This is a genomic window from Pseudomonas sp. ICMP 8385 (assembly GCF_002699915.1).
GTDB lineage: Bacteria > Pseudomonadota > Gammaproteobacteria > Pseudomonadales > Pseudomonadaceae > Aquipseudomonas > Aquipseudomonas gessardii.
On sequence record NZ_LKBY01000106.1, the window covers coordinates 1 to 54,938 of the forward strand.

A 54,938-nucleotide genomic window follows, 5' to 3' on the forward strand; every position below is an offset into this window, starting at 1 on the left:
GCGGAGCGCGCAGGCCGTAGGCCGGAGGCGTGAGGATGGAAGCCCGAAGGGCCAAGACCCGGCGTGCTTTTGGCCGGGGCTTGGTTCACGACAGCCGCCCCCCGAATGGGGGCACGCCCATAGCGCGCTGCCTCGTTTCCCCTAGCGTTTACTGGGGAATTACTCAAAAAAGAGTTGCCATACGTGTCAACTTTTGCAACCATGAACCCAGTCAGATGATCTTTGCGAGACCTGGCAAAGCGGCTCCTAACCGCGATGCCGAAAAAACCGCCCTCCTACGGCGGTTTTTTTTTGCCCATAGAAATGCTCGCCAACCCGTTTTGTGATGGCACAGCGACAGCGGAGCCGGTAAGATCGCCAGCAGTCAGTTGTGACGTGCGAGCCGGGTGGGGTGCTTCCCGTCTAAAGATTCACTGCCAGGGACGCGGGCGTAGGAACCCGCGCGGATTTGATCCCCGGTTAACACCAGCCCCGCCCGCGTCTCGCAAAGATCATCTGACAATGCTCTTGTCAGTGCCATGTGTTCCGGAAAAGCATTGATAGGGACAGAGGCCCCAATCGAGGTCTTTGGAGATGAAAAATTTCCTAAAGAATCTCTCTATTCAGGTGCTCGCAAAGCTCCTGGTAGAGGCGATTCGCGATAGTTGGAACGGCTAATACCTGACTGACGGAGAAAGCCCGCTGAGGCCTCGGCCAACGCGGGTTTTCTTTTGCCCGCTATTCGCCTCGCTCGTTGTCCAGCTGGTGCCATAAATCGTCCTCGATGAACTCCGCGTAACGGTCGGCCACCTCGGCGCAGCCGTTGCGGCCTAGATCGCTGGGGTGACCATCTGCGTCGTACGCCACACCAGAAAGCACCCTGAATTCCAGCTCGCGATATCCCTGTGCGTCCCAGTCGCTGGACCATAAGCCTGGGTTAGGATCGGCCTCGATCACATCCGTGATTTCACACTGGATAACACAGGCCTCGGCGTCGATATGAACCTCATACACAATCGCCTCCCGGCGCATCTTCGCCTGGTTACACAGGGTCGGTGTCGCTCTCCAGACTGATGGCCGATGCCGGCTTATCGTCCCTCAGAGCGATGTACACGGCGTGGCGAACTTTGCCGGCTGGGGTCAACTCGGCAAACTTCACCTCGCACACAAGCTGAGGCTCTACCCATACCACGACGCCGCCCTGCAGCTTGGGCGGCGTACGTAAAGCCGACGTTCTCCGTACCAATGGGCCGAGCCGATTTTTGAGCCTGTCCAGCTCGCGTCCGGTGAATCCCGACCTGACACGACCAGCGTACTGCAGCTGGCCAGCGTCATCATGCAGACCGATCAGCAGCGAGCCGATGCCGGCAGAGCTCCGGGTGTAGCCCAAGATCACGAACTCTTGCCGCTGCACGCATTTGAGCTTGATCCATGAGCCATCCCGCTCTCCGGCGTAGGTACTGCCCAACCGCTTGCCTACTATGCCCTCGATACCGAGCGCGCAAGCGCTGGCCAGCAAATGCGCCGGATCCGCTTCGAGGGTTTCTGAGAACCGCACCTGGTCAAGGTCGACCTGTTCCAGCAATACCCGTAGCAGGTTGCGGCGCTGCTCGACAGGCCGGGGTCTGAGGTCCACGCCGTCGATGAACAAGAGGTCGAAGGCGAAGTAGATCAAGCGGTCGGTGTCGCCGATGGCAAAGGCTTCCTGCAGGGACTGGAACGCTGGTCGGTCGTCGTCGTCTTGCACGACCACTTCACCATCTAACCAAGCGCCACGGATGGGAAGTGACTGCAGGTCCTGGGCAAGACGCGGCATCCGCTTCGTCCAGTCGTAACCGTTTTTAGTGAACAGAGCCACGCCGGCATCGATGCGGGCAAACATGCGGTAGCCATCGAACTTGATTTCGTAAGCCCAGTCGCCGGCTGGTGGCCGTGTCACCAAGGCCACCAGCTGCGGCTGGATGCGAGCAGGGACCGCACTTTTCTTGGTAGCCATGACACCTGCGCCTCAATGGCACTCGATATGGTGTGGATTCTCCTGCAGACGGAAAGATCCGCCTTTTGTCCAGGCGGCTCTAGCCGCGCCGTACGGCCTGCATTACTGTATATGCAAACAGTATCAATTCGGTGCCCCATGAACGTTGTATCTATTCAGCCCCTTCGAGACTCAAGCCAGCTCATTTCGGTACTCGCCGGAACAGCTGCAGGCGGCTTTCCCAGCCCTGCAGCTGATTACTATGAGCCGCCGATTTCCTTGGATGAGTTGCTGAATATTCGGGCGCCGCATGTTTGGATTGTGCGTGTCCAGGGCGAAAGCATGCGTGACGCGGGAATCTACGACGGCGGGGTGCTGATCGTAGACCGATCGATCACTGCTAGAACCGGCCAGATCGTTCTGGCCTACGTGGATAACCAACCGCTTGTGAAACGGCTGGCCAAGGCCCCCGATGATCGTTGGCTGTTGGAATCGGCCCACCCGGACTATAAAACCATCACCCCCGATCAGTACGGCTCGATTGATGTGTTCGGGGTTGTTACCTGGGACCTGACCAAGCATGTCTGCTGACAGCTCCCGACCTATCTTCGCCCTGGTAGACGTCAACTCGTTTTACTGCAGCTGCGAGCGCATTTTTAGACCGGAGCTGCGGCAGCGCCCGGTCGTCGTTTTAAGCAATTCGGACGGCTGCATCGTGGCCCGTACGAACGAGGCTAAAGCCCTCGGCTTGAAGATGGGCGATCCCTATTTCAAGGTACGCGGTTTCCTCGAACAGAATGGTGTCGCGGTGTTCAGCTCCAATTACACGCTCTATGGCGAATTGAGTTACCGCGTTGGCGTAGCCATCGCCTCCCTGGTACCCGATTGGGAGCGTTATTCCATTGACGAACTGTTCTGCAGGCTAGATGGCCTTCCCGAGCCGATCATTGATGTAGGCCGGGCCATTCAAGCCCGCGTCCTGCAATGGACGGCGCTGCCAGTGGGTGTGGGCATTGGGCATACGAAAACTTTGGCCAAGGCCGCGCAGCACGCCTCAAAAGTGTGGCGTGAGAAGACTGGCGGGGTAGTGGATCTGCGCAAACCAGAGGCGGTCGAATGGCTGCTCCGGCGAATGCCGGTTGATGAGGTTTGGGGTATCGGGCGCCGTATGCGCGACAACCTGGCCAGCGACGGGATCAGCACCGCTTGGGAACTATCGCAAGCGGATGCGCGGGCCATGGGTCGCAAATACAGTGTCGTACTGGAGCGGACCATTCGTGAGCTGGCAGGCGAGTCGTGCATGGACCTGGAACAGACCGCGCCGGCCAAGCAATCGATCTGTTCCAGCAAGATGTTTGGAAAGCGGGTTCACACGCTCAGAGAGCTTCAGGAAGCACTGGCGACCTACATTCACCGTGCCGCTGAAAAGCTGCGCATGCAGCGTTCGCTATGCGGCGCTCTACGCATTGGCATCCAGACTTCGTTTCATGGCGACGGACCCAAGTACGCGAACGCAGCGACGTGCATTCCGGCTTTCCCAACCGATGATGTGCGGCAGCTGACGAAATCTGCACTGCAGGCGGCAGCAGAGATCTACCGGCCTGGCTTTGCGTATAGCAAGGCCGAGGTGCTGCTGATGGACCTGCGCAAGCGGGGAGAGTACACGCAGGATCTTTTCAGCCCAAGCCAGCCGGAGCGCTCGGATGCGCTCATGGCAACGATGGACAAGATCAACCGCCGATGGGGGCATGACTGCTTGCGTACTGCAGCGGTCCCACTGACGCCTGACTGGGGCATGCGTCGTGCCCTGCTTAGCCCTAGTTACATGACCAGCTGGGATCAGTTGTGGACGGTGCAGTGTCGGTAATTCTCGCGTGCGAGAATTAGCTAAAGCTCGGCTTTAGCCTGGGCCGACAATCGCTTGCGCCGGGCGCCGATGCTGGCTCGCGAAACGCCTGCCAGCTTCGCCACCAGCGCATCAGGCACCTTGCCCAGCAAGTGATCGTAGCGGGACGCTACCGAAACACGCTTGTAGGGCTGAATGCCCAAGAAGGCGCAGCGCTGCATTATCACAGGGTACGGTACGCCGGTTTTCCGGCTGATCTCTGTCGGCGTCATGGTCGCAAACAATGATTCGTAACCCAGCAACGGGCCGTGAAAGTCTGGTACTGGATCTGGTGTTGCACTGCCTAGCAACGGCGGGATGGGTTCAAAGCCAAGCCCCTCACGTACGTCCTGCACCAGGTCCAAATCAACGCCGGCGAGCTGGGCGATCTCCTGGTCACTGACGTAGCCAAACAGCGGCTTATAGGGCCTCAGATCGTGCCCGATGGGCAGCACCTGCTTGCGTGGCGCGGGCCGGAAAAAGGGCAAGATGCCCAACGACTCGCGGTAGGCCTTGACGCTTTTGGCGTCCACGCCGCAGCGGGCAGCTATCGAGCTGTCTGCGACAAAGCCTAAGAGATCTTTGAAGGGTTCGATTTTTTTGCCGACAGACCATGGAGGAATCCCCAGTTGCTCACGGCGACGGCGCACGCGGTGCGGGGTCGAGCCGATCAACCGGGCCAGTTCAACGTCCTTGATCTGGCCCAACTTGCAGTCGTACAGCGCCCAGTCAATGGTGGTCATCTTAGGGGTGCCGAGCCGGGGGGAATGCGGGAATGCTCAAGCCTCGCGGGTCCGCACTGGCGTCCCACGACCACCATCCGGTTGGCCCGTAGTGCCGCGTGTAGTAGGCGCACTTCACTTCCTTGCGGGCCAGGTACTTCGGATCCTGACGCCCGTAAACTTCCATCGGTAGCTCCCTGCCGGCGCCTACGTCCATCAGCCAGAAATCGGGAAACACCTGTTCCTGATCCGCATCAAAACGCATCGGCTTGATGAATCTGCGCCCCTGATCGCGGAGCAACGCCTCGATCACCGCCTCATAACCCGACTCAACGGGTATCCACTCGTCACTGACAACCATCAGGGCCACATTGAGCGCTTGGGCTTTGCTGGGCACTGTGGGTTGATCTGTCTGGACAATGGCAATCACTCGGCGTCCTTCGCGCCATCCACGCAGCGCGGCGGCGTAGCTCCTGGCGGTCCTCTGCCATAGTTCTTCGTCCATGAGCAGCCGCGGTACTCCGTGGAAGCCAGCGATGGCGAGATAGCCGCTCATTGCGTGTTCGCGTTCTTCGGAGTGCGCCGCCAAGGGGGCGACGACGATTAGGCGGCGTTTGTTTCTGATCGCGCTGGCCACCTTTTGACTGTTGGCGTCGGCCTGCAGGCCAGCCGAACTCGTAGCAATGAGCAGAGCGTCACCAATGCGCATGCGCGAAGCGAGCATGCGGTCTGCAGCGTGCTGCAGACGGCTGTGAATCAGGCCGAGTCCGCGCTTGCCCGCCATACCTGGTACCCACTGGTTGAGGCCTGCTTCGCTCCAGAGCAAGTGGAGCAAGCCACACAAGGTCATCGCCGGTTTGGAAGGCTTGCTGCTCGATGGGGCAGGGGAAGTACCCTCCATCGGCTGGTTTTCTGCCGGATCCTTCTTGCGAAGCGAAAGGGTGAGCTTGATCTTGAGGTCGCCATCCTTGGTTTCTTCGACCACGCCCTTGCTGTAGGCACCTAATCCCGATTTGTCGGGATCAGGCGAGTAGTACAGGCAATCAAGCGCATGCTCGGCGCCGGTGTGCGGATAGCGGGACAGGTGAAACGAATCCTGTTCGGATCTGTGCCGTACGGCCAAGCGTCGAGTGCCTTTGCCTGGGCACAAGCAACGCACCAGGGCCTGGCCGTGTGCTTTCTGCAGTATGCCTTTCCACTGCACCGCATAGCCTGGCTGGGTCTGGTAGGCCTCGGAATACTGCTTGGCATTCTCGCCTTGTCCGATGCTTACCGGGTAACGTTGATCGGCCATCGCTGCTTCCTCCGTGTCGCTGTGAAATCTCCAGCGCTCGATGTACAATAAGCGCGTGGATTTTTGCTCCTTCGCAAAAACCTAGAAACCCGCAAGCATTGCCGTGCTGCGGGTTTCGTCTTTTATGGCCGCTCGGCCATTCAGGCTTTGAAGCCGCCCAGCTCGATGACTGGCGCAACCTGGGAAATATCGATCTGAGTGGTAGTGCCGTTAGCACTGCGAAATTCCATTTCCATCGACGGTGGCGCTTCGTGCTGCAGCTGCTCCACGCAGCGTTTATTCAGCAACTCAAAAAGCCATTCCGCATCATTGACCGCATCCACTGGATCACGCGGCAGCGCTTGCTGCAGGCTGTGTTTGAGCCAGTAAGAAGTGGTTGGATCAGCCAATGCGGCCGCAATATCGGCGTCTGCTTCGCTGGCCATCAATGCCTTGTTTGCAGGTTTGGTTGTGGCCTGGATGGCCAGCTGGTCGATGGCCACCAGCTCCTGCTTGGTCGCCTCATCCAAGCCACTGTCAAAGTGAACCAGCTGGGTCAGTCCGGTCAGTTGCCACCAGGCCGAAGAAATCCCTTCATTGCGGTCTGCCCCACTGGGCAATGCCAAAGCCCCGGTCAATTCCACCAGGTGTTGCTTGGCCGATTCGATAAGAGCCTGCTGCAGGCGCGCATAGCGTTCATCAGACATTTTCGGTTTCCTCGGTTGCTGACTTCTGCGCCGCATCGAGAGCGGCGACAACGGTGCAGTGGTCAAGCGACACAGCGCCTGACAAACCATCCACGAAGATGACGGCCTGGCCACACATCACCCACGCATTGCCCCTTGTTTCGGCGCGATGTGTTTCACCCTGCCCGTAAATTTCGGCGTAGCTGACCAGGGCACCATGCTTGTAGGTGGTGTTCCAGTCGTGGCACTGGGCCTTGGCGTGCAGCTCTTGCTGTTCAAAGCTCATGGTGGTTGGCTTCGGCATCGGGCTTTCCTTGCGTGTTAGGTGAATTGAATGAAGAAATAACCCGCATCGGCGCCTTGCGGTGCCTTACGGGCCTGCTGATCAAGAATGAGGTGGCCAATGCCATCCTCAAAGATGCCTTCGTACCGAGGCCCTATGTCCTCCAGCTCTGAGGCGTTTAGCTGTAGCAGCCACATGTAGCGGGAGCTGGGTTCATAAATCGGGTCCTGCAGAAAAGCAGGTCGGCCTGACACCTTGCTGATTTCCAGACCGAAATCATCGTCCTCCAGCTCGGCATCTTCCTCTGCCTCGGTGAATTCCTCCTTGCGGATGAATGCACGGTCGAGAATGAAGGCCGAGTCGGGTGGCGACAGCTCATGATCGGTGAGGGTGTGGAGAATCACCCTCGCATACCCGCTATCCCGTGCAGCTTGCAGCTCTGATTGCTGATGCACCGTGTATCGCCGCATGGTCGACAGGTTGAAACCGTTGGCCTTACGGTTCGGCGCAATGAACACCGTCATGGCCATGCCAGGCGGCAGGAAACTAACTGGCAATAAGGCCTCGGTGATCGTACAGAGCGGGGTCAGAGGAACCTTAGTGTCCGGCAATACCGGCCACAACGCAGGATCGTTCATCCGTACGCTGCCGCCGAATTGACCGATTCCTAGGTCCTCTTTGCTGAATGTGATTTTCCACATAGTCCCTCCTTGGCGTTTCTGGCGTCAGTTGCCGTGGGGGATAGAAGGCATATCCGGCAACATTCCTTCCAGTGATTCCTGCGCGGGTGGATCCATACCTGGCCCTGCAGGTAGCTGAATGTCGCCGTCTTCCATTGTCGGCAGCTGCTTGAGCTTGGCATCGCCCAAATCGGCCTGGTCCTCGGTCGATACCAGTACCCGAGCGTTAAACAGGGCGAACTGCAGGTTGTCCCTTTTATCCGCCCATGCAATTCGGCTGTTCACTACATAAGCGAGCGTCCCGCCACGTTGGCCACCGACGCTGATGGTCTGTATCCAGTTATGCTTGGTCAGAATGGCAATGGCTCGTTTGGTGGTAGCGACAGACGTTTCCATCAGCTTGGCCAGAGTGGCCTGACTGATGATCAGCGCACCTTGCTTGTCCATGTGTTGCACGAGGATGTGCATCAGTTGAGCAGCGCGGGGCGCTTGTGCTGTCAACGCAGCCCACGCTTCATGGCCAGCGCGTTCAGTCTGTACCCAAGTACCGCGCTGGGCCGGCTGCGCATAGGCGCGGATCTCGTTATTGTCACTGGCCATTAAGCCTCCTACGGTGTCGTTACGTGATCGATATCTTCCAGATTTGTTAGATATCGTTCATGAGTCACGCATACCCTAGCTCATCTGGTGAGCGATGGGTAGCTCATCCTTGCACGTTATCTTCCAAATCTTGTGAGATATCTCTCACACATGAGCTAGGGGTAGCTCATCGAGGGGGGTAGCTCATACTGTGAGCTAACCTAGCTCACGGATGATGAGCTAGGGGTAGGTCATAGATAGTGAGCGATGGTCGCTCACAGATCATGATCGGAGGTTCGTGCATAGTATGAGCGAGGTGCTGCCCTGCAGGCCGCGAATTACAAGGCCCGGCAAGTCGTCGTTCTTATGATCTCCTAACCCCAGCTGCATTTGCTTTGGCTGTTAGGGCCTCAAAGTCGCCTGCCGGCGGCGGCCAGTCGTGAATGGCTGACAGACTCCGGCTGCGCCTGCGCTAGTCACCCATTCCCGCCCGGCTCGACTGACAGCTCATCACGAATACGCATCACGGTGGTGGTTGAACAGTTCGCGTGCCTGGCAGTAGCGCGAATCCCGAGGTTCGCGCCCAGTAGCTCACGCACCCGCTTGCGCAGGTCCTCGTTCACTGGTCTGCCCTTGTACACACCAGCTGCTTTCGCTTTGACGATGCCCTGACTCTGCCGCTCCCGCCGCTGCTGATAATCCTTGCGGGCAATTGCCGCCATCATGTCGATCATCATGTAGTTGATAGCCGACAGCATCCTGTCTGTGAATTCATCGTTGGTGGGCAGGGTCATGCCCTGGTGACTGGTAGGGAGGTCGATAGCGACGATACGCAGACCGCGCTGGTCAATCGCGGCCCTGAGTTCCCGCCAATCCTGATCACCCATGCGCGATAGTCGATCAATGCTCTCCACCAGCAACACATCGCCTCGCTTGGCGTCTTTCAGCAAGCGGATGAGTTCTGGCCGGTTGGCATGGGAGCCGCTGGCGTTCTCCATGTAACTGGCCGCAATGGCGAGGCCGAAGCCGGCGACGAATGCTTCCAGCTGATCACGGGCGCGGCTAGCGTCCTGATCATCGGTCGAAGCTCGTAGGTAAGCGCGGATGAACATTGGGAATACCGTATCAGTATGGGTGTACTCAAATCAGTGTATCAGAATGGGTGTATTTTTTGTTTCCGAGCCGAAGGGGCAGGGCAGGGCATCCCTGTATCATATGGGGTATACCCATTTGTGACGATATAGTTTCCCGGTCCCCGAAGTGACGAATGCGAGGGTTGGGCGCCTGGCCAGCCGCCTAGCCCGTGGGCGCAATGTCAGTCAATTCGTCACTTTAGGGACCGGTCCATTCGTCACTCCAGGGACCTGGATCAGCCTTGCAGTTTGCTGAATTCGCGATACAACCGCGCCAAGAGAGGTTGAGCGGCTTCCAACTCGGCCAGTTCTGCCGAGGTAACTTTTCGACGTTCCAAAGCGCTTACCACGGGTGCTGCCAGCTTCTTGGCTTCTTCCTCGCCGAAGTCTTTGACCCATTGGTCATATCCGCCTGGGTATCGGCCCTGTTCTCCGGCCTGACGCAGATCAAACAGCGCCTGGTCATCCTCCTGGTGCGCGTGCTTCAACTGCTCAGTCCATTTCTTTCGGTCTGACAGCTCAGGGCCGAAGATTTCGAGCAGCCGGGTATCGGCCAACGTACGCAGTGAACGGTTGATACCCGCCAAGCTTTCCTGCAATGGCTGCAGCAGCTGGGCGAGATCCTTATCGGTTGGGGTGGTCATGGTTCAACGTCCTTGGTGGTCATGGAATGTGTCTGCCAGTACCGAAGCCGTTCGGCGTCGGCCTCCAGCACGAAGCGATCAATCATTTCGGCAGGTGCGCAGATCTGCGCGCACCGCCAGCCCTCCGGGGTCTGTGTCAGGTAACTGGAATAGATCTTGTCGCGGATGGCCAAGGCGCGCTGCTTGGTAAGTCCGTGCGCATTGGCGACCGCGACAAGGCCCTTGCCTTCGACCAGGATCTCGAAGGCTACGTCGAGGCTGCGTGAGTGCATTTTCGACTTGGTGCGGATCCGCTCGAATTCCTCTCGGGGGATCCGCAGGTCCTGGTCAGGATGCCGGGCGGTCATTCAGAGTCTTTCCATCGCTCGGCCAGCTGCGCACGGGCTTTCTCCAACTCGGCCTTGAGGTAGGTGTTTTCCGAGGTGAGGGTTTCCACCTGTGCTGACAGCACAGCGTTTGCCTCGCGCAGTTTGCCCAACTGGTCATCGAGCAGGGTTTGCTGGGTCGAGTTCGCCGGTGCGCCTTTATCGGATCCTTTCTTGGATCCGCCGTTATGTACGCGGAGGGCTTTGGTGTTGCGCAATGTGGTGCGGACCTCCTGGCGGAGGTTCAGGTCTTCATTGCCCTCTGCGCGCTCCAGTAGATCCGCAGCAGCTTGCGGGTCCAGTTTATCGAGGCGGCTGATATCGTTGACCGTCGAGATATCCGCAGTGATGCCACGGGCGACCGCCTCGCGGCCTGCGCCTTCCTTGGTGACGTTCACCAGATAGGAAAGGCGTTCAGCCACCCAGTTTATCCCTTTGGACCATTCAGCAGCGACCTTCTCCAGGGTGCCGAGCCTGTCCTTGTCTTCCTGCAGGGCAAGTGCCAGTTCCAGCTGAGTGAGGTTTTCGCTGTGAACGTTTTCGGACCGCTGAATGCGCTTCGCTTGAGCATCGGTGAGGTCTTTCACCGTCACTTCGACCAGCACACCCGCAATGATGCACGCCCTATAACGGCGTTCACCGGCAACCATCAGGTACTTGAAGCCTGACTCAGGGTTTGGGTGCAGTCGTATTACGCAGGGTTCGATCTGGCCGTTTACCAGAATGTCGTCCGCCAGTTCCCGCAGCGATTCCTCAGAGAATCCTGGGTTGTCTTGGCTACGGATCTGCTTCACACACTCGATTTCGCCAGGGTTGACCTTTTCAATCAGCGCACCTTCGTTGGCCGGGCGCTTTTGAAAGTCGGAAAGCTTTTTGGCCGTCGCCGCAACTGCACGACCAAAGGAGTTTTTCTTCTCCGTCATGATTCAATCCTCACTCCGCAAAGACCTTGCTAAGCACCGCTGCGCAGGCCCGTTTCATTTCTTTACCCGCATCCCGCTGACTCCCGCTGCGAGCTTTACGCCACACAGGGTTGCCGGCTGCCAGAGATTTGTTGATGCAGGGGCGGTGGGTGATTTGTTCGTTGAACATGGCCTCGCCGTGTTCCTCGCGAAGGCTCGGCAAGATCTCCAGTTCTTCGCTTGAGCGGCTATTGATGAGGTTCGGCAAGAAACCTAGGAAACGCAGGCCCGGGTTGTATTGATCCTGCACAGTTTCAATTGTGGCCATCAGCTTCGGCATGCGAGCCAGCGTGAATGCGCTGATGTTGAACGGAGTGACAACTGAGTCAGAAGCCGCTAGGGCGGCAATCATGCGGCGCTGCAGGTTCGGCGGAGTATCGATCAAGCAAAGGTCGAACTCGTCATTGAAGCGGTCCAGAGCCTTGGCGAGATTGGTTACAACGTCCAGCTCCATATCATCCACATCCAGCAGCGCTACGTCGGCCTCGATCAGCCAGATGTTGGGCGCAACCTGGCGCGGGACGAAGCCGGCGTGCTCGTCAGTGAAAAGCTGACTGGCCATGAGGTAGGGCGTATCGTCGCCATCCTCGATAGGGGGGAAGAACTGCGACAGGTCGCTTTCGTCCAGGTCGAGTACAAGCACACGTTTACCTTGTTCTGCTGCATAGCAGGCCAGGTGGGCTTCAAGGGTGGTTTTGCCAACGCCACCCTTTTGGTTCGCAACGGCAGTGCGTTTCATGGTGACCTTCCTATGATCTCCGGTGGAGCAGTGGATTGAACGTGGGATCATGCTTGCATCAGTAAACCCCATAGTCAACCCCTAAAAAGGGTTTACTAGATTTTCTCGCATGCGGGAAATTGATAAGGGTCACGGATCAGCGCTGTGGCTTTCTCGCATGCGAGAAAGGTAGGGAAGGGAGTTGCTACACTGCGCGCACGTCAACATGTGTCGTACGGGATGGTTTCCTTGCGTACAGATCCTGTTGGCCAGGGTGGCAGTTCGGGGCGGCTCCCAGCTGCCACCTGACCACCCTCCAAAGCCCGTCCTAGACCGTTCGTCGGGCAATCTGAGCAAAACGTATTTCTCGTTGTCTTCTGCGCGAGGTGTCTCATCCCCGAAACACCTTGTTACCCGGCACGAAGCCGGCGTCCGTGCATTGCAGATGCCAGAAATATGGATATTTCCTTTTCAAATCAAAGACCTATTCAAATCACACCCTTACCAGGCGTTAGCCAGGGGCTTGGCCGTTCGTCGCCGAATGTGATGGATCCGATATTTCTCACAGTGAAACCTTGATTTCGTGAAATGAAAGGCATATCTTAAACCACGAAACACGGATTTCATGGATCAAAACTCGAAAGAGGGAAGAAATGCGAGGTGGGATCTAGAACAAAATCGAAGAGGACTCCAGTATCGCCCCTGTATTTGGCCAAGAGCTGCCCAGGGGAAGAGATGCAGAGCCTAGAGAAGAAAGATCTGGCGGTTTTCGCCGTCGCCCAGCCGGATTACCGAGTAATCCTTAATGAAAGGCAGGAAAGCGACGGTCGGAAATGGGAATTAATCATTGAGAGCCCTTCAACGGGACAACGCTTCAACGTAGTAACCTCGTTAGGGAAAACACGGTTATTTAAGAATGCCGATACTGCTATCGACTTCATAAAGGATACCTGCCCTAACAATCCTAATAAGGCAATAACCGTAACGTACGGGGGTTCCCCGTCATGATCAAAGAGGCAATGGTATGCAACTCTCTGCTCGCAAAACTCAACGCAACGTAGGTATCAACGACAAACAAACCTGGCGGACCTGGCTCAAGGACAAAGCCACTGCAACTCTGAAACAAGTTCTCTCGCAAAAGACTCCATCGCACAAGGCATTGATGCGCGATGACTGGATGGCCAAGGCCACCAAGATCGCAGTGTTGGGGTCGCTGTTCTCCTTCGCAATCCTCCCTGAAATCGCCAACGCGGCAATGGATTTCAGCGGCCTGAAAAACCTGGCCAAGGACGTAGTGTCCTTCCTCATCTTTGATATCGGCTACTACCTGGGCATCGCAGCCATTGCGTTCTGCGGTTTCCAGGCCAAGTCGGGCCGTATGTCGTGGGGCCAGTTCGGCTGGGCTGTTGCCGGCGTGTTCCTGGTGTTCTTCTCGCCAAACCTGGTCGATACCATCAAAACCGGTGCGCAAACCGCACTGAAGTGAGGTAAGCGATGGCCGAGTACGACGACCTTGAAGAAGGTGAAGTGCTCGTATTGGCAATGGCCCGGCCTTCAATGGTCGGACCATTCACATTGTCGAGCATTCTTATAAGTCTGATAGCACCTGTGCTGTTAGCACTGTTGATTCGATCACTGTACCCGTTGGGTCTTATCCCAGTCTTGTTTGTCATTTCGTATTGGATATGCAGTAAAGACGTATATCTATTCGGAGTTTTACAGGCAGCAAGTAACTTGAAGGCATCGCGGTTACGCAAACTTTGGGGGTATCGCAGTTATGCGCCTCGTTGATAAGGCATTCAAAAAGCTGACGCGAAATATGGATCTTTCGCTTGGTGTTCAGCATCCAGAAGCTGCGGCACTGGATGATGATGAAATGCTGGTGAGCGCAATGGTGCCGTATGACGTCCACTACGATGACGAAACCGTTATCACCAGCGAGGAAGCGCTGGTCCAAGTCATCAAAGTGGACGGCCTCTTGTTCGACTCGCTTTCTGCCGAGCAGATCAAGCGCTTCGAGCAGCAGCGCAACACTGTGTTCCGCACCATCGCAAGCAGTGACCTGACTGTCTACGTCACGTTCGTGCGCCGCAAGGTGACCGACTTTCCTGATGGCGTAGGCGGTACCTGGTTCTCCCAGCAGTTCAACAAGCGTCTTCGCCAGCGCTACGAGAGCCGTGGTTTCTACATCAACGATATCTACATTTCGTTGGTAAGAAGGCGTTTTCGTGCGGGTATGCCTGGTCTGATGGATCGGGCTATCGCGCTGATGACCGGTACCGAGGCCACCAAGAATGAAGCGGAATCGCTGGATGCGATGGCCGACTCGCTCTACAAGGCCTCCAACCTGGTGCTGCGTAGCCTGGCTGACTACGGTACTCGCCGGCTACGGGTGCAGCGTCATCCTGAGCCGCGTATGGGCCGTATTGATCGTGAAACCGCGTTCAACGCCGTGCAGCGTTTCCAGCTGCAGTGGCATGACTTCAAGGCAACGGTTGGTGATCACGAAGTCTACGAAGCGGAAGCCGTGCATGACTTCCTGGGTGAGGAATTCTGCGAGCTGAGCAGTTTCTTCAACTACCTGATCAACCTCGACAACCGCAAGGTGCCCGTGTCGGACCTGCTGATCAGAGAGTCGCTGCCATACGCCCGGCTGAATTTCCGGGTCCTGGCCAACATGTGCGAGATCCGTGGCAGCACCGAGTCGAAAATCGGCGCGATGCTAAGCATGGGCGAGTGGCCGCGCCGTACACCGTCGCGCATGCTCGACAAGTTCCTGCAGCAGCCGGTGGAGTTCATCATCACCCAGTCGTTCACCTTCCAGAACCGGATTGAGGCTGAGCAGGGGATGCTGGATGAAACCCGTCGCATGACCGTGGACGACAAGCACAACATTTCTGAGGACGACCAGAAGGAACTGAAACAAGGTATCAGCGACCTCCGCCGTGGCAATGCGGTCAATGGTGCGCATCACCTGACCATTTTCGTGCATGTGCCATCGCTGCCAATGAATACCGAGGCAAACCGGGAGATCAACCGCAAGCGCCTGGATCATGCGGTTGGGCTGGTGGAAGGTTGCTTTGTTGAAATGCTGGTCAAGCCAGTGCGTGAATGGTTCGCTCTGGAAACCTTCTTCTGGTCGCAACTACCGGGCCAGAAAGAAGCGCTGATCGGTCGACGCGGCAAGATCAAGTCCAGCAACTTCGCCGGGTTTGCATCCTTGCACAACTACGCCCGGGGCCGTCGCGATGGCAACCTGTGGGGGCCTGCGATCACCGCCTTTGAGACGGAGAGCTACACGCAATACAACTTCAATTTCCACCGTGAAATGGAAGGCATGGTAGCGGGCCATTTAGGCATGGCGGCTGATACCGGCATGGGTAAAACCACGCTGCTGACCCTGCTGATCTCCGAGGCAGACAAGGCTGAGCCGCTGGTGTTCTGGTTCGACAACCGCTTTGGGGCAAAGGTGTTCATGAAGGCTATGGGCGGCGTTCACACCACGCTTTCCCCGCACAGCAACATGCGCTGGAACCCGCTCAAGCTGCCCGATACGCCGGAGAACCGTGCGTACCTGGTCGATTGGCAAGTGCAGATGCGCGAGTGCTACGCCTCGACGCCGACCAGTGCCGAAGACATTACCCGGTTCAAGGCAGCAGTGGAGGAGAACTACGGTCTGCCGCTTGCTGATCGCCGTCTGCGTAATGTGGTCTGGACCTACGGCCAGGGCGAACTGGCCGACATTATGGCCATCTGGCATGGCGCCAAAGGTGTTACCGGCGCTAATGCGGGTGTGTTCGACAATGCCGAGGACTCCATCGACTTCTCGCAAGCGCGGCACTACTGCTTTGAAATGATGGAGCTGCTCAAGGGGGGTGAAGCCCGTCCCGAGCTGCCTGTCGTGATGAGCTACCCGCTGCATCGGATCGAGCAGGCCATGAATGGCCGCCCGTTCATCCTGGTACTGGAAGAAGGCCAGAACCTGGTCAAGAACGAGTTTTGGCGCAAGAAAATCGACAACTTCATCATGCAGATCCGCCGTAAGAACGGGCTGATTATCTTCGTGACGCCGGATGCCAAGTATTTCCGCAGCGAAACGGACTCCATCGATAAGCAGACCGTCACCAAGATCTACCTGGCCAGCGACCAGGTGAAAGATGAAGACCATGAAAACCTGACGGTGGCCGAGCGGGAATGGCTACGCAAGCTCAACCCGAAGGAACACAAATTCTTGATCCGTCGTGGTCGGGAATCGGTGCGGGCTTGTTTCGATCTCTCGTCGGATAACCCTGATGAGGACCTGTCCGACTTTATCCCGGTCCTGTCCTCGAATGACGTTGGTGTCGCCCTGATGGATCAGATCATCGAGCGCCTTGGCACCGACGATCCATCGGTCTGGGTACCTGTGTTCATGCAGGAAGCCAAGGCCAAAAACACCCACAACTTGAAGGCGGTTCGATGATGACAACTATCAAGAAACTCGGCTTGGCAATCGCCGTTTCCGTGGCTATATCCGGCCAGGCCTCCGCAACCGGTGTGCCTACTGGTGACGCTGGCACCTGGGCGGCTCTGGCGCAGAACCTGGCTGTGCTGCAACAGCAGTACCAGACGCTGAAAGACCAGTACGAGACGCAGGGCAACATCCTGAACAACCTGCAGGGTGCATACGGTCGCGGCGCGATTGGCCTGAACGAGTCGATTAACTCGGCCTCGGTCGTACCTGGCTCTTGGCAAGAGGTGGTGTCTCGGCAGAACAGCGGCGCTTACGGAAGCAAGCAGAGCTACTACGAGCAGTTGATCAACACTTTGCCGCAGGAGCTGTTCACCGCACCGGAAAGCAATCGTGCCAAGGACTACCAGCTCAGTTCTAACTCGGTTGTGGCTGCGCTGTCCGCAGGTGATGCGCTTTACAGCGAAGTGCAGGTCCATCTGAACAACTTGGCCACCCTGTCCCAGCAAGTGGACCTGACGACCAACGCCAAGGATGCTGCCGACCTGCAGAACCGCATCGCCACTGAAAACGGCATGTTGACCTCGGCCCAATCGAAGCTGCAGGCCCTGAACATGAACCTGCAAGCGAACCTGGCCAACCAGGAAAACCAGGCTACGGCACAGAACGAACAGTTCTTCCGCTGGAAGGACGAAAACTGATTCTCGCGTGCGAGAAAGGAGAAACCCTATGAAAGCGCTCTGGCTGATCCTCAAGGTAATCACCTTCCCGGCATGGGCACCGCTCTGGTTGACCTGGAAGCTTGGCAAGTTTCTGCTGGTTCTGGTGCTGGTGTCCGCCGCCTCGGGTTGCGTAACCAACAGCGGCACCATCGACAAGTCGCCATGCGCCTGTGAATTCACCCCATTTGTCATCCAGCACAAGGAGTCCCGCAATGCGTAAGTTCTTCACCCTGACCAACATCATCTGCGTGGGCGTGGTCGGCTTTGCGGCGGCGTCGATCATCTACGTCAATGTCACCAACATCAATTTCAGCTCTACGCCGGAGGACGAAGCGGCGCCGGTAGTCGAGGTGCAAACCGGCAATCCTTTGCTGAAAGCAACCAAAGACGATGTAGCAGGCTGGTTCCCTGGCACCTGCTTTGCCGAGATCTACATGCAAAACCCGTCGTACAACGGCGGTCTGGTGAAAGGCTGCATCGACAAAACCGCGCAGGAGATCAAGGCCCAAACCGGAGCTGCCTTGAGTGCTGAGGACTTCCGGTCGCCCGAAGTGATCTCCCACTTCAAGACCGTATACGGGGCCGGGAATCCATGGCGCAGCTGACGTTACAAGGCCTGGTTGGGGCCACTGACGAAGTAACCACTTCCTTTGTCAGTGAGGTCTTCCCCAACCTGGCCAGCATGGTAGAGCCGCTGGTATGGACTCTGGCGGTGGGCTACTGGGTCGCTTTGGGTCTGCAGATGTACAACGGCCATGTTTCAGTCAAAGGCTGGGATATCGTCAAGCGGGCCATGTTGACCGCCCTGGTGTTTACCTGCCTGAACTGGTCCGCAGGCGGGACGGTTCTTTATCAGGCCTGGGGCGCTTGGACCGAAAGTATCGCGTCAAAGATCATGAGCGGCGGCGTAAGCACGAACTCCATGCTCGATGCGCTTTACGTCGATATTGGCAAGGTCGCCAGTACGCTGATGAATGTCAGCTGGCGGCAGGCAGCGATGATCTTGATGGGGACCGGCCTGTTTGTGCTGAACTGCATCCTGTTTATCGCGGCTGTGCTGAACATGCTGATTGCCAAGTTTGGTGCAGCAATCGTCATGGCGATACTACCGATCATGATTGGCTTTATCTTCTTTGATGCGGTGCGCCAGTGGGCAATGAACTGGTTTAGCAAGATGCTGAACTTCTCATTGATCTACATCCTGTCGATTGCTGTTGTCCGTTTTGGTTATTCCGTGTTCGGGGATGCAATCAAAGAAGTGGCCGCAACGGCAACTGTTACAGATGCCGCCCTGATCACTGCGCAGCAATGGGGCCAGTTGGTGATTGTTGAGGGTGTCATGATCATTTGCATGCTGCAGGTGCGCGGTTGGGCAGCAGCATTGTCATCGGGCGCGGCTGTTGGTGGTTCATCGCTGGTGCTGATGGCACTGCGTACTTTAGGGGTTCGTAAATAATGGACAAACAAGACAAGCAATTTGATAAGGCTGAAAAAGCCCGTCGTAAGCGTGAAGTCGAAGGCAACAAGACCCGACAAGAGCGCAATCGCTCGCTGTTCTTCCAAGGGGTGCAGGCTATCGCGATCCTGGGGCTTGGCTTCGCCGTGGCAAGCCTGGCGAATTCCAAGACCTATATTCCAGTGGTTACGGTACTGGGAGCTGACGGCGAGGTTCTGAAACAGCGTGTTATCGATCAAGATAACGTCGATCAGGAGCAGGCGATTATCGAGAAAACCCTGTTCGACATGATCCGCGCCTGTGAAACCTTTGACCCCAAACGCAAGCAGCAGCTGTCGGATACCTGTCATACCTACCAGACGCAGCAAGTCGCCAGGGAATATGAGGAAGTCACCAATCCAGAGAACCCACAAAACCCCTATGTTCTGCTGGGTGAAAACGATTGGATCGAAGGGCAGCCGTACTTGATGAACAAAGTTGGTGATGAATATCAAGTTGCGTTCAAGTCGATTACGCATAAATGGGGAGACAAGGAACCGGTAGAACGTCGTTACCTTGCAACCATCAAGATTGCGCATACTTTGGTACCCCGTGCCCTTGGGGATCGTTGGGAGAACCCTTTTGGCACGCTGGCCACTGTGTATCGCAAGAGCGAAGAACTGAGCCGCCGGTAATTCGCTGAACTGACAAGGAAACTAATCATGAAAAAACAGTTTGTTTTGCCGACTGCTATTGCTTTGAGTTTGTCTCTTTGCGCATTTAGCACCCATGCCGCGAAGTTGCCGAAGCCGCTTTCCAGTGATAATCGCGTAAAACAAGTGCCGTACGATCCCAACCAGGTTTATGAGTTGGTGGGCACTTATGGCTACCAGACTTCCATCGAGTTTGAAGCTGATGAAATGGTGAAGGTCGTGGCCCTGGGCGACACCATCGCCTGGCAGAGCATGCCATTTCGCAACCGTGTGTTTCTCAAGCCGGTAGAAGACAACGCCGACACCAACATGACGGTGATCACCTCCAAGCGTACCTACTACTTCCAGCTGAACAGCACCAAGGTCAAGTCGGGCCAGTCGTACCTGGTGCGATTCGTTTACCCGAACGCTCGCATCACCTCGTACAACCCCGAGGGGGAAACCCCTGCTGGCAGTACCCCGGTCACCAGCTCGGGCACTCCGGCATCGCCGAACATCAATTACGGCTACTCGGGGGACAAGGAAGCCATCGGCGTGCAGGGTGTGATGGACGACGGTCAGTTCACCAAGTTCCTGATCAAGAAAGGCGCCGATCTGCCGCAGTTCTACCGCGTACTGCCGGATGGTACCGAGGCGATGGTCGATGCTCGCCGTGAAGGTGAGTACATGGTCGTCAAGCGCCTGGCCAGCATGTTCGTCTTGCGCAGTGGTAATGCCTACGTCTGCGTTGAAAACCTGGCCAATCCCTACAAGCGCACCGTAACCCATGGTGCCCGTGACGGCGGGGGGGCATAAAGATGGCCACCGAACCTACTCAACCTCAAGAAAAGACCCGTGACGAAGAGATCCGCGAGTGGAACGAGTCCAACTCGATGCTCAAGGGCAAGGCAGGCAACAGCAAGCGCAGTGGTATTGCCATTGCGGTAGCCGCAGTGGTCGCCTGTGGCTTCGCGTACATGGTTACCCATGGCGATGACGAAACCGAGAATAAAGACACGCTGAAAAAAGAAGAACTGGTCGCGGCCAGCCCGCGCAAAGTGATGGATCCGCCACCTCGTCGGGAGGCTGCGAAGGTCGCGCCGGTGAGCAATGAGCCGGGCGCGCCGGCAGATACGCCACGTTCGGTCGTTGACCGGCAGCAGCAAGGCGCCGTGAGCGATGAAGAACGACGCCGGCAGCAGCTGGAAATGCAGGCCCAACTGGAGCGGGAGAAAATGCTCGCGGCACGGCAGCGCTCGGCCATTTTCGCGACGGCCAAGGACGAAGGTTTTGACCAAGGGGCAGGGCAGGGCGCCGATGGCCAGCAGGCCAACGGTGGCTCTCTACTGGGTGGCGGTGGTCGTTCTTCACAAGGCCCGATGAATGCAAACGATGCTTTCGCCGCGTCTACCTACAGCGATAGCGTGCCGTTCACCGAAGCCCGTGTGATGGAGAACCTGGGATACAAAGTGCTGCAGGGGGCTGTCATCGAGGCAACCCTGCAGCCCCGCGCTCAAAGCCAACTGCCTGGTCAAATCTGCGCGTCGATTGCACAGGATGTATACGCCGCCGAAGGGCGCCGGGTAATGCTCCCGTGGGGTTCCTTGGTGTGTGGGAGCTACAACGCCAGCTTGAAGCCGGGCCAAGAGCGCTTGTTTACCATCTGGAACTTTGTGCGAATCCCGCGCCTGGACGGGCGCCCTCCGATGGAAATCCCGCTCAACAGTGCCGGTACCGACCAGTTGGGTACCGCTGGCCAGGGTGGCGTGGTCGACAACCACTGGGCGCAGATTTTCGGTGTCGCGGCTGCGGTATCGATCATCGGCGCCGGTGCCTCGAACAGCGGTGTTTCGTCGAGCGATCAGGAGAATTCCTCGTCCCGCTACCGCAGCGAAGTACAGGAAGCCGCCGCCGATTCGGCACAGACCATTTTGGGCCGCTACGCCAACATTCAGCCGACCGTGACTGTCCCGCATGGCTCGCGTGTCGTGATTTATCTGCAGCGCGACCTGGACTTTACCAAGGCATTCGCCAAGCAGGCCGAACGCGCCGAAAGCGGCGGCGTTACCTTCATCAACTGAGGACCGGATATGTCTGAGATTGCATCCTTTCGCACAAAACTGGGTCCGCTTGCTGGCATGTTGGATGACCCGGAAGTGACAGAGATCGCTATCAACGGTCCAGACAACGTATGGGCCGGCTACCGCAGTAGCCGGTTCATGCGTCCGGTTCCGGTTCAAGGTGTAACGCTTCCCCTGATCAAATCGCTGGCCAGCCTGATTGCCGCCCACACTGACCAGGAAGTGAGCGCCTACACGCCAATCCTGTCGGGGCGTATCCCAATCAATCTGGACGACAACGTGCCGGACAACGAGCGGGGCGACTACCGCGTCCAGATCGTCCTGGCCCCGGCTGTTGAGCAGCACATCGGCGGTATCGTCTGTATCCGTAAACCAGGGCGGAAGCAAATCACTCTCGATCAATACGAGGCTTCCGGTGCTTTCGACTTCATCAACCAGCCACGTGATCATGGCCAGTACAGCGATGATCACCTGGTTGAACTGTATCGGGCCAAGCGCTGGAAAGAGTTCTTCAAGGGCATCGTCAAGGCGCGCAAGAACATCATGGTTTCTGCCGGTACCAATGCCGGCAAAACCACTTTCCTCAACGAGTTGCTGCAGCATGTGGACGGCAACAATGGCGAGCGAGTAATCACCATTGAGGACACCCGCGAACTGCGCCCAGCGGGCGGGAACGTGGTGAACCTGATCTATTCGCGAGGTGGCCAGGGCAAGGCCCGTGTTACGCCATTCGATCACCTGGAATCGATTCTTCGCCTGACCCCAGACCGGGCAATTATGGGCGAGCTGCGTGGCGGCGAGGCGTTCCCCTTCCTTGAACTGATGAACACCGGTCACAGCGGCACGATGAGTTCTATCCACGCCGACTCGCCGGATCTCATGTTCGACCGCCTGGCATCAATGGCATCGCGTGGCGGTGCTGACATGAGCAAAAACCAGCTGATCGAGTTCTCCCGGCATCTGATCGATGTCGTTATCCAGTGGGAATACGGCTTCGATGGCCGACGCATCATCACGGAGGTTCACTATGCGAAAGCTGCCTAAGTTCACCCTGGCGCTGCTGGCCAGTGTCTGCGCGTCTGCCATGGTTCATGCCGAAGATGCACAGCCGACCCGGTTTTCCGAACTTGCCGCCAAGTGCGCGCCGACCGTTCACCCGTCCACGCTCAAGGCGTTGATCGGCAACGAGTCTACCTTCAACCCTTACGCAATCGGCGTGGTTGGCACTCACCTGCAGCGGCAACCGCAGTCCTTGAGCGAAGCCATCGCCACTGCCGAGCAGTTGGAACGGGACGGCAAGCGTTATGCCATGGGCCTTGGCCAGTTGCTAGTCACCAACATGCGTGCACGCGGGCTGAGCTATCAGGATGTGTTCGAGCCATGCCGCAACTTGCAGGCCATCAGCAACTTGCTGGTGGAGTATTACAAGCAGGCGCTTACGACCAGTAGCGACAAGCAAGAGGCGCTGTTGAAGGCCTTTTCGATGTACTACAGCGGCAACGAGCTGCGTGGCTTCCGCCCGGATCGACCTGGCGAAATGTCTTACGTCGAGAAAGTGGTTCACCGCGCCCTGAACCCCACTGCTGAGGATCCGATTGTGCCGGCTGTAGAGGGTGCAGAAGGCGCTGAGCCGATTTCCGTGGTTGCAGCTAGCGCCCCTGCCCGAAAAGCGCCGCAGCGCGCTCGTAGGGCCTCTGAACAGCAGGAAGGTCCATGGCTGACCTTCACTGACGACAATGGTCAAGCCGTTGCTGCCGCGAAGACTGAGACGGCCAGCAAGCCGCAGATCCAAGTCCACCTCAACACCGATGCCGAGGCTGATATTCCGAAGCGGGAATTCAAGCGCTTCGATCAACCTGCGCCACAACACTTTGAACAAGCCGAGGCGCAGCCTGTTGCCGAACAGCAGCAAGCCACCCCGTCATTTGTCCAGATCATCAATTGATTTCTCGCACGCGAGAAAAGGAGTTCGTATGCGCACCCCAATCATGACTTTCCTCGCTGCGCTGGCATTTGCCGGTACCGTGCAGGCGAATGAATTGCCGCAGCCACCAACTAATTACGACTACGGCTCTAAAAGCGATTCAGAAGCTTGTGGGGCCACCCTGTGTCTGCTGGGCATGATCCGCGACGGTGATTGTGACAAGTACGTCACCAAGTACTTCAGCATCATTCGAACGAAAAAAGGAAAATTCAGCCCGTCCAGAACTGCCGAGGCTCGGGGTGACTTTGTTGCCCAATGTGCTGAGGACCAGGACCGTGCTAAAGCGGCCAATGACAAATGGGGGACCGTACAACGTGGCTTCTAAGTTCACTGCAGTAAGGTCCCTTTCCTTGGCCGTAGCGATGGTGGCCAGCTCCCTGGTTTGGGCTGACCAAGCGCCTGCTTCGTCGGAGCCTGTAGCCGCACCGGTACTGGTCGATGGCGCGCGCCGCATTGAAGTCGGCTTCTCGCCGGAAGGCTCGGCACAGGACCTGGTACTGCGCACCATAGGCGCGGCGAAAAGCTCGATTCGCCTTTCGGCGTACATGCTGACCAGCCCCGATGTGACCAAGGCCTTGATCTCGGCCAAACAGCGCGGTGTCGATGTGGCGGTGGTGGCTGACCATCAAGGCAATCTGCAAGGCGGCGCTGCCCGCGCTGGCCAACATGCGCTGACATTGCTGGCCCGTGCCGGCATCCCAACCCGTACGGTGAAGGCCTACGCGATCCACCATGACAAGTTCATGGTGATTGACGGCAAGGCAGTTGAAACCGGCAGCTACAACTACACCGCTGCAGCTGCCAGAAACAATAGTGAGAACGCATTGGTCGTCTGGAACGACGCCGATCTCGCTGAGCAGTACCTGAACCACTGGCAGAGCCGGTGGGAGAAGGGCCAAGCATTCAAACCAAGCTACTGAGAGGGCACGCACATGGACAAGCAAACTGATCAGACCACCACTTACCAGCTGTTCCAAAAGGGCAGGGAACCGGAAACGTTCACCGACGCAAAGCTGGCGGGCGCAGCCTGGTTCAAGGCCGAGCTGTCCGACAAATCCGTGATGACTGTTCAACAGGGCGGGCAAGCCGCCCGTGTCTTTGCGCAGGTTGGCAAGGAGGGCACGCAGTATTACAAGGATCTGCCCTTCGACAATATGCCAGGCGCTGCAGACTTCAAAGCCTCGTTCAAGGATGCGCTGGAGCTGCGCAAGGCTGAGCAATCCGGCGCGGCCTCTGGTAAACCCGGTGAAGCGATGGCAATTTCCAAGCCAATGGATATGCCGGCCATCAAGGCAGCTGAGCAGGGTAAGACCTACGACGGCAAGATAGTCGCCTTCCACAACAACCAGGTGATTCAGGCCGTCACTGACGGACAGAAGACTATCCATATTGCCCATGAGCGAGCGGCCTTGAGCAGTGCCAAGGCTGGGTTGTTGCACCAGGGCAAGGATCTGTCGATTCGTTACCCCTTCTCGGGCGTTGGCATCGTGCAAGAACGCCAGCTGCAGCACGAACTAAAAACCCCCTCACATCAACCGAAAGGCTACGGCGGCAAAGGTTTTTGAGTAGTAGCTGAAAAAGGAGAAAGGAGCCGGTAGGCTCCTTTCTTTTTGCCCGATATTCGATATGACTCATGACGAAATCGATCAGCTGCTGTGGCCATTCGAGCCGCTATTCGGTCGCTGGTCGGACGCACAGATCGCCACTGCAGCGGGTGTTAGCATCCACGCGGTGGCAGGCCGGCGCAGACGCCTTGGCATTGGGAGCCATCTGCAGGCCTATGATTCCATCTTGGGTCTGTTCACGGATGAGCATGTGGCCCAGCTGGCAGGGGTGGCCAAGCAAACGATAACGGTCAGGCGGTCATCCCTGGGCATTCCGTCGCACCGTGACCAGCAGACCAATCCGCTCGAAGTGTTCGATCCCCTGCTAGGGGTGTTGAGCGATGCCGCGATTGCTCAACTCGCCGGCAGAAGTCCGAGTGCAGTTCTCAAGCGCCGGCGTAAACTTGGAATCACCACGTACCGTCCACGATCCGATACCCCGCAACTGAAAACCCCGCACAAGGCGGGGCATAGTGGGAAGCTGGCCAGCACTACCAAAGGCGTTTGACTCACATCCTGGGATGCCCGCTGCTCGGGCCTTCCAAGTGAGTACGTTGCTTGCGCTCCAGCGCCTGGCCGTCCGCAACATTCCGCGGTTGAATCGACTCCCTACGCTGCCGCTCGCGTTCTTGCTGTAGCGACAACGCCGTGGTTTTGTCGTAGCGCTTGGCGATTGCTGCCGGCAGATCTTTGATGGAGTCCGCATAGACGCGGGCTTCATGCCGTGCCCGGCTGATGGCCACATACCAAAGGTTCTGCGAGGTGGTGCGGCTCTTGGTGTTGAGCGAGATCATGACGCGATCATTGGTCAGACCCTGAGCGCTGTGGACGGTCGCGGAATAGGCATGTTCCAGGTGCAACGGCTTGTTGGTCGGCAAGCTCACGGTGCGTTCGGGCTGGCCGTTGATCTCCTTGAGCGAAGCCAGCTGCACCACGCCGCCCTCGATGCTGACTACGCGCATGCGGTCGCCGTTGGTGAGGTCGAGCTTGGGATCCTGGCGGTTGATGCGAATGAGGTCACCCACAGACAGCTCGGGTTTCTCCAGCTTGTAGACACTGAGCTTGGTGGCCTGTCTCGGGTTGAACTCGTAGCGGTTGCCGCTACGATCCTTGACCACAAGCACATTACCGGGCAGCGCCTGGTCAACTACATACAACTCGCCTCGTACCAGGCCAGCCCGCTTATAGTCCTTTTCCGGCTGAATGATCATGCCCTGCTTGTAGCTGGGGGCGTACCGCCGTTCTGCATCAGTGGAATCGACCCGGTTCAACGTTTCGAACTGTTTACCCTTCCCCAGCAGCCCGAGTGCCTGGCGGGCCATCTGGTTGATTTCCTTCCGGTCCTTGTTGGTGCCGGCAACGATCAACACCTCTTTGCGTTGGTCGGGGGTTAGTGCCATGTAGTCGCGGACAATGGCCTGGTGCCGCTCAGTGGCAGTTCGCAATTCTTCAACGTGTTTCAGGTGATCCAGGGACTTGGTGGGCTTCCCCTCGGCCGCATGCTGCACTGCCAGTTTCAACTCGGGATCCTTCTGCCGCTGGATCTCCTTGATACGTGCGGTCTGCATGCCGTTTTGCTGCAGCTGAGCAAATGGCTTGCCTGCCTCGATGGCCTCGGTTTGCTTGGTGTCACCCAGCTGGATCAAGCGGGCGCCGGATTGCTCGATCTCCCGCATCAGCCGTTCCATCTGGCGGGCGCCCACCACGCCGGCCTCATCGAGAATAACGATGGTCTTGGCATCCAACCCCTTGTTCTTGGTGTGGAAGAAGCTGGCCAGCGTGTGCGCATCCAACCCTTCGTTCTTCAAGGCGGTGACCTGGTTGCCGTACGGAGCCAGGGCAACAACTCTGTACCCTGATCCCGGTTGGGAATCCCGGCTGGCCATCGCGGCGTTCACGGAATCGATCAGTTTGACGGCACGGTCTACCGAGTAGGTTTTGCCGGTACCCGCATCACCCTGGATGCCTACAAATCGATTGTTGGTGCTGACGATCACCTCAACGGCCTGGTATTGGCCAGCCGACAAGGTGGACCCTTCCAGCGCCTTGGCCACCTGTTCCTTGGTCATCAACGGGGTGACCTGGCCACGGCCTGTCCGCTCGATAGCCAGAATGGCTTTCTCGCGCTTCAAGGCCTTCTGCGTCGTATAGCGCTTTTCTGCAGGCTCTAGCGAGCCGCGCTTGATAGCCTTGTCCACATACTGACGGGCCTGTTTCTCACTCCAGCCTTTCAGCTCCTGCAGGTGTGCCCGCCAGCCAGCAGGCGACAGTACCGGCGAATCTAAGTCGCCGTTGGGCATGCGGTAGGTCGGCGGTGATTCGATCAGCGTCCCTTGCTTGACCAGGCGCTTGATTTCCTCGTTTACCTGATCAGGGGTAGCAAGGCCGACAGCACGTCGCAAGGCGACGGTGCGCAGGTCATTTTCCCCGACTACTTGCTCACGTTCGGTCAGGTGATTGATGGCGTACTGGACAACGGCCTGCCCTGGCGTGATGCCTTCGGGCAGGCTGTATTCTGCAGGGCTGCCCTTGCGAGGCGCGTATTCACGATTGTCCAGGTGGCTGCGAGCGCCAAAATCAATGCCCAGCTCGCGGGCTTTGGTTACCCAATATTCTTTGACCAGGTGGCGGTCGCGCTCGTCCTTGCGTGGCCGTGTGGCCATCGCAATGATCTGCTTTTCGAGCGGGGTGGCATCGGCGCGGGTTTTTCCGTCCTTGGCCAGCGCGTCTTCGATCACTTTGGAACGGCTGGAAAACGCCTCGATCTGGTCACGCGATATGTGGGCCAGCTCGAAGTTGCCCTGGTTATCCAGAACCCGGATCTCATATCCCAGCGCACGCAGTTCCTGGGCAAGGATGCCCTTGTACATGGCATCGACTTGCGGCTGGATTTTGTAGATATCGTCGTTGCGCAAAGCGCGCCATTTGCCATCCGACCGCCTGGTCATGTTCATGACCACGGCATGCGTGTGCATCTGCGGATCCTTGGCCCGGCTCATTTCATGACGAAACTTGCCTATCACCAGGTTGCCCGAGCGCTCGAGCATGGTTTTGCCGTTCACCTTCAATCGTGTTTGGGCCAGGCGCTCGACTTCCTCCATGCTCTTGGTCACTGCGCGGTCGTGCGCTGCCATCACATCCTTGTCGCCGGCGATCAGCGCCTGCATGGAGACGGACTTAGGCGCCGAGAACGTTAGGTCTAAGCCCATGCGACGGGAGCCTGTTTCCTTGTCGAAGGTCTTAGCCATTCGTTCGCCATTCGGGAGCTTGCCGTCGAACAGACGGGCCAGTTCCTTCTGGTCGATAGGCCCCTCCAAACCCAGCAACTCGGCCCCGATACCTTGCCACTCGCCGGGGGCTTCCTTGGCGTAGTAGTCATCGGCGTTGGAAAAGTAGCCCGCCGCCGCGTACTGGTTGTCACCCTTGATCAGCGTCACGTTGAACATCGCTTACCTCGTCAAGCTGCTTGGCCAATGACGATTGCCGGCGCCCGCTCTTTGTAATCGACGTAAGGCGTCTTGATCTTGGTAATGGGGAAGTCCTCGGCAAACTTGACGTAGGCTTCCAAGTCATTGAGGTTCGAGATCTCCGAATCCATCACGACCGGTTCAAGCTTGATTTCCTCGGCACGTGTCATCCGCCCTGCGGTCCACGACTTACGGAAGCGCTTGACCTCTTGGTTGCCCAAAATCTCCTTGGCCATATCGGCGTTCTTGGCGTTCGCCGCTGCCAAGATGACGTAGTTACGGAAGCAGGAAAGCAGGGTTTCGGCATCGTCGCGGCCATAGCTGGCGTTGAGCTGGGACCAGTCCTGCAGACTGCCGACCATGCGCAGGCCGTGTTTCCGCCCCTTGGTCGCTGCAGGAACAAAGCTTTCCAGCTTGCCCAGCGACTGCAGTTCATCGAGGAACAGCCAGAGACGCTTACCTGTCATCGGTTCAGAGCTGAGGATGGTTGCGCAGATGGTGTCGATCCAGGTGGCCACCAGCGGGCGCATGGTGTCGCGCATGTCTTCCCGCCAAGTGATAAACAGGTTGCCGGCGTCGGGATCATTCACCCAGCGATAGATGGAAAAGTCGCCTTTGCCCATGTAGCGCAAGGGCCGGATGTACTTGTTCATCATGAACTGGATGCTGGCGATGGCCTTTTCCGCGTTATCGCGGAAATAGCCTTCGGAGTCGGTATTTGCCAGGAAAGCTCGGATGGTGTCGCCGTCTTCACGAACCAGCAGGTTTACCAGCGTGTCCTGATTGGCGTTGTTTGTCTCCATCAGCTTGCGCATGGTGTCGGAAAGCACGTCTCTTGCGTACGCGCACCACTGCTCATCACTGGGGTCCACCTGCGGCGGAATGATCGACTTGGCCATCCGGTTGAAATCGTGGACGCCACGGATCTCGTTGAAGATCGTCCACCCTGCGGATCGAGCGTCGAACGGATTGAGGATGTAATCGCCCTTGAAACTGAACTTTGAATAAAACGTACCGTTCGGGTCGACCACTGCCATGCGGTCATTGCGTCGAAGTGCCGAGGCAATCATGCCTTCCATCGTCACGGACTTACCGGCGCCGATGGATGCACAGATCATTGTGTTGCGGTCTTCCAAGTGCAGAGGCATCGGCAGCTTGCCGATCATGATTGGCTCGGCCTTTTCCTGCCCTTTTTTGCGGCGTTCACGGTTGGTCTTGGCATTGCGGGCACTTACTTTCCGTTCCACGAAATGCCAGTTGCGGATCCGCGAGCCACGCAGCCATTGCTGGAAACGTTCACCTCGGAACCCGTCGTCGCAATATTCGTACAGGTAATAGCAGAGCCCGGCAGCCGCGACGGACGCAGCGATGGTCATGCCCAGCACCATAGGTTCCTGCCAGCCGTTGTGCAGAGTCTCTTTGAATGCTGCCGGGAATGGGGCCAGGGGCAGCTGGGCCAATTGTGTACCGGCCAGCCAGCCAGCGATCGGCAAACCAAAGCCCGCCGTCATGGCGGCTGAATCAACCTCTTGTTTGTGCATCAGTCCTCTCCTGATAGACGTTCAATGTCCTCGGCCAGGTCGGGCAAAAGTGCTGCGAGTGCATCCTCGCTGCTGACCAGGTGCTTGAGTTGAGCGCGCAGCTCATTGACCTTGCCCTGTGCCGTTCCTTGACGCAGCAGATAGACCACGATGGCCTGAATGGTTCTGCTCCGTGCCTGTTCCTGGGTGATGGTTTCGAGCAAGCCAAGGATCTGTTGCTGCTCGGCCCAGCTGTCCATATCCACCTGCCGGCCACCTTTGTCTGTGGCCAGCACCCGGTCGCGGATGTAGCTCGATAGGTGCTTATAGCCAGCGAGTGCTGCTGCTTCTTCAACCCTGGACAGCTGCTCGTCGTTGAATCGAATGGGTACTGTTTTGCCCACGTTGCTCCCTCAAATGCACCTTGAAAATTGGGGTTTGACATGCCCAAAGGTACCGCACATTCTCTGTAATGCAAATGTATCACGCAAAAACCTTGATTTATCTGCATTACAAGCATACTTTGTAATACAAACGTATCACATAGTAAATTCTGAAAAAACCGCTCAGGCCCAAGGCTGACGCGGCTTCCACCTCCCGCCAGGGAGGTGCGTGTTGTGTATTGAGATTTTGACCCTGTTAAGGGTCGAAATTGATGCTCTTGTTAAGGGCGTTTTTAGTGCCTAGGCCGAAGGCCGTAGCGAGCGGAGGACAAGGGTAGGCAGAAAGGGTGCTGTATGGCTGTAGATTGAGTGCAGAAGGGGTAAAACTTGACTACAGGTAGGGGGTGAGTAGGATACAGGGTAAATGCAATATAGGTGCAGGTAGGGTGCAAAATGGCAGGCAAGGATATTGAGAAGGCACTGATGGCGGTTGAGCCAGTGACCAAGGCAGCGAAAATACGCCAGGTCATGCCAGTGATCGAGAAGCAGCTGAGGGCAGGTGTACGACGCCAGGCGATTCTGGATGTGCTCAAGGAGCAAGGTATCGAGGTCAGCATGGATACGCTCAAGAGCTACCTGTACCGATACCGCAAGGCCCAACGTGGAAACCAGGCGAACACTGCAAGCCCTGCACCAGCGCCACAACATTTGGAACCAGCGCGGCAGGTCGAGCCGGAACAAGAAGGAGGTGTATCGTACGATACAGAACCGAGCCATGATGCGGACGAACGGCCACATTTGGGGCCGGCTGAGTTGAGCAGGCTCATGAATCCCGGGGACGATCAAAACGCCTCGGACTTGGATCGATATGAAAGCGCAGCGCGCAGCAGAAGGAAACGCACATGAGAACCGTCACCGTGAATTTCACCGGCAACTCCGGTAAAACCACACTCTCCGATAACCTGCTTTGGCCCCGTATCGGCGGTCTGCGGTTTGCAATTGAAACCATCAACGCCGGTGCGTCGGACACCGCAGCCGAAATTGAACGCCTCAAGGGCAAGCAGTTTGGCGAACTGTCCGAGGTACTGCTGACCGAGGACAAGGTTGTGGTCGACGTTGGCGCATCCAACGTTGAAGACTTCTTCAAGTTCATGGGCCAGTACGACGGCTCCCACGAAGATATCGATTACTTCCTGGTGCCGGCAGTACCGGAGAAAAAGCAGCAGGTCGATACCATCAACACCATCAAGACCCTGGCCGCGCTCGGCGTGCCGGCAAAAAAGATCCTGGTCGTCTTCAACAAGGTCCAGATCGATGATGCCGACGATATCCCGCAGACGTTCGCGGCGCTGTTCGGCTTCCACGAAGTCGAGAAGAAATTCACCCTCAAGCGCGATGCCGTGGTGTACGCGAACGAGATTTTCGAGCGCTTGCGCCCGCTGAAAATGAATGTCACGCAGGTACTGGAGGACTCCACGGACTATCGCGCCCAGTTGCGCGATGCCAAGGACGAAACCGAGAAGGATCACGCGCTTCGCATGATCTCCGCGCAGCGCCTGGCCAAGTCGGCATCGCGCAACCTTGATCAGGTGTATGCCTCGCTGTTCGGCAAGGGGAAGTGATCGATGGCCAAGGACCCGACGACGGCCCGCGAAGCGATGGTCGCGCAAATGATGGAAGACTTTGATGCCATCGTGCGGCGCCTGGAACAGGTCGACGCCGACCTGGCGGCGAAGACCTCCGAAGCCGTACGCGATGCAGCAGGCAAAGTCCTGCTGCAGACGCAGCTGAACTTCGAGTCGATGATGGAAGAACAGCGCAACGCACTGGTGCAGGCAGGACGCGAAGCGGCAGCGCGGATCGGGAATGAGATCAACCGCAGTGCGGCCAGCCTGGTGACAGCACAGGCTGAGCGCCGGGCGGTTGGGTACTCGGTAGCTCTGCTATCGATTGGTGCGGCGCTTGGCGCCGCCATCGTGTACGTCGCCTACTTAGTAGGTCGGTGAGGGGGCTTGCCCCCTTTTTTTGGTGTGTAACCTGTATCGTACGATACAGGTTACTATGTCTCTAACGTTCACACCCCCCTGACGCAGAGTGATCAGCAGGGGGATTCTCGCGTGCGAGAAATGGAGGCCGCATGTCCGCAACCCCTAGCCAGCTGCTCTATGACGAAATTGAGGGAGCCTACGATTGGTTCAATGATCGGTTGTACGGTGGCCAGCTGCCGGGCTGCATCTTCACCCTGCAGCGCAAGGCCAACACTTTCGGCTATTACTCGCCATCGCGCTTCCTGCGCCGGAATGGCTCGGGTAAGAGCGATGAAATCGCGCTGAACTGCGCCTACTTCGCGCATCGCAGCATCAAGCAAACACTGTCCACGCTGGTGCATGAACAGGCGCATCAGTGGCAGGATCGCTACGGGAAGAAGTCTCGCGGCGGGTACCACAACCGCGAGTGGGCCGACAAAATGGAGGCCATCGGGCTGATGCCTTCGCACACGGGTGAACCTGGCGGGCGCCGGTGCGGGCAGCAGATGACGCACTACATCATCGAGGGCGGCCCCTTCGATGTGGCATGCGATGAATTGCTCGCAACCGGCGCCATGATTTCCTGGATCGATATCGTCACCCAGCGGGTGCCAATGTCCGCAACGCAATTGTACGGGCCAGGTGGGGAGCCTTTACCCCAGCCCGAAGATCCGACCATCGACTTACCGGCGCTGACTGTCGCGGGCCTGATTCAGCCGGCAACGCCGGCTGAGGATCCGAAGAACAAGCGCAAGTACACCTGCCCCAGCTGCAAGTTGAACGTGTGGGGCAAGCCAGGCCTGAGCGGGCGGTTGCTCTGTGTGGACTGCGACGTACGTTTCCTTGAGGCCGGCGAGCTGGTGGAAGTGCCGCACGACCCTGATGCCCAGCCGGGCGGGGACGACTGAGAACCGAAGGGCGTCAGTTGCCCCCGCCTGGCCGCTGCCGGCAAGGCGACTTGTTGCGAGGGAGGCCCTAACGTATATATGTGTTAGGGCTTCGATCCAGCAGGAGATCACATCCCATGTACATACCGTCACGCGACGACTTGCTGCAGTTGTATGAGAACGACGTTAAATCGGCGTACGCGGGGATGTAAGCCGGAACCCCAGAAATTTCCGTCACCCTAGTTGGGTGGGCTCAACACTCGTGTCACCAGCTACCTTCTGGAGAATCGAGCTCGGCCATCCCTCCCTGGACGGGCATCGCTCGACGATGTTCAACGGCTCCCTCACGGGGCCGTCGTTTTGTGGGGGCTATTCCATCCACAAGTCGTCGAGGTTCTTGAAGTTCCAGAGCGTCGGGTCTTCGGGGCCAGTGATACTGTCCTTGCAACTCGTGGCCGCCAGGTCGATGGTCTGCATCGGGATCGGCTCTCTCGAGCGTAGCGAGAAGAACACGCGAACCTTGGGAGTCAGCAGTGATTCCATTCCCGGCTCAACGACAACGGCCAGACGCTGAGAGGACAGGCGAACCAAGGAGCCGACGGGGTAGATGCCCACGGCCTTGACGAAGGCGTGGAAGATGCGTTTGTCGAAATGGCCCTCCCACTTGGCCATCTGCCGCATCGCCGCGGACGGGTCCCACGGCTTTTTGTAGGCTCGCTCCGACGTCACGGCATCATAGACGTCGCAGATTGCGCCCATGCGGGCCAGGAGTGAAATGGCGTCACCGGCCAAGCGATCCGGGTAGCCGGTTCCGTCGATCTTCTCGTGATGGTGCAGGGCAATGTCCACCACCCCGGGCTCGGCCCCGCCTGCGCGCAGCATCTTTGCGCCCTCCACAGGGTGGCGCTTCATGATGGCGAACTCGGCATCGGTGAGCTTGCCTGGTTTGTTAAGCACTTCCAGCGGCATCGCGGCCTTGCCTAGGTCGTGCATCAGTCCGCCGATGCCAGCCAGGCGCGTTTGCTCCTCGTCTAGATCGAGATGCCGGGCCAGCGATAGCATCAGGGCGCAGACGGCAACCGAGTGCAGGTAGGTGTAATCGTCGTGCGTTTTGATGCGTGCGACGCTGATGAGGGCATGAGGTTGGCGCAGCACCGAGGCAGCGATTTCTCCGACCAGCGGCAACGTCGTGCTTGGGTCGACGGCCTTGCCAAGCCGGGCTTCCTGGAACATGTCCATGACTTGGGACTTGGCCGCAAGACAGAGTTTCCGTGCATAACACATTTCGCTCTCCATTGAGGTTGCGCCGTCACTTTTCTTGCTTAGTGGACTAGACGGCAGAGATTGCTCCTCCGACAATTCTCTGGGCTCTGGGCTCTGGGCTCTGGGCTCTGGGCTCTGGGCTCTGGGCTCTGGGCTCTGGGCTCTGTGGGCTCTCTGGGCTCTCTGGGTCGACTTGGCTTTTGGCCAAGTCGACCCAGACCTCCCCGACGCCACATTCTCGAATGGCAGAGAGATCCTGAGGCTCGGTCAGCAGGAAGCTGCCGCGCCAGAATGGGTGTCGAACCCAAGAGCAGGCGAGCTTGTGGATGTACATGCCGAGACGAAGCTCGGATACGGGAATGCGTTTTACCAACTTATTTTCCTTTCTGAGTTGGGTGGTTAGGCGTGCGCCGAGGCTGGCACCCAGCGGTAGAGCGGAGGTAAGGTCACGCCAAGATTCTTGGATCAGCCGGAACCGCCGAAATTTCCGTCAGCCGATCAACATGGCTTTGTCTCGCGCTCGGTCGATGCGTTCCTGCATCGCCTGCATGACTTCTTCGTGGGTGTACGACTTGGCGTTGGGGTCGTCGGCCTCTCGGAGAGCTTCCTCGACCTCGCGGGTCATCCGCGCATATTCTTCCGGCCACAGCGCTTGCTCCATGCGCAGCGACGCCTGCCCAAGCAGGTGCAGCAGGCCGAACAGCCGCATGTCATTGGTGGCGACGACGTGCTCTCGAATCCGCTCCTGGATCACCTCGCAGGCCCGATGCGCCTCTGGCGTCGCCGTGCCCTCGTAGCCGGCTGGGAGTTCTGCTTCTTCAGCGATTCGCGCCCAAGCGATAGCCAGCGCCTCGATGGTGGACAGGTTCATTTGCTCATCCACTTGCGCAGCAGACGCTTTTTCAGGGAGGCGCGCTCTTGCGGATTGCGTCCCTTGTGGTTGGCAATGCGATCCGCCGTGGCGGCCTGGCGCTTGATGGGCCAGTAGGAGCGGCCATCCTTACCCATCGACCAGACGTTGCTGACCTGGTTTTCCAGTAGAGGCAGATGGGCGCATAGAGCTTCCGGCGACGCGCTGGCCAGCGCGGTGCGCTCGTGGGTTCGCCAGCGCTGATGCCAGAGTTTCTTGTCCTCGCGCTCGCTACGGCAGGTCGTGTGCCCAACGATGGGCGTTTTGCGGCGGCTGCGGCTCATGATGTGGTTGTCTCCAAGAACATTCAGGACAGGCTTTCTGGGTAGAGCGCCGTCACCGGGACAGGGTTTCTTGCACTTGTTCCAGCGAGGTCATCAGATGATCAACCTGATCCTGAAGATCCACGGCGAGATCAAATAGCTCAGCCACTCGGCTGCGTGATCCCTCGTTGAACGCGGCCATTGCCAGTTGATGCAGCTTCAACAGGTCGGTGCGCAGTTGCGGAGGTGCGCCGTCTGCGCTGTCATTCAAATCGCCGCGCAGCACGTCCACGGCATCGACTGCACGCAGCAGTGCCGTGGTATCGAAATTCTCGGGAGTCAGTTCGTCCCATTCGTCGTCGGTGATGCGGGCTGCCATCAGGAGAGCTCCGATTAAGCGGTTGCGAGCGTTAGATGCCCGATCGGCTCGGCTGCTGGCCGTACCTTGATTTCGATGTCGTAGCCGAGGCGATTCAGACAATCCATCAGCTTGCGTTCGGATAGATTGGTGAAGTCGCCGCGCATCATGCCCGACACCTTCGGTTGCGGGATGCCCATGCGTTTGGCCGCCGCTTGTTGAGTCAGCCCAAGGGCGCGCATGGCCCTCCTGATCTCGACCACCAGGCCGGTCTTGATCTTGAGCTTTTCAGCGTCAGGCAGTCCAAGGTCGGCAAAGACGTTGCCCGAGCTGCGCTGAACCTCGACGCCTTCAATGATTCGTTTTTGCATTTCGTAGCTCCTGTGCCAATACCTCGGCCACCTTCAGCCGAGCGCGGATGATGTCCATGTCGGCCTTTGGCGTGGCGATTCCGCTCTTGCTCTTCTTCTGGAAGCAGTGCAGGACGAACACCGCTTCCGCAAACTTGACCGTGTATACCGCTCGATAGGTGCCGCCGGCATCGTCTTCGACGACCTCCAGCACGCCGGCACCACCGAACCCCTTGAGCACCTTTGCTGCGTCATCCTGATCGCCTATCTGCGCCAACGAGAGCGCGTAACCGAAACGGCGACGCACGTCGGACGGCAACGCCATCAAATCCTTGTGGCTGCTCGCGATCCATTCGAGCGGTTTTTCTTTGTTTGTCATGACGGAATTTTATACCTGTTCAGGTAATGATGTAAACGCGGCAACCTCAAGGAGGTGTCGTAAAACATTTGTTTTGCGACAGGCTGTCAGCCGCCGCTGTGCTACCTGTGCAACACCCCCTCAAAAATGTACGGAAAACTCTATCGCTATTCACTATTATGCGGAAACCTGTTTTTGATGGTTATCCGCCTATGTTGGTTGGCTACATGCGCGTGTCGTCGGACTCCGACCGCCAGAGCACGGACTTGCAGCGCGACGCGCTGCTCGCCGCCGGCGTCGATCCGCGTCACCTGTTTGAGGATCGTGCCTCTGGCGCGAAGGATGACCGTGCCGGCTTGGCGCGGGCGCTTGAGTTCGTTCGAGCCGGCGATGTGCTGGTGGTGTGGAAACTCGACCGGCTCGGTCGCTCGCTGTCGCACCTGCTCGCCATTGTGACTTCGCTCAAGGACAAGCGGGTGGCGTTCCGCTCGCTGACAGAGAACCTGGACACTACGACGCCCTCGGGCGAATTCCTGTTCCAGGTGTTCGGTGCGCTCGCGCAGTACGAGCGCGCCTTGATTCAGGAGCGCGTCGTCGCGGGCTTGGCCGCCGCACGCAAACGCGGCCGGATCGGCGGCCGGCCGCAGGCGATCACTGGTGAGAAGCTGGACGCCATCGTCGCCGCGCTCGATGGCGGCATGTCTAAGGCGGCGGTGTGCCGCAACTTCAATGTCAAGCGCACTACGTTGATCGAAACATTGACGCGAGCAGGTTGGCGTGGTGCGGGAAGGACGGTCGATGAGCAACAAGAATAAGCTACTCACCGTCTTTTCTGACGCAGAGCAGGAAGCCTTGTACGGCCTACCGGACTTCGACGATGCTCAGCGGCTGGAATACCTGGCGTTGACCGAATCTGAACTGGCGTTCGCCAGCAGCCGGCCTAGCCTGCAGGCCCAAGTCTATTGCGTCTTGCAGATCGGCTACTTCAAGGCCAAGCATGCTTTCTTCCGCTTCGATTGGCATGAGGTCGAGGACGATTGCGCCTTCGTGCTGAGTCGCTATTTCCACGGCGAAGCGTTCGAACGCAAGGCGATCACCAAGCATGAGCACTACAGCCAGAGGGGTCAGATCGCCGAACTGTTCGGCTACCGGTCGTGGGCGGCTAGCTTCCTGCCGCAACTGGCACAGCAGGCTGAACAGATCGTGCGGCGCGACGTAATGCCAGGATTCGTGGCCGCCGAACTGATCGTTTGGCTCAGCGAGCACAAAATCATCCGGCCCGGCCACACCACCTTACAAGAGCTGGTCAGTGAAGCCCTGTCCACCGAACGCAGGCGCTTGGGCGGCTTGCTGGCAGAAGTGTTGGACGAATCGGCCAAAGCTGCGCTGGGCCAGCTCCTGGTGCGTGACGACACCCTGTCTCAACTGGCAGCGCTCAAGCAGGACGCTAAAGATTTCGGCTGGCGTCAGATGGCAGGGGAGCGCGAGAAGCGCGCCACGCTGAAGTCCTTGCACGGGATCGCCAAGGCGCTGCTGCCCAAGCTCGGCATCTCGCAGCAGAACCTGCTGTACTACGCGAGCCTGGCGAACTTCTATACCGTCCATGACCTGCGCCACCTGAAGGCGGAGCAGACCCGGCTCTACCTGCTGTGCTATGCCTGGGTACGTTACCGGCAGCTCACCGACAACCTGGTCGACGCGATGGCCTTCCACATGAAAAAACTTGAGGACGAGAGCCGCACGGGTGCGAAACAGTCCTTTGTCGCCGAACAGCTGCGACGCCATCAGGAAACGCCGCAGGTTGGCCGCCTGCTGTCGCTGTACGTGGACGACAGCGTGGCCGATCCGACGCCGTTCGGCGAGGTGCGCCAACGCGCCTACAAAATCATGTCCAGGGAATTGCTGCAAAACACGGCGCAGCGCATGAGCGTCAAGCCACTGAACAAACTGGCGCTGCACTGGCAGGCGGTGGACGGCCTGGCCGAACGCATTCGACGCCATCTACGGCCGCTGTACGTCGCGCTCGACTTCGCCGGCACGGCCCCCGATAACCCATGGCTCGCGGCGCTGACTTGGGCCAAGAGCGTGTTCGCCAAGCAGCAGCGCCTATCACAACGGCCACTCGACGAATGTCCGGCGGCAACGCTGCCGAAACGCTTGCGTCCGTACCTGCTGATGTTCGATGCCGAAGGCACGCCGACAGGCCTGCATGCCGATCGTTACGAATTCTGGCTTTACCGTCAGGTCAGGAAACGCTTCCAGGCGGGCGAGCTCTACATTGACGACAGCTTGCAGCACCGGCATTTGTCCGACGAGTTGGTTTCGATGGACGAGAAAGCCGCCGTGCTCGCGCAGATGGACATCCCCTTCCTGCGGCAGCCGGTCAGTGCCCAGCTCGATGCACTGGCGGCCGAGTTGCGTGCGCAATGGGTGGCGTTCAATCGCGAGCTGAAACAGGGCAAGCTGACGCACCTGGAATACGACAAGGACACGCAGAGACTGACCTGGCGCAAGCCCAAGGGGGAGAACCAGAAGGCGCGCGAGCAAGCTCTCTACGAGCAACTGCCATACTGCGATGTCGCCGACGTGTTTCGCTTCGTCAACGGCCAGTGCCAGTTCCTGTCGGCGCTGACACCATTGCAGCCACGCTATGCGAAGAAGGTAGCCGACGCCGACAGTCTGATGGCGGTGATCATTGCCCAAGCCATGAACCACGGCAACCAGGTTATGGCACGTACCAGCGACATCCCGTACCACGTCTTGGAGAGTACCTACCAGCAGTACCTGCGCCAGGCGACGCTACATGTGGCCAACGATTGCATCAGCAACGCCATCGCCGCACTGCCGATCTTCCCGCATTACTCGTTCGACCTCGATTCGTTGTACGGTGCCGTTGATGGGCAGAAATTCGGCGTCGAGCGACCAACTGTGAAGGCGCGCTACTCGCGCAAATATTTCGGCCGCGGCAAGGGCGTCGTCGCCTACACGCTGCTGTGCAATCACGTGCCGTTGAACGGCTACCTGATAGGCGCACACGAGTACGAGGCTCACCACGTGTTCGACATCTGGTACCGCAACACGTCGGACATCGTGCCGAGCGCGATCACCGGCGACATGCACAGCATCAACAAGGCCAACTTCGCCATCCTGCACTGGTTCGGACTTCGTTTCGAGCCGCGCTTCACCGACCTCGACGACCAGTTGCAGGAGCTGTATTGCGCCGATGATCTGGCATTGTACGAGAAATGCCTGATCCGGCCGGCTGGCCAGATCGACCGGCAACTCATCGTCGGTGAGAAGGCGAACATCGACCGAATCGTCGCCACACTGGGCCTGAAGGAAATGACGCAGGGCACGCTGATCCGCAAGCTGTGCACCTATACGGCGCCGAACCCGACGCGGCGCGCAATCTTCGAGTTCGACAAGCTCATCCGCAGTATCTACACACTGCGCTACCTGCGCGACCCGCAACTGGAGCGTAATGTTCACCGCTCGCAGAACCGCATTGAGTCCTATCACCAGCTACGCTCGACCATCGCCCAAGTCGGTGGGAAGAAGGAATTGACCGGCCGCACCGACATCGAAATCGAGATCAGCAACCAGTGCGCCAGGCTGATCGGCAACGCGATCATCTTCTACAACTCGGCGATCCTGTCCCTGCTGCTGACGAAGTACGAGGCAGCTGGCAATGCCAAGGCGCTGGCGTTGATCACGCAGATGTCGCCAGCGGCCTGGCGGCACATCCTGCTGAACGGGCATTACACCTTCCAGACTGACGGCAAGTTCATCGACCTGGATGCGCTCGTGGCGGGACTGGAGCTGGGCTGACGGAAATTTCTGGGATTCCGGCGTACAACCCCAAGTAATTGCCCGCACTGCCGCTACTGATGCGCAGGCTGGCGGCGATCTTGCGCACGGACAGGCCAGCGTCGAACTTTAGACGTAGTACCTCTCGGATTTTACGCATGGATATACGCTCCACGATGACCTCTTCGCTTCGAGAAAAGAGGTCGATGGTAGTGAATAATCCTGCGTTGCTGCCTGCCTGAGCATGGATCGGATCAGTGGAACATCACTGTCCAAGTGCTTGTGGAATCAGTGTCCAAGTGGCCGTGGAATGAGTGTCCAAGTGGCCGTGGAATGAGTGTCCAAGTCAGCGTGGACTGGGTGTCCAAGTGCGCATGGAATCCCCAGGCTGCCTGTTGAGTGTTCACGCCAGGTGCAACATTGCTGCTCGAGGGAGCGCTGTTACCTCCAGCCTGGCCGCCGCCGGCCTCGGCTGTCTTCTCTTCGAGGCTGCCTGTTGAGTGTTCACGCCAGGTGCAACATTGCTGCTCGAGGGAGCGCTGTTACCTCCAGCCTGGCCGCCGCCGGCCTCGGCTGTCTTCTCTTCGATACAACCTTCAGTCATCTGATGAGAAACACTCGCCGCACCCTCCAGGGCCTCGTTCGTAGCATCTGCATCATCAGCGGAAGGGATGGGCGCGGAGCCACCCTCGCCACCGAAGAGGTTCGGGCCAAAATCCATTACGGTGTCGTCCTGAGGTGTTTGCATGTGGGTACTCCTTTTCTGTTCGGGCTTTAACCTATGAAATCACCCTTCCAGAAAATCCCAACCCTCACGTCTCCTCAGCATATCGGGCCTGCATTTTTGCCTTCACCCGATTCTCCAACCTCTTTGCTACATCCACAACAAAAGCAAGGAACTGAAGATCGAGGCCTTCTTCAACCTCATTCATGATGTCGTCGGCAACGCCCTCAGCTTCTCGACCAAATTGCATTCCGGCATCAGCCATTTCGAACAGTAGCTGAGCCGCTGGCTTTCTCTCCGAGGTATAGAAAACGTCCGACTCTTGCTCAATCGCGGCTATTTGGTTAGCCGGCGCATCCTGTGCTGAATCAACATCTTCATCATCGTCAAGCGGCACCGGCGGAGGCAGGGAACCGTTTTTTTCTGAGGGCGGAAGTGGCTTATTGGTCAATTCAGGTTTCGATCTGCCCTCCTCCCTCATGTCCTTCGCGGCCTTACGAATAGCCTTAGGCCCACGGCTACACAACTCTTGCTGTGCTTCTTTACCCAGCTTAGCCACCTGTTCAGCTGCGGATACGCTCACTTCGCCGGACTTGACAGCATCCAGCAGCTCTTGGGCGCCGTCCCGCACAACCTTGCACGCAGAAGACACAGAGCGCGGACTGATACCCAGGACTTTGGCTGCCTCCTCAATAGCCATTTTGGCGGCTTCCAGCTCCTGCCCGGCGGCCTTCTCCAGGTCAACAGTGATAGCGCTACTCCCGCGCAGTGAGGACAGCTCGGCAGCGATCAAAGCCCGTTGTGCCACGGTGAGCTGCCGTCGATAGAGGTTCAGAGAGAGGACATAACCCAGGGCATCATCTCCTGTGTATTCCTCTGTTCGGGGTTCGATCAGCAGATCCTTGCAAACGCGGTATCGGTTTCGCCCATCAAGGATCTTTCCTTCATGGAGAACGATCGGGGCACGCTGTCCGTTGGTATCGATATCTTCAAGCAGGGCTTCGTAGTCATCACCAATGATTAGCGGAAATAGCTGAGCGTAATCGTGAAACTCCAAATCATAGCTTTGCATAAGCAGCTTCTCGTTCCATGTTCATCTAGGAACGATAAGTCGAATACATACATAAATGACGCTTTTTCAGGTCGTTTTTGCGTCTGAATTTGCGATCATTTTGTTGACCTGTCGTCGATATTCACGCAAAAAAAACCCTGCCATTTAAGCAGGGGTTGTGATCTACAGAAGCCCAGGACAATAAATCTAAATCAATATTAAATCTTCTCTTGAAGTTGGCTTATTAATTCCTCGAGAGCTTCTTGATCTGGTTTTGTGTCAACGAATCTAAGCGACTTGTCTGAAAGGACTTCCATGACACCCCATTTCAATTCATGTAAATCCTGGCCCGGCTCCGGTGGCGTCTCCCAGTAGGGAAAGCTTCTGACTACATGAGGCGGCATCTTTGTGATCATGGCTGAATCTCGGTATTTTCTGTCAAGGCAAAGGCTGCATGCTAATCAGTGTATAAATATACAGTTCTGCACCACCACACAAAAAACGGCGTCAAAAGTTCGTCATCTTTTCAGCTCGTAAACTGGTTGCAGAACGGCAACACCTATAAAAAAGTTGTCTCATAGCACAGCATAAGCTAGGGCCATGCCTACAGCAAACATTAGGCCACGTAAACTGGTTGCAGAACGGCAACACCTATAAAAAAGTTGTCTCATAGCACAGCATAAGCTAGGGCCATGCCTACAGCAAACATTAGGCCCTGAATTCATAGAATAAGCGCAACGCTTGAAACGAGAGGCAGAGAGCCAGCCACCGGTAGAATCCAGGCTCTCACACCGAAGGATTCAAGCGCAGAACCTGAATTCATAGAATAAGCGCAACGCTTGAAACGAGAGGCAGAGAGCCAGCCACCGGTAGAATCCAGGCTCTCACACCGAAGGATTCAAGCGCAGATGACTACGCATTACCGGCAGCTGACTCAGGGACAACGTTACCAGATTGAGGCTGGCTTGAGCGCCGCAGAGAGCCAGGCGAGCATTGCAAAGCGGGTCGGCGTGCATCCCTCGACGATCAGTCGCGAGGTTCGCCGCAACAGCACCCAGAATATCTACAAGGCTGTTTCTGCGGCCCATGAAAGTGATGCTCGTCGAGCGGGTGCGCGCAAGTTTTGCAAGCCGGCGACATGGCTCAGCCATCATCTCCCGGTGTGGCTCAAGCATGGCATGAGTCCGGAGCAGATCGCCCAGCGGTTGAAGCAGGAGCAGCCAAGCCGGGCGGTCAGCCATGAGTGGATTTATCGGTTCATTGCCGCCGAACAGCGCGCCGGTGGTGAGCTTTATACCTATCTGCGACATCGCCGAAAGCGCTACCGGAAACGCTATGGAAGCCACGATCGGCGCGGGCAGCTGCGTAATCGCGTGTCAATCAGTGAACGCCCAGCCGAGGTCGAAAGCCGCGAGCGCCTGGGGGACTGGGAGGGCGATACGGTACATGGACTGGGCGGTAACCTGGTGACCCTGGTTGATCGCAAAAGCGGCTATCTGAGCGCCTATCCGGTCAAGCGCAGAACGCGCCGGCAGGTAACGCGGGCGATCAATCTGATGCTTCAGGGCCATGCCGCTCACACGCTGACGCTGGATAACGGAAGGGAGTTTGCCGGGCATGAACGCATCGCGCTACGGAGCCAGTGCCAGGTCTTTTTTGCAGACCCCTATTCATCCTGGCAACGTGGCACCAATGAAAACACCAACGGTCTGCTCCGCCAGTATTTCCCCAAGGGCAGCGACTTCAGCAAGCTGACCGTCGAAGCCGTCAATCGGACAGTAGCGAGGATCAATCTACGCCCGCGCAAGCGCTTGGGCTGGAAGACGCCGTACGAAGTGCATACAGGGGTGAGCGTTGCACTTATGTGTTGAATTCAGGACGAAGCCGTCAATCGGACAGTAGCGAGGATCAATCTACGCCCGCGCAAGCGCTTGGGCTGGAAGACGCCGTACGAAGTGCATACAGGGGTGAGCGTTGCACTTATGTGTTGAATTCAGGCCGCCAATCGATTTCTTCAGCCTCAAGAAAATGGGCATACGCAAGTAGATGCCGTAAGTTGGCCTGAATGGTCTTTAAATCAACCCCCTTGGCTGTCGCACGCTCGCGTGCCCATACATTTGCCTCTCTCCAGGGAGTTCCGTCACGCCAGAATAATTGTGGAAGTCCTAATAGAGCACGACCTCCTCGCACACGCTGCCAAACAACACTGCCTCCCGCTACTTCAGCGCGGTGAGGTGTGTATGTAATGTACTCAAGCGTTGCCATTCTGCTATCACTCCCATGGCTACTGCATACAACAGCGCGTTACTGCCGAGCCGATGACACCTTTGTCGCAGAACAATTTCTCAAGATAGTCCATATCTGCGAAACCGCGCACATGGGAGCCTAGCCAATCCGGCAACTACTGCGACCAGGTGGTCTCGGCGAAGGTACTGTGCCTGACGGATCTCACCGCTTTGGAGGTCGATCACGGTCACCGTCTGGCCGGCGTAGTCGACGAACAGTTCTCGCCGGCGCAATGTTCCTGACGCATAACCGCATCCAGCTTGCCCTTGCCTGGCCCGGTAGTGCTCGCAGAACCAGCTTTACTGAAAGCCCCGCGGCAAGCTGCTCAGCGGTACTCTTGCCAGAGCAGCGCCAGGGGCACGCCTGAGCGACGCAGCTCGGCATGCACCCAAGACCAATCGGGCAGTGGATGCTGCTCGCTGAGCACTGCCGGGGCCGGGGGAACAGCTGCTGTCCAGCTAGGCACCGGACAACGAGCAGGGTCAGGCGAGACCGCTGGCGGCAAAGCGGTTGAGGTAGCCAAAAAGCACTCACCCAAAAAACTGCTACGGGAATCGCCGGTGTAAATCCGGGAAGAGCAGTTGAGCGAACCATACTGGGAAACCAGGATAAAGGTCACGAGACTTGGGTGATGGCGCTTCTACCACCCCAAGCAGCAGCAGTTCCTTGAGCTGATTGGCCGCCGTCTTGTCGTGCAGATTGAAGTACGCCTTGAAGTCGGCGCGCGTCACCTCACCCTGAATAATCAGTAGGTATACCGCACGCGCGCCCTCAGGCTTGATGCCTGCACGGATGAAGCGAGGCTCGAATTGGACAATGCGTGCTAGCCGTTCGCGCAGGATTGGCATTGCCATAGCCTCACGCGTGTACTGAATCTGGTCCTTACATACCGAAAGCATGAAGCGTACAAACTCAACCAACCCGGCTTGGGTCAACTGCCCACGCCCATCCAAGTCACCCCGGCGGCCCTGATCAGCTGCACTGAGGCGCGCGTAATACTCGTCCTGCTTACGGGCCAGGCCCCGTGAGATGGACCACAGAGATGAGCCCAACCCGATTCTCGCCAGTTGCAGGTGCGTTGCCATCCGGACAACACGACCATTACCGTCCTCGAATGGGTGCACGAACGCCAGTCGATGGTGATAAGCCATGCTCGCCAGCAGCTGGGAGCGCGGGTCATTTGCACTGCCGTAAACCTGCTGCAGTCGGTTCAGCATCGGCGTCACAACCTCCCAGGCTGGTGCGTAATGCCCACCAACAACCACATTCTCTTGCGACTCATCACGAAGTCGGCCGGGTGCCATCAGACGACCTTCATTCACTCTGAGGTCAGCGTCCTTCGCTCCCACAAATAACCTGCGATGGAACGACTTCAGGAGATTCACTCCGAACATATCGCTCCACGTGATTTCACTGCTGCGACGATCAAGCACTCGTTCAAAGGCTTCCTGCGTCTGGATATGCGTAATCGCCAGAAGGCCCAGCTCTTTGGCCTCCCTACGCTTGATCCGTTGAGACAGCTCTGCAGGCTCGATATATTGGCCTTCAATGTGATTGCTGTAGTAGCTGTTGGTCAGGCGCATCAGCTTGCCAAGACGCTTGGCAGTCTCGGGCGCTACTGAGCCGGCAAGCTGTCCAGCCAGAAAAGGCAGTGAGTCAGCCAGCTCCAACACATCAGCCGGGTACCCGGGATGGGCGGGAACAATGGGCTCAAGCCAATGGATGCCTTTGATGAGCTGATCGTTCATGGCTTTCAATTTTCTGATTTATTTTCTGATTTATCAGGGCTGCCAAGCCCTTGCTAAGCTGTGGTTACAGGCTATTCATGCACCAATCACAAGGGGATATTTTTCTTATTTTATTTCGAATAAAACGCCGATTTAGTTCTCCACTCAACAACCCGATGTGAAGCCTTGCAGACTTGGGGAATTCGCCTGGTAGGGATGACCTGCTCATTGCGCACAGCAATGGCCGGCGGAACTCGGAAAAAAATCACTCGACGCTGGAGCTGAACACATTCGACCAGCATGTAGTGCTTGCTAGGAACTCTTCGCCTTCCCCGGCCAGAAGAACTTCACCAGCGCTCGGGTAGTGGCGCAACAGGTGCTTTGCACTGGATCGGACATCCTCTGGCAATTCAGCATTACGAGATAGCTCAATCAAAAAAGCTCTGGTATGGATGACAGCCCTGGTGCGCTCATGTGGCATGGTCATGCCAAGTCCTCCAAATACTGATCTAAACCCAAGCTGATTGGGGCCAGCAGACTCCTGGCCAAACCGTTCAGCCTTCTCAACTTATAAAACGCCGCCGTATTCGATGCAGCGCAACAACCGACGCACTTGGAGCGCGCCAAGAATGGTGGCGCATAAAGAATGGGGTGTCCTCCCATCCAGGGCAACATTGGGGGATGCTAGCCATGCCAAAGCGGTAGCACGGCTTCCGAATACCTCAATAGCAAGCGCTTCGACCTGCTCAAGGCGCTCAGCAACCCCTGATTCAGACATCAGTTCTTTCCCCAGTAGTTGCCCTTGCTGACCAAGCCAAAATCCTCAGAGGAAAATGGCTGATCATCATCGAACATACCATTGACCATGCGCTCCCGACGCAACCCACTCAGTACCCTGAAAAAGCAGGGCTCACAGAGATGCACCCGGTAGTGCTCCCCATCATGCTGTGAACCATATCCCCACTGGGCTTCAAGCTTGCCGTGTTGGAGGCCATAGCCGGGGACACGTGTGCCAGACTGGCACACGTCGCAGATGACATCTTCAACGACATCGACCAATGCCTGCGACTTAATTTCCATGCACACCTCACGTTTACGTTCCACACGACGCCGGCCGGTCATGGATTCATTGAAACATCATTGGATCAGCCTCGACTGGCTGAGCATCAAAAACAAGCCAGTAGCTGCTGCCGGTAATGCTGGGAAAAGCTGACCTGGTAAGCGGGCTCAATTGCAAAGCCACCCAGCGAAATGATGTTCGTAGCCTGCGACCCAACATTAGGCTCTGCACCACCAAACCCTACATCGCCGATGCCTTCGGCATGCCCCAAAGTCCCCACCGGTTCTGGCCGGGAGCCTGGGGTTAAACTTGGCATATGAGCATCGCTCAAAACAGCCAGATCATCCGGTAAGTCATCCGCAATTCGCTCCGCAAAGCCCTGAAGCGTTGGCTCCGCCAACATGAATAGCCATGCCTGGTCGTCGGACTCACCTGTGCGCCGCAGCACTCGCCCCAGCACTTGCCGGTAATGCAGTTCGGTGCGGATACGGCTGAGGTAGCAGCACACTTGTAGGCGCGGGATGTCGGTGCCTTCGCTGATCATTCCGACAGCCACAATCCAGCGGCAGGTGCTGCCGCGGAATGCATTGATCACCTGCTGCGCATCCGGGGTTTTGTTCGTCACGATGCGGCACTCTTCACCCATGGCTTCCAGTGCGAGTGCAATTTGCTGAGCGTGTTCAATATCGGTGGCCACCACCAAACCAGCGGCATCAGGTTTGACCTGGCGTAGCTCGTTCAGCTTGCTGCAGCCAAGATCAAGGATTGGATTGATCACCTCATCATGGCGCAGCAGTTCTTCATAGGTGACAGGCGACTCACCCAACAGTTTGGCGATGCTGGGAAACATCCTCACGGAGCTATCCGCACCCAGTTCCTCAGTCAGTTTCACCTTCTGATTGTCGAGCAGAACAATGCGAGGGGATCGGCACACGCCGTCGGCAATGGCGTCTTTCAAGCCATAACGGTAATCACAAATCAAATGCCCCTCAGGCGAAGAGTAGCGCGCCAATACTATGGCCTGATCGTCCGAACGCCAGGGCGTGCCAGAAAGAGCCAGAGTGAAGGCAGCCCGATCCTGTATCCGATGCAGTATCTGCTGCCCCCAGGCATTGCTGAGCAGCGGATCGTGGCCGGCGCAATGGTGGATCTCATCGAAGACCACGAACACCCGGTAGTCATCAAGCAGCTGCCAGAATCCCTCATCACGGTATTCCATAGCCTGATAGGTATAAGCCGCGCCCACGGCACCTATCTGGCCGTCGAGACGCCTGCATAGCACAGCCGCAAAGGTCGAACGAAAACCCTCCACGACCTGGCAGGACGGTGCAAAGCACAGCACCAAATCGATTCTGTCCTGCTCAAGCAGTCGGCTGGCCAGTTCTGCAGCCATGCGTGTCTTTCCGGCTCCCGGTGTTGCCTGGCAAAAGAAGTGCGGCGTGACGGTGAAGTGCTCCAACGCCTTGGTGATGCAGCTGTTCTGCCAGCTGCGTAGCGAGCTGCTCATCGCGGTGCAGCGAGCGTTTTGAGGGTCTTTTCTATGGCGCGCAGATGCCCCAGGAGGCGAGAACTGCGATCCCTAGCTTCCAGGTAATCGCCTTCAACTTTGTCCCGTAAATGCGGCATCTCGTCCAGAAGCAGTTTGAATCGCTCCGCCTCGCCCATTGAAGTGAGAAAATCCAAGCGGATTTCCTTGTGGAGCGCCTCCAACTGCAAATCCGTATTGGCTGACGACTTAAGCGGCAAAGCCTCAAGTTCGCGAACAGCCTTGTCAGGTTCGGGCACTCCGGCAGCCATAAGGCTGTTCTCAAAGCCGTTGTCGATCAGCTCAAGTTGCAGATGCGTCGGAATCGCCTGCAGATGGTAGACCTGTCCTCGGACACGACGATCCTCATCCTGCACAACCCAGCCCGCACGAACTAATCGGCGAATCTGCTCATACACATAGCGGCGTACATCGGCGATACGGAAATGTGTGCCGCTCAAGCGAGCAGCATAAGCATCGCGCAGTTCACGGGTCGTAAAAGTTGTACGCCCTGGCTCCTGAAGCAGCTCATACAGACGCCTGTCGAAGATAAACGAGGCCGATTTCATTGAGGCACCAGAAGAATTAACGCAAAGAAATGCGGATTATAATCCGTGGCCTGTACATCCGCAAACGCACGATAGTGCCGCCTCAAGTTGAATTGAGACGGTCATGGATAAGTTGGCGAAAGCGTTAGGGGAACGCATCCGAGTGCAGAGGAAGGCCTGCCGGATTTCCCAGGATGCACTGGCGCTAGCATGCAATATCGACCGAAGCTACATAGGGCGGATCGAGCGAGGCGAGGTCAACATCACTGTCGAGAAGCTGTACCGCATCGCCGGTGTTCTGGCTTGCAATCCGGCATCACTTTTGCCTCATGTTGATGAGCCATAACTTTGGGGGACCGGTTTATGTGGACCGGTGAAAGCTTGTGCTCGAACGCCGGAACGTTTCGAGCTTGTACCGCACCGCATAAGATTTTCGAACCTACAGTCATGAGAAGGATCTCTGAGTGAACGTATCCCCCTACAGCAATCTGACGCGGTGAAGTGCCAGATAGGGTTGATGCAGCGCATTGATCCAACGCAGCTTCATTCCTGGTCTAATGCCAAGGGGCAGCAAATCCATCTCTGCCAATGTTGGTGCAATCACCAGAGCACCCTGGTTATCAAAACTGATCAGAAAACGGTCAAACAAGGCATCCAGATTGGCGCTGAGTAGAAAACCGTTGAACACGTCAAGGCGCTCGGCATCAGACTCACACTCCGCCCACGGCTTTGCATGGCTGGCGCGCAGCACCTCCGGGATCGCAACACCCGTCACTGCACACGCGCCGCCCCAGTAGTCCAGCATCGCATCTCGGAACTTGTTTTGGCCCACACGTTGGCGCACTAGGCGCTCGACCTCAGTACCGATAATGCCTGCGGGGAGTACCGCTAGCTCGGCAGCTGCTGCCTGCTGGTAGTCGGTCGCGGCTTGGCTGGGTAGCGCGCGGGAAAGACTGGCTGCACGGCGCAGAAAGGCCGCTAGAGCGGCCTCTGTCATCAGGGCAAACACTCCTGATTCCGCATAAGCCTCAGGAAAGCTACGCAGCAATTCCGGCAGCAAGGTGGGAGTTGCCGCCTGAAACTGCACTTGATAGACACCACTCGCCAAGCCAACTAACGCAACAGAAGGATGGCGTGCCGAAGCCAGAGCCACAGCCGCAGCCGCAGCCGCAGCCGCAGCCTTAGTTTCAGAAGCCACTACATGCTCAAAGCCGTTGTCGTTACCGGCCTTTTCAATAAGGGTGCGTTGGAGCGGATTCATTCAGGTGTCCCAGTCGAATAATCAACGCGGTTCCACTCAATCGCTCGCTTTCGCCAGTGAGTGTCGATGGCCTGGGTAAAGTCCGGGCGGACCAGCTTGGCGCGTGCTTCGCACCACTCGGGTGATTCGCGGCGAATGACTACGCCTTCCAATGCACCAGTGCGGTAGCTGCTGGGGGTGGCGGTGACTAGTTGCCTCAGTGCAGAAACTGTCGTGGTGCCTTGCAGCACCAACGGAACCGTCACCAAACCAGCAGCATTGGCCACTGCATTGCGCCTCTGCGTACTCCAGAAGCGACTTGCACTGCGGTCATACACATCAAACAGCAGGAACCAGTCAGGAAGAGCGGCGTAGTCCAGGGAATGGCGCGCGGCGCACCACTCGCCAAAGAGGATAAGGTTTGGCTTGAGTGCAGCACGTAAGCCTTCCCCGTGTTGCGTCAGCCAGGCAGGCATACGTGCGAACTGACCGGCGTGGGATACATCCAGGTATTGCCCCCGGTTTTGGGCGCGCAGGCTGCCGTCTGGTGCGAGTGATATCCCCACATTTGCGCCATCCAGCTTTTCTTCGACCACCACATTGCCGGCGAGCAGTGCTGACACCTCAGTAGGTGACAACACCTTGTCATCGCGCGGAGCACCTTCGCCCAGCCAAGCAAGGTGCGGCGTGTGGGGGAAGCGGAAGAAGTCGACCGTCATCCAGCAGCAATCCTTGAGGTGTACCAGTTATCAGGCAATAGCTTGTGGAAGCAAAGACCGATCGCTTTCAGTTGCTCTTCTGATACAAACCAGTCTGTCTCTGCTCCGTAAACAATCGGCGGCACTTGATCGAAAAGGATCTGCGCAGCCAGCGCACATGCAACCCATTTGCGATCCTCCCGATCCGTCACCAACGCTTCATGGGCAGGATCAAGCACTGCAATGTGCTCGCCGTTGGCTAGAAGCGAGTCGATGGGCACATAGTCCGCCAGATTTCTATCCAGCTTGTATTGCAAAACTTGCATGCCGTATTCCTGCTCGTGCATGTTGAATGGCATGTTTCTTTCGTACTCGTCCAGCACCAGCCCTTCTTCATCCAGCACAATGCGCCGATCAGACTGGTCAAAGTCAGAGAGCCACTTATAAATCATTTCGCGCAGCTCAATCTCCTGCGGCATGGCCCTTACTGCCAGATTCGAGAACTCGGAAACGGCACTGGATGCCAGCATTACATTGGTATCAACCAGGTACATTGCCATCCCTCGCTCTCAACTCCTTCGCACGCTGAATGGCCAAGGCCGTTTGCTCTCGCGTCTCCCCCAGCGCATCGCCAAAGAAACCCTCCGGCCAGTTTTTCACGCGGCCGAAATCATCCAGCTCCAGCGGCCGCATACGCGCGGCTTTGCCTTCGCGTTCGACGAAATACATAGCCGCGTCAGTGGTAGTGATCTGCTGCCTAGCAATTAGCGTTTGCATCCGTCGGAACAGATGTTCGGAGTGCGTCTCGATGATGAACTGGACGTTTCGCTCTTTGCTGACCTCTACGAATAGCTCTGCTAATACCGACTGTGCCAGAGGATGAAGGTGGATTTCTGGCTCTTCCAACATGATTGTGCTTCCAGTTGGGGCGAAGTAGGCGATGGTCAACACAGGCAAAACTTGTGAAATGCCGATACCCACATCGCGCAAATTCGCTTGTACATCGTCACGGTGTACCACCAACTCATAACGTGTTGAACGTCCCAGTTGTTTGACTTCCAACTTGTCCGCCACCTTCATGCGTACCAGCCACTTGGAGACTCCTTCGATGATGCGGTTTTGATCTTCGCTTTTCATCAAGGCGCTCGCCAAAAGTACATCAATGGCGCGATGACCATCACTACCCAGCTCGCCGGGCTTAGATTTATTCCAAACATAGTCGCGCTCTGGTTTGCGACGCAGAGGGCCGAGATAGACGATATTTTCCAATTCACGGCGAATGGATAGACTCAAATCTTCCAGCACATTCCCGTCTTGTCCCAGCATGACAATCGCCTCTGCCGACAATGATACGGAGCGCTCAGGTGATAGGTGGCGTCCTTTATCTCGTGGCTGACTCTCATCATCAATTATTACCGAGTAAGCGCCTCTCTCGCGTCGAATGGATCTGAATTGGCGATTATCGGTTTTGACAAGCCAATCCTGAATTACCACACCACCTGCAGAGTTTTGGCCGTAGCTGCAGGAGAAATCACCGTGATTAATACGCGCAGAGGCAGGCGATTGAAAGGAAAAACTCAGCGAAAACTGCCGCGCACCAGAAAATCCTTGGTGCAAAACGTTATCAAAGTCACCAAAGTTAAAGAGATCATTTATTTCGTCACCCCCTAGATTTAAATGGATACTGCGATCAGGCGACTGTACAGTTTGCTTCAGTAGAAGCAAACTTTGAATTAGCGACGATTTTCCTGACGAGTTGGTGCCTAGCAGCATAGTCACAGGCTTTAGTGCGATGTCATTTGTTTCCTGCCAAGCTTTGAAGTTAGATAGTCTTAGGCGGGTAAACATTAGTATATATCTCCCTTTTCTAATTGCTCCCACGCCTCCAGAACAAGCCGCTGCGTGCGGTACTCGCCATATTCTCTACTCTCTCTATTCATCAGCGCTTTAAAAGTCTCAGCTCCTACACTATTTTCAAGGATGTTGGCAGGGTTGAGTATGTAGAGAATTTCATTTTTACTGAGTTTAAAAATTTCGCGGGCTACGAGCGCATCAATTTCGGCGGCAAGCTTTGCTCTGAGATTTTGATTTTCTTCCCCCAAAAAATTGGGGGGCACTATTCCTTTTTCAATGGCATCATCACGCACTCCATTCATATCTTCGCCGACTGCACACAGAGACAGCACACGCCTTATAATTGCATCGGCAACTGGAAGGTTCTGGCGATCACGAGGGAAAGGCAGGCTATCCATAATGGTGTATGACATTGTCAATGCAACTTTTTTCCGGACAAGAAAGTCCATAACCAATGAATTCGCAACGCCAAGCCATAAAAGAAGATCCTCTAGCGCTCCTTCATTGAATGTTATGGTAGGTACTTTATGGCCGCAAATAGTACTTCCGGGAATAAGTGCCGCTACTAGACTTCTTGAATTGGAAGGGCTGGCTACATCGCAAAATCCAATTCGATACTGTTCAATTCGACCGTCTAGTTTTTCAGGAACTTTATCGGGGGATATACGCCACTGAGGCTGAATGGACTTATTCTCGCTGCCGAACGGAAAGTCAATCCAGTCTGCTGAACGGCCGCGACCCGATACATAACCTTTGGCTCGGTAGTCGTAGGCATCTACCATACGGCCCTCAAATACCGATAATCCTTCAGAGGTTTCTGTGAAGAGATTCCGATCTGTCCCCATATCTACTTCTCGCATGTAGTATCGATATGAAAGCCCTTTATGCAACTCTCCAAACTTTGGGTATTGCGCATACATTTTTGCGCAAATATCAATGTCTTCTTGTGCGGAAAACTCCATTACCGCGCGGGCCTCTGGAGAGAATTCGTCAATCATACCGACTGGTATACTGACCATTCGACCTGATGTGACCTCTGTCAGTCGCATTAAGCTGTTTACGTGAAATGCCGCATTTAGACATTCGGTGGCTTCTCCTTTCCAGGCAATATATAGGCAAAACTTCAATGCTGAATGAATCGACGAGAACCAGACCCCCTTCGTGTTTTCAAATCCTATCAGCCTAGTCAAGTTGAACCGGCTAAACAGCTCAGAGCGAATAGCTGCTGCATTTGCTCCGTTATATAGGCCTTCTGGCACAAATTGCGCCGCCACTCCACCTTTGCGAGTCAGTTCCAGTGCCGTTTCGACAAACATCCGATAGACATTAAAGTCTCCTTTTCCAAGATTTCCTGGTGCGAAAAGACGGTATCGCCCGCTTGTTTTAATAAATTGAACCGCTGTGTAGAGTTCTCGACAGCGTTCCTCCCAGCGCTGTGTAATCGCTGGATTAGATAGGAGGCTTGCATAGGCTGTTTTCTGATCATCAGGCGACATAAATCTGACCGTTGGGTCGTAAGCCGAAAAAAACTCCTTGTAATCCGGACTCATCGTTTCCCATGGGGGATTCCCAAGCACACAGTCGAAGCCTCCAGAAGCAAAGACCTGTGGAAATGCCAGGGGCCAGTGCAAGACTCGCGCATCGCGACAAGCTGATCTAGCTGCTTCAGTTTTTGCCGTGTGATCACTGTCTACCGGCGTACGCATCAAGCTGAAATATAGGTTTGTGCTCGTTGGAATGCTGCTCTTGCTTTGTTCATTTTTGGGCATCAAGAATGCCC

General features: G+C 57.0%; 61 protein-coding genes and 2 pseudogenes (1 of these 63 running past the window's edge). 26 read left to right on the forward strand and 37 right to left on the reverse strand.

The features are described from left to right. Positions 1-717: 717 nt before the first annotated feature. Both AO268_RS18240 and ligD read right to left on the reverse strand, forming a co-directional pair. Positions 718-993: a hypothetical protein gene (locus AO268_RS18240; RefSeq protein ID WP_141562827.1), complete on the reverse strand. Its 276-nt coding sequence runs from the start codon at positions 991-993 to the stop codon at positions 718-720. 28 nt (positions 994-1,021) lie between these two features. Continuing rightward, the gene (gene ligD, locus AO268_RS18245) at positions 1,022-1,975 is read right to left on the reverse strand and encodes a non-homologous end-joining DNA ligase (RefSeq protein ID WP_050516192.1); all 954 of its coding nucleotides are present in this window, start codon (positions 1,973-1,975) and stop codon (positions 1,022-1,024) included. Between the two features lie 138 nt (positions 1,976-2,113). On the opposite strand from ligD, the gene AO268_RS18250 reads away from it, so the two are divergent. Further along, positions 2,114-2,545 (forward strand): LexA family protein, encoded by a 432-nt coding sequence (locus tag AO268_RS18250; protein WP_042857716.1) that lies wholly within the window; start codon positions 2,114-2,116, stop codon positions 2,543-2,545. Further along, the gene (locus AO268_RS18255) at positions 2,535-3,821 is read left to right on the forward strand and encodes a Y-family DNA polymerase (RefSeq protein WP_047710206.1); all 1,287 of its coding nucleotides are present in this window, start codon (positions 2,535-2,537) and stop codon (positions 3,819-3,821) included. Before AO268_RS18250 ends, AO268_RS18255 begins: the two co-directional genes overlap by 11 nt. A 20-nt stretch (positions 3,822-3,841) precedes the next feature. Here the strand turns inward: AO268_RS18255 and AO268_RS18260 are convergent, their stop codons facing one another. The 11 genes from AO268_RS18260 to AO268_RS18310 form a co-directional block, all read right to left on the reverse strand. Beyond that, a complete protein-coding gene (locus AO268_RS18260; protein WP_223625432.1) occupies positions 3,842-4,582 on the reverse strand; it encodes a hypothetical protein in 741 nt (246 codons plus the stop codon). A 1-nt stretch (position 4,583) separates the two neighbouring features. Further along, the gene (locus AO268_RS18265; RefSeq protein ID WP_047710225.1) at positions 4,584-5,855 is read right to left on the reverse strand and encodes a DUF1173 family protein; all 1,272 of its coding nucleotides are present in this window, start codon (positions 5,853-5,855) and stop codon (positions 4,584-4,586) included. A gap of 140 nt (positions 5,856-5,995) precedes the next feature. Further along, on the reverse strand, positions 5,996-6,541 hold the full coding sequence (locus AO268_RS18270) for a hypothetical protein (protein WP_042857714.1): 546 nt from the start codon (positions 6,539-6,541) through the stop codon (positions 5,996-5,998). Then, positions 6,534-6,824 (reverse strand): hypothetical protein, encoded by a 291-nt coding sequence (locus AO268_RS18275; protein ID WP_223625427.1) that lies wholly within the window; start codon positions 6,822-6,824, stop codon positions 6,534-6,536. The genes AO268_RS18270 and AO268_RS18275 overlap by 8 nt, the downstream gene beginning before the upstream one ends. Before the next feature lie 17 nt (positions 6,825-6,841). After that, entirely contained in the window at positions 6,842-7,504 is a 663-nt protein-coding gene (locus AO268_RS18280) for a hypothetical protein (protein WP_047710205.1), read from the reverse strand. 24 nt (positions 7,505-7,528) lie between these two features. After that, positions 7,529-8,083: a helix-turn-helix domain-containing protein gene (locus AO268_RS18285; protein ID WP_050516190.1), complete on the reverse strand. Its 555-nt coding sequence runs from the start codon at positions 8,081-8,083 to the stop codon at positions 7,529-7,531. A gap of 455 nt (positions 8,084-8,538) precedes the next feature. Then, complete coding sequence (locus AO268_RS18290; protein WP_047710204.1) at positions 8,539-9,174, reverse strand: recombinase family protein; 636 nt, start codon at positions 9,172-9,174, stop codon at positions 8,539-8,541. A 257-nt stretch (positions 9,175-9,431) separates the two neighbouring features. Then, the gene (locus AO268_RS18295; protein ID WP_042857711.1) at positions 9,432-9,839 is read right to left on the reverse strand and encodes a hypothetical protein; all 408 of its coding nucleotides are present in this window, start codon (positions 9,837-9,839) and stop codon (positions 9,432-9,434) included. Next, positions 9,836-10,186, reverse strand: a complete 351-nt coding sequence (locus AO268_RS18300; RefSeq protein ID WP_028691929.1) for a TrfB-related DNA-binding protein — start codon at positions 10,184-10,186, stop codon at positions 9,836-9,838. Before AO268_RS18300 ends, AO268_RS18295 begins: the two co-directional genes overlap by 4 nt. Next, on the reverse strand, positions 10,183-11,127 hold the full coding sequence (locus AO268_RS18305; protein WP_047710203.1) for a ParB/RepB/Spo0J family partition protein: 945 nt from the start codon (positions 11,125-11,127) through the stop codon (positions 10,183-10,185). The genes AO268_RS18300 and AO268_RS18305 overlap by 4 nt, the downstream gene beginning before the upstream one ends. 10 nt (positions 11,128-11,137) lie before the next feature. Further along, complete coding sequence (locus AO268_RS18310; RefSeq protein ID WP_028691931.1) at positions 11,138-11,905, reverse strand: ParA family protein; 768 nt, start codon at positions 11,903-11,905, stop codon at positions 11,138-11,140. Between the two features lie 1,003 nt (positions 11,906-12,908). Here AO268_RS18310 and AO268_RS18320 point away from each other — a divergent pair. The 16 genes from AO268_RS18320 to AO268_RS18395 all read left to right on the forward strand — a co-directional run bounded on the left by AO268_RS18320 (position 12,909) and on the right by AO268_RS18395 (position 25,360). Continuing rightward, on the forward strand, positions 12,909-13,370 hold the full coding sequence (locus AO268_RS18320; protein WP_047710201.1) for a TrbC/VirB2 family protein: 462 nt from the start codon (positions 12,909-12,911) through the stop codon (positions 13,368-13,370). An 8-nt stretch (positions 13,371-13,378) separates the two neighbouring features. Continuing rightward, complete coding sequence (locus AO268_RS33800) at positions 13,379-13,675, forward strand: VirB3 family type IV secretion system protein (protein ID WP_011005967.1); 297 nt, start codon at positions 13,379-13,381, stop codon at positions 13,673-13,675. Then, positions 13,662-16,346 carry a type VI secretion protein gene (locus AO268_RS18330; RefSeq protein ID WP_050516189.1) on the forward strand — a complete coding sequence of 895 codons (2,685 nt, stop codon included), beginning with the start codon at positions 13,662-13,664 and terminating at the stop codon, positions 16,344-16,346. The genes AO268_RS33800 and AO268_RS18330 overlap by 14 nt, the downstream gene beginning before the upstream one ends. Then, positions 16,343-17,035, forward strand: coding sequence for a type IV secretion system protein (locus tag AO268_RS18335; protein ID WP_042857707.1), 693 nt, complete (start codon positions 16,343-16,345; stop codon positions 17,033-17,035). The genes AO268_RS18330 and AO268_RS18335 overlap by 4 nt, the downstream gene beginning before the upstream one ends. Positions 17,036-17,063: 28 nt before the next feature. After that, the gene (locus AO268_RS18340; protein WP_042857706.1) at positions 17,064-17,276 is read left to right on the forward strand and encodes a hypothetical protein; all 213 of its coding nucleotides are present in this window, start codon (positions 17,064-17,066) and stop codon (positions 17,274-17,276) included. Further along, a complete protein-coding gene (locus AO268_RS18345) occupies positions 17,269-17,661 on the forward strand; it encodes a hypothetical protein (protein WP_028691935.1) in 393 nt (130 codons plus the stop codon). The genes AO268_RS18340 and AO268_RS18345 overlap by 8 nt, the downstream gene beginning before the upstream one ends. Continuing rightward, positions 17,649-18,512 (forward strand): type IV secretion system protein, encoded by an 864-nt coding sequence (locus tag AO268_RS18350; protein WP_028691936.1) that lies wholly within the window; start codon positions 17,649-17,651, stop codon positions 18,510-18,512. Before AO268_RS18345 ends, AO268_RS18350 begins: the two co-directional genes overlap by 13 nt. Further along, entirely contained in the window at positions 18,512-19,186 is a 675-nt protein-coding gene (locus tag AO268_RS18355) for a type IV secretion system protein (protein WP_042857705.1), read from the forward strand. The genes AO268_RS18350 and AO268_RS18355 overlap by 1 nt, the downstream gene beginning before the upstream one ends. A gap of 27 nt (positions 19,187-19,213) precedes the next feature. Beyond that, positions 19,214-19,999, forward strand: a complete 786-nt coding sequence (locus tag AO268_RS18360; RefSeq protein WP_047710199.1) for a TrbG/VirB9 family P-type conjugative transfer protein — start codon at positions 19,214-19,216, stop codon at positions 19,997-19,999. 2 nt (positions 20,000-20,001) lie between these two features. Further along, a complete protein-coding gene (locus AO268_RS18365) occupies positions 20,002-21,264 on the forward strand; it encodes a TrbI/VirB10 family protein (protein WP_028691939.1) in 1,263 nt (420 codons plus the stop codon). A gap of 9 nt (positions 21,265-21,273) precedes the next feature. After that, a complete protein-coding gene (gene virB11, locus AO268_RS18370) occupies positions 21,274-22,308 on the forward strand; it encodes a P-type DNA transfer ATPase VirB11 (RefSeq protein WP_028691940.1) in 1,035 nt (344 codons plus the stop codon). Further along, positions 22,292-23,209 (forward strand): lytic transglycosylase domain-containing protein, encoded by a 918-nt coding sequence (locus AO268_RS18375; RefSeq protein ID WP_042857704.1) that lies wholly within the window; start codon positions 22,292-22,294, stop codon positions 23,207-23,209. The genes virB11 and AO268_RS18375 overlap by 17 nt, the downstream gene beginning before the upstream one ends. Before the next feature lie 28 nt (positions 23,210-23,237). Beyond that, positions 23,238-23,573 (forward strand): TrbM/KikA/MpfK family conjugal transfer protein, encoded by a 336-nt coding sequence (locus AO268_RS18380; RefSeq protein ID WP_028691942.1) that lies wholly within the window; start codon positions 23,238-23,240, stop codon positions 23,571-23,573. Positions 23,574-23,598: 25 nt separating this feature from the next. Then, the gene (locus tag AO268_RS18385) at positions 23,599-24,168 is read left to right on the forward strand and encodes a phospholipase D family nuclease (protein ID WP_223625421.1); all 570 of its coding nucleotides are present in this window, start codon (positions 23,599-23,601) and stop codon (positions 24,166-24,168) included. A gap of 12 nt (positions 24,169-24,180) precedes the next feature. Further along, on the forward strand, positions 24,181-24,813 hold the full coding sequence (locus AO268_RS18390; RefSeq protein WP_042857702.1) for a KfrB domain-containing protein: 633 nt from the start codon (positions 24,181-24,183) through the stop codon (positions 24,811-24,813). A gap of 61 nt (positions 24,814-24,874) precedes the next feature. Then, entirely contained in the window at positions 24,875-25,360 is a 486-nt protein-coding gene (locus tag AO268_RS18395) for a hypothetical protein (protein ID WP_042857701.1), read from the forward strand. A gap of 1 nt (position 25,361) precedes the next feature. On the opposite strand, the gene mobF is transcribed toward AO268_RS18395, so the two are convergent. The 3 genes from mobF to AO268_RS18410 are packed head-to-tail and all read right to left on the reverse strand — an operon-like array spanning position 25,362 to position 30,243. Next, positions 25,362-28,298, reverse strand: coding sequence for a MobF family relaxase (mobF, locus tag AO268_RS18400; protein ID WP_042857700.1), 2,937 nt, complete (start codon positions 28,296-28,298; stop codon positions 25,362-25,364). An 11-nt stretch (positions 28,299-28,309) separates the two neighbouring features. Continuing rightward, a complete protein-coding gene (locus AO268_RS18405; RefSeq protein WP_042857739.1) occupies positions 28,310-29,860 on the reverse strand; it encodes a type IV secretion system DNA-binding domain-containing protein in 1,551 nt (516 codons plus the stop codon). Further along, positions 29,860-30,243, reverse strand: coding sequence for a hypothetical protein (locus AO268_RS18410; RefSeq protein ID WP_042857934.1), 384 nt, complete (start codon positions 30,241-30,243; stop codon positions 29,860-29,862). Before AO268_RS18410 ends, AO268_RS18405 begins: the two co-directional genes overlap by 1 nt. 432 nt (positions 30,244-30,675) lie before the next feature. Between AO268_RS18410 and AO268_RS18415 the strand changes: the two genes are divergently transcribed. The 4 genes from AO268_RS18415 to AO268_RS18430 all read left to right on the forward strand — a co-directional run bounded on the left by AO268_RS18415 (position 30,676) and on the right by AO268_RS18430 (position 33,157). Then, the gene (locus AO268_RS18415) at positions 30,676-31,128 is read left to right on the forward strand and encodes a hypothetical protein (protein ID WP_042857936.1); all 453 of its coding nucleotides are present in this window, start codon (positions 30,676-30,678) and stop codon (positions 31,126-31,128) included. Further along, complete coding sequence (stbB, locus tag AO268_RS18420; protein WP_028691950.1) at positions 31,125-31,844, forward strand: StbB family protein; 720 nt, start codon at positions 31,125-31,127, stop codon at positions 31,842-31,844. Before AO268_RS18415 ends, stbB begins: the two co-directional genes overlap by 4 nt. 3 nt (positions 31,845-31,847) lie before the next feature. Next, positions 31,848-32,228 carry a hypothetical protein gene (locus AO268_RS18425; RefSeq protein WP_028691951.1) on the forward strand — a complete coding sequence of 127 codons (381 nt, stop codon included), beginning with the start codon at positions 31,848-31,850 and terminating at the stop codon, positions 32,226-32,228. A 131-nt stretch (positions 32,229-32,359) separates the two neighbouring features. Continuing rightward, complete coding sequence (locus AO268_RS18430) at positions 32,360-33,157, forward strand: SprT-like domain-containing protein (protein ID WP_042857939.1); 798 nt, start codon at positions 32,360-32,362, stop codon at positions 33,155-33,157. Between the two features lie 348 nt (positions 33,158-33,505). Here the strand turns inward: AO268_RS18430 and AO268_RS18435 are convergent, their stop codons facing one another. From AO268_RS18435 to AO268_RS18465, 7 genes and pseudogenes are all read right to left on the reverse strand, one after another. Continuing rightward, entirely contained in the window at positions 33,506-34,375 is an 870-nt protein-coding gene (locus AO268_RS18435) for an HD-GYP domain-containing protein (protein WP_223198360.1), read from the reverse strand. A gap of 91 nt (positions 34,376-34,466) precedes the next feature. Then, complete coding sequence (locus tag AO268_RS33565) at positions 34,467-34,733, reverse strand: DUF3391 domain-containing protein (protein ID WP_306474140.1); 267 nt, start codon at positions 34,731-34,733, stop codon at positions 34,467-34,469. 156 nt (positions 34,734-34,889) lie between these two features. After that, positions 34,890-35,270, reverse strand: a complete 381-nt coding sequence (locus AO268_RS18445; protein WP_001054412.1) for a hypothetical protein — start codon at positions 35,268-35,270, stop codon at positions 34,890-34,892. After that, positions 35,267-35,593, reverse strand: coding sequence for a hypothetical protein (locus tag AO268_RS18450; RefSeq protein WP_000091614.1), 327 nt, complete (start codon positions 35,591-35,593; stop codon positions 35,267-35,269). The genes AO268_RS18445 and AO268_RS18450 overlap by 4 nt, the downstream gene beginning before the upstream one ends. A 23-nt stretch (positions 35,594-35,616) precedes the next feature. Next, a pseudogene (locus tag AO268_RS18455) lies at positions 35,617-35,951 on the reverse strand (transposase). 14 nt (positions 35,952-35,965) lie between these two features. Next, a complete protein-coding gene (locus tag AO268_RS18460) occupies positions 35,966-36,301 on the reverse strand; it encodes a helix-turn-helix domain-containing protein (RefSeq protein ID WP_001172026.1) in 336 nt (111 codons plus the stop codon). Continuing rightward, on the reverse strand, positions 36,282-36,659 hold the full coding sequence (locus tag AO268_RS18465; protein WP_003151133.1) for a type II toxin-antitoxin system RelE/ParE family toxin: 378 nt from the start codon (positions 36,657-36,659) through the stop codon (positions 36,282-36,284). Before AO268_RS18465 ends, AO268_RS18460 begins: the two co-directional genes overlap by 20 nt. A 191-nt stretch (positions 36,660-36,850) precedes the next feature. On the opposite strand from AO268_RS18465, the gene AO268_RS18470 reads away from it, so the two are divergent. Both AO268_RS18470 and AO268_RS18475 read left to right on the forward strand, forming a co-directional pair. Then, a complete protein-coding gene (locus tag AO268_RS18470) occupies positions 36,851-37,453 on the forward strand; it encodes a recombinase family protein (protein WP_010465829.1) in 603 nt (200 codons plus the stop codon). After that, positions 37,437-40,466 carry a Tn3 family transposase gene (locus tag AO268_RS18475; RefSeq protein WP_010799689.1) on the forward strand — a complete coding sequence of 1,010 codons (3,030 nt, stop codon included), beginning with the start codon at positions 37,437-37,439 and terminating at the stop codon, positions 40,464-40,466. The genes AO268_RS18470 and AO268_RS18475 overlap by 17 nt, the downstream gene beginning before the upstream one ends. 382 nt (positions 40,467-40,848) lie before the next feature. Here the strand turns inward: AO268_RS18475 and AO268_RS18485 are convergent, their stop codons facing one another. Both AO268_RS18485 and AO268_RS18490 read right to left on the reverse strand, forming a co-directional pair. Then, on the reverse strand, positions 40,849-41,193 hold the full coding sequence (locus tag AO268_RS18485; protein WP_176561391.1) for a hypothetical protein: 345 nt from the start codon (positions 41,191-41,193) through the stop codon (positions 40,849-40,851). A 64-nt stretch (positions 41,194-41,257) separates the two neighbouring features. Further along, entirely contained in the window at positions 41,258-42,241 is a 984-nt protein-coding gene (locus AO268_RS18490) for a ParB/RepB/Spo0J family partition protein (protein WP_011600728.1), read from the reverse strand. Positions 42,242-43,128: 887 nt separating this feature from the next. Here AO268_RS18490 and AO268_RS18500 point away from each other — a divergent pair. After that, a complete protein-coding gene (locus tag AO268_RS18500; protein WP_004577240.1) occupies positions 43,129-44,091 on the forward strand; it encodes an IS30-like element ISPpu17 family transposase in 963 nt (320 codons plus the stop codon). A gap of 533 nt (positions 44,092-44,624) precedes the next feature. Here the strand turns inward: AO268_RS18500 and AO268_RS18510 are convergent. From AO268_RS18510 to AO268_RS18540, 7 genes and pseudogenes are all read right to left on the reverse strand, one after another. Beyond that, a pseudogene (locus tag AO268_RS18510) lies at positions 44,625-45,024 on the reverse strand (IS21 family transposase); the annotation flags it as partial. A 27-nt stretch (positions 45,025-45,051) separates the two neighbouring features. Beyond that, positions 45,052-46,254 (reverse strand): Fic family protein, encoded by a 1,203-nt coding sequence (locus tag AO268_RS18515; protein WP_257154414.1) that lies wholly within the window; start codon positions 46,252-46,254, stop codon positions 45,052-45,054. Positions 46,255-46,498: 244 nt separating this feature from the next. After that, positions 46,499-46,720 (reverse strand): BPSL0761 family protein, encoded by a 222-nt coding sequence (locus tag AO268_RS18520; RefSeq protein WP_099169441.1) that lies wholly within the window; start codon positions 46,718-46,720, stop codon positions 46,499-46,501. An 81-nt stretch (positions 46,721-46,801) separates the two neighbouring features. Then, a complete protein-coding gene (locus AO268_RS33805) occupies positions 46,802-47,011 on the reverse strand; it encodes an antitoxin Xre/MbcA/ParS toxin-binding domain-containing protein (RefSeq protein ID WP_099169442.1) in 210 nt (69 codons plus the stop codon). Then, positions 47,011-47,313 (reverse strand): hypothetical protein, encoded by a 303-nt coding sequence (locus tag AO268_RS18530; protein WP_099169443.1) that lies wholly within the window; start codon positions 47,311-47,313, stop codon positions 47,011-47,013. Before AO268_RS18530 ends, AO268_RS33805 begins: the two co-directional genes overlap by 1 nt. Before the next feature lie 86 nt (positions 47,314-47,399). Then, entirely contained in the window at positions 47,400-48,800 is a 1,401-nt protein-coding gene (locus AO268_RS18535) for a DEAD/DEAH box helicase (RefSeq protein ID WP_099169444.1), read from the reverse strand. Further along, complete coding sequence (locus AO268_RS18540) at positions 48,797-49,387, reverse strand: hypothetical protein (protein WP_099169445.1); 591 nt, start codon at positions 49,385-49,387, stop codon at positions 48,797-48,799. The genes AO268_RS18535 and AO268_RS18540 overlap by 4 nt, the downstream gene beginning before the upstream one ends. 103 nt (positions 49,388-49,490) lie before the next feature. Between AO268_RS18540 and AO268_RS18545 the strand changes: the two genes are divergently transcribed. Beyond that, entirely contained in the window at positions 49,491-49,712 is a 222-nt protein-coding gene (locus AO268_RS18545) for a helix-turn-helix domain-containing protein (RefSeq protein ID WP_099169446.1), read from the forward strand. A gap of 132 nt (positions 49,713-49,844) precedes the next feature. Here AO268_RS18545 and AO268_RS18550 read toward each other — a convergent pair whose 3' ends face one another. The 5 genes in view from AO268_RS18550 to AO268_RS18570 are tightly spaced (each overlapping or abutting the next) and all read right to left on the reverse strand, a layout consistent with a single transcriptional unit that may run on beyond the window. Next, on the reverse strand, positions 49,845-50,627 hold the full coding sequence (locus tag AO268_RS18550; RefSeq protein ID WP_099169447.1) for an HNH endonuclease: 783 nt from the start codon (positions 50,625-50,627) through the stop codon (positions 49,845-49,847). Next, positions 50,624-51,325 carry an RNA ligase family protein gene (locus tag AO268_RS18555; RefSeq protein WP_099169448.1) on the reverse strand — a complete coding sequence of 234 codons (702 nt, stop codon included), beginning with the start codon at positions 51,323-51,325 and terminating at the stop codon, positions 50,624-50,626. Before AO268_RS18555 ends, AO268_RS18550 begins: the two co-directional genes overlap by 4 nt. Next, positions 51,322-51,858 carry a hypothetical protein gene (locus tag AO268_RS18560; RefSeq protein ID WP_141562828.1) on the reverse strand — a complete coding sequence of 179 codons (537 nt, stop codon included), beginning with the start codon at positions 51,856-51,858 and terminating at the stop codon, positions 51,322-51,324. The genes AO268_RS18555 and AO268_RS18560 overlap by 4 nt, the downstream gene beginning before the upstream one ends. Then, positions 51,845-53,152, reverse strand: a complete 1,308-nt coding sequence (locus tag AO268_RS18565; protein ID WP_099169450.1) for an AAA family ATPase — start codon at positions 53,150-53,152, stop codon at positions 51,845-51,847. The genes AO268_RS18560 and AO268_RS18565 overlap by 14 nt, the downstream gene beginning before the upstream one ends. After that, positions 53,152-54,938, reverse strand: partial view of an Eco57I restriction-modification methylase domain-containing protein gene (locus AO268_RS18570; RefSeq protein ID WP_099169451.1) — the 3' end only. 2,104 nt of this gene lie beyond the right edge of the window; the window shows 1,787 of its 3,891 coding nt (coding positions 2,105-3,891); its start codon lies beyond the right edge, outside the window; the stop codon is at positions 53,152-53,154. The genes AO268_RS18565 and AO268_RS18570 overlap by 1 nt, the downstream gene beginning before the upstream one ends.

What these genes read in the sequence shown, in the direction of transcription:
- ligD (WP_050516192.1), bottom strand. Translation starts at nt 1,975, where the DNA reads ATGGCTACCAAGAAAAGTGCGGTCCCTGCTCGCATCCAGCCGCAGCTG.
- AO268_RS18250 (WP_042857716.1), top strand. Translation starts at nt 2,114, where the DNA reads ATGAACGTTGTATCTATTCAGCCCCTTCGAGACTCAAGCCAGCTCATT.
- AO268_RS18255 (WP_047710206.1), top strand. Translation starts at nt 2,535, where the DNA reads ATGTCTGCTGACAGCTCCCGACCTATCTTCGCCCTGGTAGACGTCAAC.
- AO268_RS18260 (WP_223625432.1), bottom strand. Translation starts at nt 4,582, where the DNA reads ATGACCACCATTGACTGGGCGCTGTACGACTGCAAGTTGGGCCAGATC.
- AO268_RS18265 (WP_047710225.1), bottom strand. Translation starts at nt 5,855, where the DNA reads ATGGCCGATCAACGTTACCCGGTAAGCATCGGACAAGGCGAGAATGCC.
- AO268_RS18270 (WP_042857714.1), bottom strand. Translation starts at nt 6,541, where the DNA reads ATGTCTGATGAACGCTATGCGCGCCTGCAGCAGGCTCTTATCGAATCG.
- AO268_RS18275 (WP_223625427.1), bottom strand. Translation starts at nt 6,824, where the DNA reads ATGCCGAAGCCAACCACCATGAGCTTTGAACAGCAAGAGCTGCACGCC.
- AO268_RS18280 (WP_047710205.1), bottom strand. Translation starts at nt 7,504, where the DNA reads ATGTGGAAAATCACATTCAGCAAAGAGGACCTAGGAATCGGTCAATTC.
- AO268_RS18285 (WP_050516190.1), bottom strand. Translation starts at nt 8,083, where the DNA reads ATGGCCAGTGACAATAACGAGATCCGCGCCTATGCGCAGCCGGCCCAG.
- AO268_RS18290 (WP_047710204.1), bottom strand. Translation starts at nt 9,174, where the DNA reads ATGTTCATCCGCGCTTACCTACGAGCTTCGACCGATGATCAGGACGCT.
- AO268_RS18295 (WP_042857711.1), bottom strand. Translation starts at nt 9,839, where the DNA reads ATGACCACCCCAACCGATAAGGATCTCGCCCAGCTGCTGCAGCCATTG.
- AO268_RS18300 (WP_028691929.1), bottom strand. Translation starts at nt 10,186, where the DNA reads ATGACCGCCCGGCATCCTGACCAGGACCTGCGGATCCCCCGAGAGGAA.
- AO268_RS18305 (WP_047710203.1), bottom strand. Translation starts at nt 11,127, where the DNA reads ATGACGGAGAAGAAAAACTCCTTTGGTCGTGCAGTTGCGGCGACGGCC.
- AO268_RS18310 (WP_028691931.1), bottom strand. Translation starts at nt 11,905, where the DNA reads ATGAAACGCACTGCCGTTGCGAACCAAAAGGGTGGCGTTGGCAAAACC.
- AO268_RS18320 (WP_047710201.1), top strand. Translation starts at nt 12,909, where the DNA reads ATGCAACTCTCTGCTCGCAAAACTCAACGCAACGTAGGTATCAACGAC.
- AO268_RS33800 (WP_011005967.1), top strand. Translation starts at nt 13,379, where the DNA reads ATGGCCGAGTACGACGACCTTGAAGAAGGTGAAGTGCTCGTATTGGCA.
- AO268_RS18330 (WP_050516189.1), top strand. Translation starts at nt 13,662, where the DNA reads ATGCGCCTCGTTGATAAGGCATTCAAAAAGCTGACGCGAAATATGGAT.
- AO268_RS18335 (WP_042857707.1), top strand. Translation starts at nt 16,343, where the DNA reads ATGATGACAACTATCAAGAAACTCGGCTTGGCAATCGCCGTTTCCGTG.
- AO268_RS18340 (WP_042857706.1), top strand. Translation starts at nt 17,064, where the DNA reads ATGAAAGCGCTCTGGCTGATCCTCAAGGTAATCACCTTCCCGGCATGG.
- AO268_RS18345 (WP_028691935.1), top strand. Translation starts at nt 17,269, where the DNA reads ATGCGTAAGTTCTTCACCCTGACCAACATCATCTGCGTGGGCGTGGTC.
- AO268_RS18350 (WP_028691936.1), top strand. Translation starts at nt 17,649, where the DNA reads ATGGCGCAGCTGACGTTACAAGGCCTGGTTGGGGCCACTGACGAAGTA.
- AO268_RS18355 (WP_042857705.1), top strand. Translation starts at nt 18,512, where the DNA reads ATGGACAAACAAGACAAGCAATTTGATAAGGCTGAAAAAGCCCGTCGT.
- AO268_RS18360 (WP_047710199.1), top strand. Translation starts at nt 19,214, where the DNA reads ATGAAAAAACAGTTTGTTTTGCCGACTGCTATTGCTTTGAGTTTGTCT.
- AO268_RS18365 (WP_028691939.1), top strand. Translation starts at nt 20,002, where the DNA reads ATGGCCACCGAACCTACTCAACCTCAAGAAAAGACCCGTGACGAAGAG.
- virB11 (WP_028691940.1), top strand. Translation starts at nt 21,274, where the DNA reads ATGTCTGAGATTGCATCCTTTCGCACAAAACTGGGTCCGCTTGCTGGC.
- AO268_RS18375 (WP_042857704.1), top strand. Translation starts at nt 22,292, where the DNA reads ATGCGAAAGCTGCCTAAGTTCACCCTGGCGCTGCTGGCCAGTGTCTGC.
- AO268_RS18380 (WP_028691942.1), top strand. Translation starts at nt 23,238, where the DNA reads ATGCGCACCCCAATCATGACTTTCCTCGCTGCGCTGGCATTTGCCGGT.
- AO268_RS18390 (WP_042857702.1), top strand. Translation starts at nt 24,181, where the DNA reads ATGGACAAGCAAACTGATCAGACCACCACTTACCAGCTGTTCCAAAAG.
- AO268_RS18395 (WP_042857701.1), top strand. Translation starts at nt 24,875, where the DNA reads ATGACTCATGACGAAATCGATCAGCTGCTGTGGCCATTCGAGCCGCTA.
- mobF (WP_042857700.1), bottom strand. Translation starts at nt 28,298, where the DNA reads ATGTTCAACGTGACGCTGATCAAGGGTGACAACCAGTACGCGGCGGCG.
- AO268_RS18405 (WP_042857739.1), bottom strand. Translation starts at nt 29,860, where the DNA reads ATGCACAAACAAGAGGTTGATTCAGCCGCCATGACGGCGGGCTTTGGT.
- AO268_RS18415 (WP_042857936.1), top strand. Translation starts at nt 30,676, where the DNA reads ATGGCAGGCAAGGATATTGAGAAGGCACTGATGGCGGTTGAGCCAGTG.
- stbB (WP_028691950.1), top strand. Translation starts at nt 31,125, where the DNA reads ATGAGAACCGTCACCGTGAATTTCACCGGCAACTCCGGTAAAACCACA.
- AO268_RS18425 (WP_028691951.1), top strand. Translation starts at nt 31,848, where the DNA reads ATGGCCAAGGACCCGACGACGGCCCGCGAAGCGATGGTCGCGCAAATG.
- AO268_RS18430 (WP_042857939.1), top strand. Translation starts at nt 32,360, where the DNA reads ATGTCCGCAACCCCTAGCCAGCTGCTCTATGACGAAATTGAGGGAGCC.
- AO268_RS18435 (WP_223198360.1), bottom strand. Translation starts at nt 34,375, where the DNA reads ATGGACATGTTCCAGGAAGCCCGGCTTGGCAAGGCCGTCGACCCAAGC.
- AO268_RS33565 (WP_306474140.1), bottom strand. Translation starts at nt 34,733, where the DNA reads ATGTACATCCACAAGCTCGCCTGCTCTTGGGTTCGACACCCATTCTGG.
- AO268_RS18445 (WP_001054412.1), bottom strand. Translation starts at nt 35,270, where the DNA reads ATGAACCTGTCCACCATCGAGGCGCTGGCTATCGCTTGGGCGCGAATC.
- AO268_RS18450 (WP_000091614.1), bottom strand. Translation starts at nt 35,593, where the DNA reads ATGAGCCGCAGCCGCCGCAAAACGCCCATCGTTGGGCACACGACCTGC.
- AO268_RS18460 (WP_001172026.1), bottom strand. Translation starts at nt 36,301, where the DNA reads ATGCAAAAACGAATCATTGAAGGCGTCGAGGTTCAGCGCAGCTCGGGC.
- AO268_RS18465 (WP_003151133.1), bottom strand. Translation starts at nt 36,659, where the DNA reads ATGACAAACAAAGAAAAACCGCTCGAATGGATCGCGAGCAGCCACAAG.
- AO268_RS18470 (WP_010465829.1), top strand. Translation starts at nt 36,851, where the DNA reads ATGTTGGTTGGCTACATGCGCGTGTCGTCGGACTCCGACCGCCAGAGC.
- AO268_RS18475 (WP_010799689.1), top strand. Translation starts at nt 37,437, where the DNA reads ATGAGCAACAAGAATAAGCTACTCACCGTCTTTTCTGACGCAGAGCAG.
- AO268_RS18485 (WP_176561391.1), bottom strand. Translation starts at nt 41,193, where the DNA reads ATGCAAACACCTCAGGACGACACCGTAATGGATTTTGGCCCGAACCTC.
- AO268_RS18490 (WP_011600728.1), bottom strand. Translation starts at nt 42,241, where the DNA reads ATGCAAAGCTATGATTTGGAGTTTCACGATTACGCTCAGCTATTTCCG.
- AO268_RS18500 (WP_004577240.1), top strand. Translation starts at nt 43,129, where the DNA reads ATGACTACGCATTACCGGCAGCTGACTCAGGGACAACGTTACCAGATT.
- AO268_RS18515 (WP_257154414.1), bottom strand. Translation starts at nt 46,254, where the DNA reads ATGAACGATCAGCTCATCAAAGGCATCCATTGGCTTGAGCCCATTGTT.
- AO268_RS18520 (WP_099169441.1), bottom strand. Translation starts at nt 46,720, where the DNA reads ATGACCATGCCACATGAGCGCACCAGGGCTGTCATCCATACCAGAGCT.
- AO268_RS33805 (WP_099169442.1), bottom strand. Translation starts at nt 47,011, where the DNA reads ATGTCTGAATCAGGGGTTGCTGAGCGCCTTGAGCAGGTCGAAGCGCTT.
- AO268_RS18530 (WP_099169443.1), bottom strand. Translation starts at nt 47,313, where the DNA reads ATGGAAATTAAGTCGCAGGCATTGGTCGATGTCGTTGAAGATGTCATC.
- AO268_RS18535 (WP_099169444.1), bottom strand. Translation starts at nt 48,800, where the DNA reads ATGAGCAGCTCGCTACGCAGCTGGCAGAACAGCTGCATCACCAAGGCG.
- AO268_RS18540 (WP_099169445.1), bottom strand. Translation starts at nt 49,387, where the DNA reads ATGAAATCGGCCTCGTTTATCTTCGACAGGCGTCTGTATGAGCTGCTT.
- AO268_RS18545 (WP_099169446.1), top strand. Translation starts at nt 49,491, where the DNA reads ATGGATAAGTTGGCGAAAGCGTTAGGGGAACGCATCCGAGTGCAGAGG.
- AO268_RS18550 (WP_099169447.1), bottom strand. Translation starts at nt 50,627, where the DNA reads ATGAATCCGCTCCAACGCACCCTTATTGAAAAGGCCGGTAACGACAAC.
- AO268_RS18555 (WP_099169448.1), bottom strand. Translation starts at nt 51,325, where the DNA reads ATGACGGTCGACTTCTTCCGCTTCCCCCACACGCCGCACCTTGCTTGG.
- AO268_RS18560 (WP_141562828.1), bottom strand. Translation starts at nt 51,858, where the DNA reads ATGTACCTGGTTGATACCAATGTAATGCTGGCATCCAGTGCCGTTTCC.
- AO268_RS18565 (WP_099169450.1), bottom strand. Translation starts at nt 53,152, where the DNA reads ATGTTTACCCGCCTAAGACTATCTAACTTCAAAGCTTGGCAGGAAACA.